The following is a 57,671-nucleotide window of genomic DNA, read 5'->3' on the forward strand; positions in this document are numbered from 1 at the left end:
TTCCCAAACTTGGATATGGATGTGGACCCTAAACTGGGGTGGGCCCTTAGAAACATGCAGCACTTTCCAGTAGATGTTAACCGGGCGGATAAGGCTATGCTAGCAAGAATTCCGGGAATAGGAATGCAATCCGTTCACAAGATTATAAACGCCCGAAAGTTTCGAAAACTCAATTGGGAGCACCTTAAAAATATTGGAATTGCCTTGAACAGGGCAAAATATTTTATGATATGTGATTCCAGCAAATGGGAAAAAAGAGATTTGGAACCTAGTAGAATCAAAGGCCTAATTCTTCAAAATTCTTCCGGCAAATTTCGAAAAGAATACTCTAACCAATTACAACTCTTTTCATGATAGTTTAAAAGAACCCTAATGCACTTAGAAAATGATCAATTCAAAAATTTTAGTTTATGATGGTAGCTTCAACGGCTTTTTAACTGCGGTTTTTACCGCCTTTGACGAAAAAGTATCCGTTAGCGATATTCAAAGGGAGGATGAATACCAAAGTGGATTGTTTTCAGAATCGGAAACGGTCATTACGGACAATGTAAAAGCTAAACGGGTATGGTATGGCATTGACAAAAAAAGTCATACGGCCATCAAGCAAATCTATTTTGCCTTTTTAAGTGAAAGCAAGGGTATAGAGATGCTTTTGTACCGTTACATTAGAAAATTGTTCTCAAAATTGGATACTTCCCCTTCCGATTATTCTGATGGAATAGTCCTAAAAATTTCCCAACTGGCAAAATCCGTAGGTCGTGAAAAACATCGTATGGAAGCTTTTGTGCGTTTTCAGCTCACCAAGGATGGAATTTATTTTGCGAATATAGAACCTGATTTTAATGTACTTCCCTTGATTTCAAAACATTTTAGAAGTAGATATGCGGACCAATATTGGTTGATTTATGATGTGAAACGTAAATACGGACTCTATTACGATTTAAAAAAGGTGGAGGTTGTAACTATGGATCTAAAAGAATTACTCACCAATAGGATCCATAAAAGTGATTCGCTCACCCCTGCCGAATATGACTTTCAAGACCTTTGGAACAACTACTTTAAAAGCACCAATATTAAAAGTAGGATCAACCTAAAACTTCATCAACAGCATGTACCCAAAAGATATTGGAAATACCTCAGTGAAAAGAGGGAAGTTGTATAGGGGTAGAAAGAGTTGATTGTCCTAAAATCTAAGGCTTTAGAGCGCTAGAAATAGATAAGGTCAGCTTCTTGATTACTGCTTAAAACCGTACCTTTGCAGCTTTGCTATCGAAAATGATAAATTACGAAGAAAATATAGAGGTAAAGGGCGCCCGCGTTCACAACCTCAAGAATATAGATGTTACCATTCCCCGAGAAAAACTGGTAGTAATAACTGGACTTTCCGGTAGTGGAAAATCCTCCTTGGCTTTTGATACTATTTATGCGGAGGGCCAACGTCGTTACATAGAAACTTTCTCGGCTTATGCAAGGCAATTTCTTGGCGGACTGGAACGGCCCGATGTTGATAAAATCGATGGCCTTTCCCCTGTAATCGCCATTGAGCAGAAGACCACTTCCAAATCGCCTCGATCCACTGTAGGAACCATAACCGAAATTTATGACTTCTTGCGCTTGCTTTTTGCGCGTGCTGCGGATGCCTATAGTTATAATACCGGGGAAAAAATGGTGAGCTATAGCGATGAGCAGATTAAAGAGCTCATTAAGGAAAATTATAATGGAAAAAAGATAAATGTGCTGGCTCCCGCCATTAAATCCAGAAAAGGCCACTATCGGGAGCTTTTTGAACAGATAGGCAAGCAAGGTTTTGTAAAGGTTAGAGTAGACGGCGAAATTAAGGATATTGTAAAGGGCATGAAAGTAGACCGTTACAAGACCCATGATATTGAAATTGTAATCGATCGCCTAAAAGTGAGCGATACCGAGGAAATGGATAAGCGTCTTAGCGAAACCATCAATACGGCCATGTACAGTGGGGATAATGTGCTCATGATTTTGGAAGAAGGCCAAACGGAAGCGCGGTATTTTAGCAGGGACCTCATGTGTCCTACTACCGGTATCTCCTACCCTGTTCCTGAACCAAATACATTTTCGTTCAATTCCCCAAAAGGAATGTGCCCTAATTGTAATGGTTTGGGCCATGTTCATGAGGTGAACGAAAATAAAATTTTTCCCAATAAAAAGCTTAGTATTAAATCTGGGGGCATAGCTCCTCTGGGTGATTATAAAAAATCATGGGCCTTTAAGCAGGTAGAAACCATTGCGCAGCGATATGAATTTGAATTGACCGACCCCATTGAAAAAATACCTGCGGAAGCAATGCAAGTTTTGTTGCACGGGGGCAATGAAAGTTTTGAAGTCAATTCCAAAACCCTAGGTGTAAAACGAACCTACAAAATTGATTATGAAGGCATCGCTAATTTTATAAAAAATCAATATGAAGAGGCAGGCACTACTTCCCTAAAGCGCTGGGCCAAAGATTTTATGGACAAGATTACGTGTCCCGTTTGTGAAGGTTCTCGATTGCGCAAAGAATCACTTAATTTCAAGATTGGTGAGAAAAATATTGCTGAGTTGGCCCACATGGATATAACGGACCTCTCTGATTTTTTTCAAAATTTGGAAAGTAGTCTTTCTGGAAACCAAAAGAAAATAGCCGAAGAAATCATTAAGGAAATCAAGGCTAGAATTAACTTTTTATTGGATGTAGGCCTTGATTACCTTTCCCTAAACCGTAGTTCTAAATCTTTATCGGGTGGTGAAGCACAGCGAATTCGGTTGGCAACACAGATTGGTTCCCAATTGGTGGGAGTGCTCTATATTTTGGACGAGCCCAGTATAGGTTTGCATCAAAGGGACAATACCCGCTTGATACAATCATTGGAATCCCTGCGAGATATTGGCAACTCTGTAATCGTCGTGGAGCATGATCGTGATATGATAGAACGAGCAGACCATGTAATCGATATTGGTCCTAAGGCAGGAAAACACGGCGGACAGATCATTTCAGAAGGTACTCCAGCAGAATTAAAAAATTACGATACGCTCACAGCAGGCTATATGACGGGAGCCAAGGAAATTGCTGTTCCGGAAAAACGTCGTGAAGGAAACGGAAAAAAAATTGTCCTATCTGGCTGTACCGGCAATAATCTAAAAAACGTCACCGTAGAATTTCCATTAGGTAAAATGATCGGAGTAACCGGTGTTTCAGGTAGTGGTAAATCTACGCTGATCAATGAGACCCTTTACCCTATCATGAATGCCCACTATTTTAATGGTGTCAAAAAACCCATGCCCTATAAAAAAATTAAAGGGTTGGAGCATATAGATAAAGTGATTGACATTAACCAATCTCCTATTGGAAGAACACCGCGATCCAATCCTGCCACTTACACCGGTGTTTTTAGTGAGATTCGTTCACTTTTCGCCAAAACTCCAGAAGCGGCCATTAGAGGTTACAAACCGGGCAGGTTCAGTTTTAATGTGAAAGGCGGTAGGTGTGAAACATGTCAAGGTGGCGGACTTCGGGTAATAGAAATGAACTTTTTGCCGGACGTATATGTTGATTGCGAAACCTGTAATGGTAAACAGTTCAATAGAGAAACCCTAGAAATACGCTACAAAGGCAAATCCATCGCAGATGTATTGGAAATGACCATTAATGAAGCGGTAGATTTCTTTGAAAACATTCCTAAAATCCACAGAAAACTAAAAACCATTAAAGATGTGGGCCTTGGTTACATCTCCTTGGGACAACAATCCACCACCCTATCAGGTGGGGAAGCACAACGAATAAAATTAGCCACTGAACTATCAAAAAGGGACACGGGCAACACCTTTTATATCTTAGACGAACCTACAACGGGGCTTCATTTTGAAGATATTCGTGTTCTTATGGAAGTTTTGAACAAATTGGTAGACAAAGGAAACACCATTTTGGTCATTGAGCACAATATGGATGTTATCAAAATGGCAGATTATATCATCGATATTGGTTATGAAGGTGGACGTGGGGGTGGCATGGTAGTTGCTAAAGGAACACCGGAAGAGGTGGCCAAGGACAACAAGAGTTACACGGCAAAGTTTCTTAAAAAGGAATTGCCCCATTCCTAGAGTACGCCTCACCAGGACTTGCTAGAAGTATAAAATAAAGCTTAAATTCGGCATCGCTGAATATTGAAACTGCACATATATGCGTAAGGAACAACATCATAAAGGGTGGAATGAAATAAAAACAAACGATTCTTGGGCCATTTTCAAGATAATGGGAGAGTTTGTGAACGGATTTGAAAAAATGGGTACTATAGGCCCCTGCGTCTCTATATTTGGGTCGGCAAGAACCAAGCCCGGAGCCAAGTATTATGAATTATCGGTATCTATCGCCGAAAAAATTGCGGAAGCTGGTTACGGAATAATTACGGGAGGCGGACCTGGAATTATGGAGGCAGGAAACAAAGGTGCACATCAAGCCGGTGGAACTTCAGTGGGGCTAAACATAGATTTACCTTTTGAACAACATGACAATCCGTTCATTGACCCGGACAAAAGTCTTGACTTTGATTATTTCTTTGTTCGTAAAGTAATGTTCGTGAAGTACTCACAAGGTTTTGTAGTAATGCCCGGTGGTTTTGGTACCTTGGACGAACTTTTTGAGGCCATCACTTTGATTCAAACCAATAAAATTGAAAAATTCCCTATTATTCTCGTGGGTACGGAATTTTGGTCCGGATTAATGGATTGGGTAAAGAATACCATGCTGGAGGTAAAGAATATTAGTCCGCATGATCTGGACCTGATTAAAATGGTAGACACGGCAGATGAAGTGGTAGAAATTATTGACGCATTCTACAAAGGGCACACCCTAAGTCCTAACTTCTAATTCTATTTTTTGGTACATAAATTCCCCATAACGGCTGCGCTATTCCTAGCCCTATTTTTTACGGCTACTGGCGTAACCATGGCTCAGCATATCAATACTTTAACGGCCAGTTTAGATGGGGAAACCAAGCAAATAAACGTACAGCAGGAATTCATTTATAAAAATGACTCCGATGTTATTTTAAACATTCTGTATTTTAACGATTGGGCCCATGCCTATTCCGATAAAAATACAGGGCTAGCCAAAAGATTTGATGAAGAGTTTAAAAAGAGTCTTCATTTGGCAAAAGATGAAGAAAGGGGTTTTACCACTATTTTAAGTGCCGTTGATGACAATTATCGAGGATTGCGTTGGAAACGAACCACTGAAAAGGACATCATAAGAATAGAACTAAATTCGCCTTTACGACCTGGCGAGACGGCAAAACTTTTTCTTACCTATACGGTTCAATTGCCGGAAAATAAATTTACGTCCTACGGCTACGATAAACGAAATAATTATTACTTAAAGGACTGGTACCTTACCCCATCCTATTTTGATGGGTCTTGGCACCTCTATAGCAACAAAAACCTTGAGGATATCCATACGGATGTAACGCATACCAATGTAAATTTCACATTCCCAAGAGATTTACATTTAGTTTCAAATTTTGAAGTTTTGGGAAGTAGTCAATTCTCAAATGGACAAATTGCACAGTTAAGGGCTTTGCAGCAAAAGAACTGTGAAATCATACTCACTCAAGAAAGACGCTTCCTTACCCACGTAACCCCTCAAATGACAGTAGTAACGGATATTGAGGCTCCTAAATACAATGTGGTGGGTAAAGGTTTGTCCATCAATAGGGTGACTGAGTTTATCAGTCAAAACCTAGGTAAATACCCCCATGCCCATTTGTTGGTAAGTGAGTTGGATTATAAAAAGAATCCATTATATGGCATTAATCAATTACCATCATTTATAAGACCCTATGAAGAACAATTTCAATATGAAATGAAGTTCCTAAAAACGGCTTTGATCAATATTTTGGAAGAAACTCTTTTTCTAGATGCCAGAAAGGATCAATGGTTAACGGATGCAATTGCCAATTATTTAATGATCGAATACGTTAATCAATATTACCCCGATCAAAAATTACTTGGTAAACTTTCAAGGATATGGGGCGTAAGAAGTTTTAATTTGGCAAAGATGCATTTTAATGAGCAGTATCCGTTTCTTTACATGCTCACCTCGAGAAAAAATCTGGACCAACCCCTACTTACCTCAAATGATAGCCTTATTAGGTTCAACCAAAAAATAGCCAATAAATATAAAGCAGGCCTAGGCCTCTCTTATTTGGCAAGTTATGTAGGAAAAGAAAAAATTGACGAGGGAATAAAGACCTTTTATAAGCACTATCAACTGAGCAAGGTAAAAACCTTGGATTTTGAATCCATCATGAAGCGTATGACGGATAAAAATATTGATTGGTTTTTTCAAGACTATGTTTCAACAGATCGTAAAATCGATTTCAAAATTAAAAATGTTGAAAAGACCAAAGATTCCCTTCATATAACCATAAAGAATAAAAAAGGCACCAATGTTCCCATTTCACTCTTTGGCTTAAAAAACGATAGTGTGGTATCCAAATATTGGTTTTCCAATATTGATGATCAAAAGGTAGTTAGTATCCCTAGAAATGATGAAAAAAGGTTGGTACTAAACTACGATCAGAAAATTCCAGAATTTAATCAGAGAGACAACTGGAAATCCTTGGGTGGTTTCTTCTCTAGTAATAAAAAACTGAAATTTACCTTTTTTAAAGATTCGGAAAACCCTTATTACAACCAGGTTTTTTATGTACCGGTACTAAATTTTAATATTTATGATGGATGGACGCCTGGTTTAAGATTGTACAATAAAACGTTCTTGGAAAGGCCATTTGTTTATGATGTTGCTCCCAGTTATTCTTTTCGCGAACAATCTTTTGTTGGTTCCGGAAGCATTAGTTACCGCAAATATCTTAGCAAAAGTGGACTTTACGTAGCTAATTATGCTTTGGGGGCATCTACCTACCATTTTCAGGAAAATTCCAGATATACTAAAATAACCCCTTCTTTTTCCTTAGGCTGGCGGCCCGATCACCTGATTTCCAACAAAAGGGAATTTCTTTCCTTTAGGTTCATCAATGTTTTAAGAAATAAGGATGAAAATTTAATCGATTTTGAAACCCCTCCGGATTATAGTGTTTTTAATGTAAGATATACTAATCACAACCCAGGGATCATTAACTATTTATCTTGGTTTGCAGATGGTCAGCACGCAAAGGATTTCTCCAAGCTATCCTTTGAAATGGAATACCGGCAACTTTTTGAAAGTAACAGGCAATTAAACCTTCGTTTTTTTGCTGGAAAATTTTTGAGGAACAATACAACAGACTACAGAGACCCTAACTTTTTCAGCTTTGCTTTGGACAGACCTACGGATTACCTTTTTGACTATGGCTATTTAGGGCGTTCAGAAGATTCTGGACTATATAGTCAGCAAATTATAATCGCAGAAGGTGGTTTTAAATCCTTTATGCCAGAGCGGTTTCGCTTTGCCAATGATTGGATGGCAACCATTAACAGCAGTGTTAATCTTTGGAGGTGGATTGAGGTTTATGGGGATTTGGGCTACGTTAAAAACAAAGGTATCCCCGCCAAATTTGTTTACGACTCCGGCGTGCGGCTCAATCTGCTCACCGATTATTTTGAACTTTATTTTCCTCTTTATTCCAATAACGGCTGGGAAATTTCCCAACCTAACTACGGTGAAAAGATTAGATTTATCATCACAGTGAGCCCCAAAACCTTAACCGGTTTATTTACAAGAAAGTGGTTCTAATTTATTAAAAAATCCTCAGTTAAACGGTGTTTTTTTATTTATAATTCTATAATCGATAGATATTCTGAAATTTATTTTGAAAATCGGTAAATTTTTTAAGAATTTTTGTGATTGTAAAAATGTATAGTATTTGCTATTTTTGTGAAAACCGAAAAGACTTCAATGGATATTTCACCAAAAACCAGTAATGATATTTCTTTCGATGATTTTAAGACTCAAATTCTCAGCGATTACAAAATTGCGGTATTAAGTAGAACTTGCAGTTTATTAGGAAGGAAAGAAGTACTTACAGGGAAGGCTAAATTCGGCATTTTTGGTGACGGAAAAGAGCTTCCTCAGTTGGCTATGGCCAAAGCATTTAAAAATGGGGACTGGCGTAGTGGTTATTATAGAGATCAAACTTTTATGATGGCACTTGGATTGCTCACTCCCAAAGACCTTTTTCATTCCCTTTACGCCACAACGGATATTGAAATGGAACCCATGAGCGCCGGTAGGCAAATGGGTGGCCACTATGTGACTTATAGTCTCAATGAAGATGGAAGTTGGAAAAATCTCACCCAACAAAAGAACAGTAGTGCCGATATCTCTTGTACAGCTGGGCAAATGCCCCGTCTGTTAGGCCTCGCCCAAGCTTCTAAAATGTACAGAAAACTTAAGAATGTGGATGCTTCCAAATTTTCGGATAATGGAAATGAGGTTGCTTGGGGAACGATTGGTAACGCAAGTACCAGTGAAGGAATGTTCTTGGAAACCATAAATGCCGCAGGTGTATTACAGGTTCCCATGGTCATTAGTATTTGGGACGATGATTATGGTATCTCGGTTCCGGCTGAATATCATGCTACAAAGGAGGACATTTCAGAAATGCTTTCCGGTTTTGAAAGAACTTCCGAAAAACCTGGGTTTGAAATGCTCAAGGTAAAAGGCTGGGATTACACCGCGTTGATGCACGCCTATGAAAATGCATCGGATATTGCTCGGGAAGAACATGTACCCGTCGTGATTCACGTTACGGAACTCACCCAACCGCAAGGACATTCATCATCCGGTTCGCATGAACGGTACAAAAGCAAGGAACGTCTAAATTGGGAGCGGGAAAATGATTGCAATAAGCGTTTTAGGGAATGGATTCTTGAAACTGGAATTACTTCTGAGGAAGAGCTTAGCGCATTGGAAAAAAATATTACCAAACAGGTAAGGTTGGCCAAAAAAGAAGCTTGGGCAGAATATCTTTCTACCCACGGGCCACATAGAAAAAAGTTGATAGCCCTTTTAGAAGCTGCCGCACATAAGAGTCCTAACAAAAATTTTATTAGTAAAATCAAAAATGACCTTATTGCCAATGAGGAGCCTTTAAAGAAGGAAATGGCACAAGCTGCCAGAAGGGCAATCCGGTATTTGATTGGTGAAACCCATCCACAAAAGGAAGAACTTGTAAATTGGACCAATAACTTTTTACAAGATACGCAGCCAAAATATAGTGCTGACCTTTACAATGAGGGACCAAATAGAGCTACCAACATTCCGGAAATCAAGCCTATTTATGAGGATGGTACAGAGGAAGTGGACGGGCGTATCATTTTAAGGGATAACTTTGAAAAGTTGTTTGAGAACAATCCAAATGCCCTTGTATTTGGAGAGGACACCGGGAATATTGGTGACGTGAACCAAGGTCTTGAAGGCCTACAGAATAAATTTGGCAAGGATAGAATTGCAGATACCGGAATAAGGGAAACTACCATTATTGGCCAGGGTACAGGCATGGCATTAAGAGGGCTAAGACCCATTGCCGAGATACAATATCTGGATTACATCTTTTATGCATTGGCAACCTTAACAGATGACGTTGCCTGTCTACGCTACCGTACCTTTGGAAAACAGAAAGTACCTCTTATTGTTCGTACTAGAGGTCATAGGCTGGAGGGGATTTGGCATTCGGGCTCTCCCATGGGTGCTTTGATTCATTCCCTCAGGGGCATGTACATTCTTTCCCCAAGAAATATGACCCAAGCCGCCGGTTTCTATAATACTCTGATGAAAACCGATGAACCTGCTCTGGTTATTGAAAGCTTGAACGGTTACCGACTTAAAGAAAAAAAACCACAGAACCTTGGCGATTTTTGTACCCCAATTGGAAAAGTGGAAACAGTTAAATCAGGAACGGATATTACTCTAGTGTCTTACGGATCTACCCTCAGAATTGTGGAACAAGCGGCCAAAGAGTTATTGGAAGTTGGTATCGATGCCGAAGTTATAGACGCTCAAACCTTGCTCCCTTTCGATATTTATCATGATACAGTAAAAAGCGTTGAAAAAACTAGTCGTCTAGTAGTAATTGATGAAGATGTCCCAGGTGGATGCTCTGCCTATATTCTTACCGAAATTTTAGAAAAACAGGGAGCCTATCAATTCTTGGATAGTGCACCGCATACTATTAGTGCAAAAGCCCATAGACCTGCCTATGGCAGTGATGGAGATTATTTTTCAAAACCGAACACAGAAGATGTTTTTGAAAAGGTTTATGCAATAATGCACGAAAGTGACCCGGATAGCTTTCCAAAACTTCGCTAGATTTTATTTTATCAATATTTTGATTTTCAATAAAATAAGTCTTTTCAGCTCAAAACATGGTTAAAAAGCGCTGATTATTTTATCGTACTTCTTGCATTAAATATACCGATTGCTTTAATTTAGGGGTCAATGTGTAGGTAACACTCCTATTATCATACAAAATTTCAATACATTTATACCATTCTAAACAACTACAAAGATGAACAACTCCCTCTTAAAGGACATAGGTTTGGCCGTCCTTAGAATAGGTGCCTCAGCTTTTATGCTTACACACGGGTACGGTAAACTTCAAATGCTCATTAATGGTGCGGAATTTGGCAATCCTTTAGGCATTGGATCCACCCCTTCCCTATTTTTGGCAATGATTGGAGAATTCATTTGTCCTATTTTAATCATCTTTGGTTTTAAAACACGTTGGGCGGCAATACCTGTCATCATTACTATGGCCGTAGCCGCTTTTATTGTTCATGGCGCAGACCCTTTTCAAAGAAAGGAAATGGCACTTCTTTACCTTGTAGCCTTTGTAGCCATTGCCTTGGCAGGTCCAGGAAAGTTTAGCGTAGATAGAAGATAGCTTAGAAAATCTTTACCAAAAGTTCTTTCAGTAGATCTGCTTGGGTAATAGAGTTGGCCCCAACCCCCTTACCCTTCACATCTATCTCCCTTAAATGTGCTACTATTGCACTTACTTTTTTCATGGGATAGTTTTTTGCGGCAGTTTGATATTCGTTCACGAAAAAAGGACTGATCTTTAACGTACTGGCAACACTTTTGGGTGAATGATCCCGTAGTCCATGATATTGCAAAAGTTGGGCGAAAAAGGTATGCAATAAGGAAACAGTTAAAACTAAGGGATTGTCTTTCGGGTTTTGGGAAAAGTAATTGATTATTCTCGTGGCCTTTACAACATTACGCTCTCCAATAGCCTTTTTTAGCTCAAAATTGTTGTAATCCTTACTGATTCCTATATGAGTTTCAATATCTGCTGGGGTAATTTCAGATTTTGGGGGAAGTACAAATTGCAACTTTTCCAGTTCATTGTTGATTCGGCTTAAGTCCGTACCTAAGAATTCCGTCAATAATATGGCCGCCTTATGAGAAATACCGTACCCTTTGCTTTGTAGATTTTTCCTGATCCACTCAGAAACTTGATTTTCATATAGTTTTTTACTTTCAAAAAGTACTCCATTTGCCTTAACGGCCTTATATAGTTTTTTACGTTTGTCCAGTTTCTTGTACTTATAGCAAATGACCAATACGGTTGTAGGTTGCGGATTGTTTACATAATCCGTTAATTGTTCAATGGTTCGGGAAAGGTGTTGGGCTTCCTTTACAATGACCACTTGCCTTTCGGCCATCATTGGATACCGTTTGGCATTACCTACAATGTCATCAACAGTAACGTCCTTCCCGTACAACACCATTTGATTAAATCCCTTCTCCTCTTCCGCAAGGACATTTTTTTCTATGTAGGAAGAAATGGCATCTATATAATAGGGTTCTTCCCCAAATAAAAAATAAACAGGTTTAAGCGTTCCATTCTTAATATTTTTTACAATCTCCCTTACTTCATCCATAAGTACTTACCCTACTTAAAATTTCGCTTTACTTTAGAATTAGAAATTATATTTTTACCCTAGAAAACGTAGATTCTTTTCATGCACCCACTAAACTTTCCAGAATATAACTTTCGGTTCAAAAATAGCGAAAATAACTACCTTATTTTTGATGACATTCGCAAAAAGTTCGTGGTTCTACAACCTGAAGAATGGGTAAGACAACACGTTGTCAAATTCTTGATACATGAGAAAAAGTACCCCAAAACCCTTATAAACGTTGAAAAGCAATTAACCGTCAATGGCTTGACCAAGAGGTATGATATTGTCATTTTTCATCCTAATGGTAACATAAACGTACTTATTGAATGTAAAGCCCCAAAAATAGTTATTGACCAAACCACCTTTGACCAAATTGCCCGATACAATTTACAGTTGCAAGCAGACTATTTGATGGTAACCAACGGATTGGACCATTTTTACTGCAAAATGGATTTCGAGGCAGAAAAGTATAGCTTTTTAAGGGATATTCCTGATTTTAGCCGTTAATTTGCCTTCGTTTTGCGTATAGCTGTTGTCATACTTAATTGGAACGGAGAGGTTCTTTTAGAAAGATACCTTAAATCTGTAGTAGACTATTCTGCCGACGCCCAAATTTATGTAGTGGACAACGCTTCTACTGATGGATCCGTAGCATATATCAAAAAAAACTATCCTCAGGTTACAGTGATCGTAAACCCAGATAATGGTGGTTTTACCACTGGCTACAACCAGGGCTTAAAGCATATTGACGCAGATATTTATTGTCTTCTCAATTCGGACATTGAAGTTACCCCTAATTGGCTTGAACCTATTGCTGAACTTTTTAATACCAATAAAGAAGTAGCAATTGTACAACCTAAAATACTGGACATGCTCAAAAAGGACCATTTTGAGTATGCTGGTGCTGCAGGCGGATTTATTGACCGACTTGGTTATCCTTTTTGCCGTGGCAGGATATTTCAAGCATTGGAAAAAGATACCGGCCAATATGATGATACCGTTGAAATTTTTTGGGCCACTGGGGCATGCATGTTTATAAAAAAAGAGGTTTTTTGGGAATTGAAAGGCTTTGATGAGACCTATTTTGCACATCAAGAAGAGATAGACCTTTGTTGGAGGGCCAAGAACAAGGGCTACAAAATTTTTTATACCGGTAAATCCAAGGTGTATCATTTAGGAGGATCTACACTTAGTAACATGAACCCTAAAAAGACCTTTTTAAATTTTAGGAACTCCCTATTTTCCATTACAAAAAACTTACCTCGCAGAAGGGCGCTTATCCTAATTTTCACACGATTAATACTGGATGCCGTAGCGGCATTTAGGTTTATTACGCAATTTAAATTTAGGCACGTCCTTGCTATTTTGCAGGCCCACCTTAGCTTTTATGTCCACTTTAGAAAAATGTATAGGAAAAGGGAAAAAGTAAAATTTACAAAGAATTACTACCAAACAAAATCCATTGTTTGGTCCCATTTCGTAAATGATATAAAGGATTTTAACAATTTAGTAAAAGATTAACGTAAATAGCAAATGCTAAATTTGGCGTTTATATAATTTTGTCGCTTATTGTCAATGCAAAATCAAATAACAAAAATTAATACTTAGTAACCCACATCACACATTATGAAAAAAATGATTTTAGGTTGTTTAGGTGCAACCCTGCTTTTAGGCTCATGCGTATCTTCTAAAAAATACAATGATCTGGAGGCAAAACACAAAGAAGCTCAAGATTTATTAAATTCCGCAACTGTAAAGTTGAACGACTGTTTGGAAGAGAAAGCAACTGCTGATTCCAGAAATAAAACGTTGGCTGATCAAAATGCTTTCTTGAAAGCAAACAACCAAGAGTTGATCAACAACATGGGTAACCTAACTACCCTAACTACCAAAGGTGCCGAGAACTTGGAAAAATCTTTGGAAAGCTTAAAAGAGAAGGATCTTACTATTCGTAAGTTACAAGATGCCATTACAAGAAGAGATTCTGTAAACTTGGCATTGGTACAAAGCTTGAAAGGAGTTTTGGGTAATTTGGATGATGAAGACATTGAAATTAGCGTTGAAAAAGGTGTTGTTTTCGTTTCTATTTCAGACAAATTATTATTTAGCAGCGGAAGCTACAACGTAACTAGAAAAGCTAGAGAGGTATTAGGTAAAGTTGCGCAAGTAGTTAACAACAAGCCAGATTTCGAGTTTATGGTAGAAGGTCACACAGATGACGTACCTTACGGAAGACACGGAAACCTTTTGGATAACTGGGATTTGAGTGTTAAGCGTGCTACTTCTGTTGTAAGAATACTTCAGAACGACTTCAACGTTGATCCTAAGCGTATGACAGCTGCAGGTAGATCGGAGTACATTCCAGTTTCTCCAACCGAGAAATCTAAAAACAGAAGAACAAGAATCGTTGTTCTACCTAAAATCGATCAGTTCTATAGCATGATCGAAGAGGGAATGAAAGACCCAGCTATCAATAACTAGAATAGCTTTTAACAAAATAAGGAAAGCCGCAACTTGATAGTTGCGGCTTTTTTATTGTCCAAACTCTAAAATTTAAAAAATGTCAAGGCTACCCTTTCCTTCCCTAACCACTAAAGGCTCACTTTCAGATAAATCAATTACCGTGGAGGCAACATTGTCCCCATAACCTCCATCAATAACCATATCCACCAAGTTTTGCCATTTTTCAAAAATGAGTTCTGGATCGGTGGTATACTCCAAAACTTCGTCCTCATCCCTAATGGAGGTGGAAACAATAGGGTTTCCAAGCCCTTCAACCAATGCCTTGGCTATGTTGTTGTTAGGAACCCTGATACCCACGGTCTTTTTCTTTTTAAAGTCTTTCGGTAGATTGTTGTTTCCGGGTAAGATAAAGGTATAAGGGCCCGGGAGGGCCCTTTTTAATATTTTAAATGTTCCAGTATCTATTTGTCTTACATAATCTGAAAGATTACTTAAATCGGCACATATAAAGGACCAATTGGCCTTTGCCAATTTAATTCCTTTAATTCTTGCTATTTTCTCTAAGGCCCTAGAATTGGTAATATCGCAACCAAGACCATAAACCGTATCCGTTGGGTATATGATAAGTCCACCCTTTCGCAATACCTCTACAACTTTGGACACTTCCCTAGGATGTGGATTTTCTTCGTATATTCTGATGAGTTCCGCCATCGGAGTGCTAATTGAATTTTATACCAAAATAAAGCTTTTTACAATTATATAAATCGCTAAAAGATTTACTATTAGCCCAATTCAATAAGAACATCTTTGATTTTGCCCTATTTTAGAGAATGTAGCCCGAACATATTACCTTCGGTATCCCTACCAAGACTAATAAAACCATATTCACCAATGCTCATTTTAGTTTTAAAAACTTTTCCTCCGGCAGCCTCAATCCGTGCTTCTTCCACCGAGCAATCTTCACACGAGAAATAGACCAATGTACTATTTCCTCCTGCCTTAAATCCATCCATATATACCAAAGCACCTGATGCACCGTATTGTTGCATATCGGAAGGAAAAGAACGCATCATAATTTTCTCCTCAGAGTCTTCAGTTGGGTCCGTTAGGATTTCTAGTTGAACCTGAAGGATGTTTTCATAAAATTTTTGTGCTCGGTCCATATCATCAACATAGATTTCAAACCAGCCTACGGGATTTTTAATTTCCATTTTTTTAGGTTTTAAATTATGGAAACAAGGTAGACTGTTCTAACATTGAAATACTTGACCTAGGGCAAGAAATGTAATTACCTTACTTTTCTAATTCTACTAAGCGTACTATCTGTAATCCCTAAGTAAGAAGCTATATGTTTAAGGGGCGCAATTTTACCCACGGTGGGTTTTTCCTTTAGAAGACGTTCATACCTTTCCCTAGCGCTTTCTACCCTCATTAGGGTTGAACGATTTTTAAAGGAAAAGAGGCTACTGGACATCCAGGAACGGCCCCATTCACTAAATCCTCCCAACTCATGAAAAAGCTCTTGAAAGTCTGTAAAATCAATTATATAGGCGATACTATCGGTAAGTGCCTCAATATTTTCTTGTGTAGGTATTCGTTGAAACAAGGAAGAAACCTCAATAAGAATATCATTTTCCGTAAAAAAATCGATCGTTATATCGTTCCCTTGATAATCATGGACAAAAGAACGGAAAAGTCCCTTTTCTAAAATGTAATATTCATTGAGAATTTCGCCTTTTTGGAGTATAAAATCACCTCTTTTAAAAGTCACCTTTTCATGAACTGCAGCCAGTTTTTGGATATCTTGAATACCCAAGTCCGGATGTTGATAGATATTGCTTAAAAACCGAACCTTTTCTTCCATAGCAGTCCCTATCCAACAACCTCCAATTTGGCAAAGCGAAGCAAAAGCTTTTTTATATCTCCTTGATCAAATTGAATTTCGGCTTTCTTGTCATTGCCTACACCTTCAATCTTTAGCACCTTACCCCTACCAAATCTGGTATGGTTTACCAATGAACCTTCCTCCAGATTGGGGTCTATTTTATTGGTGTTACCCACAGGATTCGACAATTCCGGCTTTAATTTTCTCAATTTTCTCAATTGAGATTCATTAGGTTTTTTAGTAGCTGGAGGTGTACCAGCTACTGGTTTTGTTTGGCGTAATCTACTTTTATCTACCTCTCCAAAAATATCGGAATCCACTAAAGGCTTGTAACGATAACCGGTATCGATAGGCGTAAGATTTTCCACATACTTTTCATCAATCTCCTCCAAAAACCTACTCGGCTCGGCATCGATCAATTTCCCCCAACGATATCGGTTCTGTGTATAAGTGAGGTATGCCTGCTTTTCGGCACGGGTAAGCGCCACGTAAAAAAGTCTTCTTTCCTCTTCCAGTTCACTTCGGGTATTCATACTCATGGCAGAAGGAAAAAGATCTTCTTCCATCCCAACGATATAGACATAGGGAAATTCCAGTCCTTTTGCCAAGTGAATGGTCATTAGGGCTACGCGGTCATCATCTCCTGTATCGTTATCCAAATCGGTCGCAAGCGCTACATCTTCCAAGAATTCTGAAAGATCTCCGGTTGCATCGGCAATTTCCTTCTGGCCTTCCACAAAATCCTTGATACCATTTAAAAGTTCTTCTATGTTTTCCATTCGGGCAATACCCTCAGGGGTTCCATCTTTCTTAAACTCCAGAAGAAGTCCGGTTTTTTTTGACACATGCTCTGCCAACGCAAAAGCATCGGACCCCTCGTTCATGATCTGAAAGCTTTTGATCATGGTCACAAAATCTTCCAATTTGCGTCTGGTACCGGCATTAATGTTCAAATTGAGTTTCCCCAAATGTTCCATTACCTCAAAAATGGAACGGTTATAATGATTGGCCGCTACGGTCAATTTATCTACCGTAGTCTGACCTATTCCCCTAGCAGGAAAATTAATGACCCGTTTCAAGGCTTCCTCATCCTTTGGGTTCACGATCAACCTCAAGTAACTAAGAACATCCTTTATTTCCTTACGTTGATAAAAGGAAAGGCCACCATAAATTCTATAAGGAATATCGCGCTTCCTTAAGGCATCTTCAATGGCCCGTGATTGGGAATTGGTGCGATAAAGAACGGCAAAGTCTCCATTGGGCACATGTTGGTTCATACGGGTATCCCAAATGCCACTTGCTACGTACCGACCTTCTTCCGCATCTGTAGAACTTCTATGGACCTTTATTAAAGGACCGTCATCATTATCTGTCCAAACCGATTTTTCCAATTGGTTCTTATTCTTTGCGATAATGGAATTAGCGGCATTTACAATGTTCCGGGTAGAACGATAATTTTGTTCCAAACGGTACATGGCCACATTATCGTAATCTCTTTGAAAATTCAGGATATTACTAATATTGGCACCCCTAAAGGAATAAATACTCTGTGCATCATCCCCCACCACACAAATATTTTGGTAGCGATCGGCCAAGGCTTTTACTATTAAGTATTGGGAGTGATTGGTATCTTGGTACTCATCTACCAAAATATATTTAAACCGCTCTTGGTACTTCATCAGTACTTCTGGAAAACGATTTAAAAGCTCGTTGGTTCTTAAAAGTAAATCATCAAAATCCATGGCACCGGCCTTAAAGCAACGGTCTACATAATTCTGATATATTTCCCCCAATCTGGGTCTTTTAGCCATCGCATCGGCCTCCATTAATTCGGGATTCTGAAAATATGCCTTAACCGTAATAAGGCTGTTTTTATAGGACGATATCCTATTTTGAACTTGTTTGTACTTATACACATCCTTGTCCAATCCCATTTCCTTGATTATGGAAGCAATCAGTCTTTGGGAATCTTGGGTATCGTAGATGGTGAAATTGCTAGGAAAGCCCAAATGGCTACCATCAAATCGTAATAATTTGGCAAATACGGAGTGAAAAGTACCCATCCAGAGATTCTTTGCTTCGGAATTACCCACTATCTGGGCAATACGGGCTTTCATCTCACGAGCCGCCTTATTGGTAAAGGTTAGGGCCAATATATTGAAGGAATCTACCCCTTGCGCCATGAGATGGGCAATACGATAGGTTAATACACGAGTTTTACCTGATCCGGCACCGGCAATTACCATTAACGGACCATCTTTATGAAGTACCGGTGCCTTTTGGGCATCATTTAATTCATCAACAAAATTCTTCAAACCTAAACCTTCTTTTTAGCGCTGTGAATTTAGCCATTATTGGGCTTATGGTAAAATCTATGGCTTATTTCTAAGGATATTCTTATCAACACCTAAAATTGCTTTTCCAAGTAGGTCAATCCCCCCTCAGTATGTATATTTAAGTAACTTTATAATTATGAGAATACTTTTAGTTACCCTATTATTGATCTGTGTGAATATTTCATTTGCACAACATCTAAGATTTGAAAAGGACTATAAAAAGATTGAGTCCAAGGTAATTGAATGGCGAAGGGAAATCCATCAAAACCCAGAACTGTCCAACAGGGAATTTAAAACAGCTGAAAAGATAACCAAACACTTGGAGTCCTTGGGAATGGATGTACAAACAGGTATTGCACATACAGGTGTGGTAGGGATTCTAAAGGGCAAAAAAAATGGAAAAATCATCGCCTTAAGGGCAGACATGGATGCTTTGCCGGTTCCGGAGCGCAACAACTTGCCTTTTAAATCTACGGTAAAAGCCGAGTTCAAGGGGGAGATGGTTCCTGTAATGCATGCCTGTGGACATGATTCACATGTGGCTATATTAATGGGCGTAGCCGAAATTTTATCCAAGCACAAAGACCAAATTGAAGGTACTGTTAAATTTATTTTTCAACCGGCGGAAGAAGGTCCACCTCCAGGAGAAGAAGGCGGTGCTTCCCTTATGATCAAAGAAGGGGTATTAAAAAATCCGGATGTGGAAGCTATTTTTGGGCTGCATATTAATTCTCAAACTCCGGTTGGCGTTATTAGGTACAAGCCTGGCGGTACCATGGCTGCCGTTCAGCACTTTACAATAAACGTTAAAGGCAAACAAAGCCACGGTTCGCAACCATGGTCAGGCATCGACCCCATTCTTATCAGCGCAAAAATAATTGATGGTCTGCAGACCATTATTAGCCGTGAAGCAGAGCTTACCAACGAGGCAGCCGTTATTACAGTGGGTAAAATAACTAGTGGCGTGCGCTTTAACATCATTCCCGAAACAGCGGAAATGATAGGAACTGTTCGTACGCTGGACTATGATATGAAAGAACAAATTACCAGACGCATGCAAGAAATGGTGCCTGATATAGCGAAGGCATATGGCGGAAACGCCTCCATCATCATTAAGGACAATACGGATATTACCTATAATGACCTTGCCTTAACGGAACGGGTAATTCCTTCGTTAAAAAAAGTAGCCGGAGATGGAAATGTACAGCTTCAAAAGGCGGTAACCGGCGGTGAGGATTTTTCATACTACCAAAATGAGATTCCCGGATTTTTTTTCTTTTTAGGGGGGATGACTCCAGGAAATACGGAATCTTTTCCGCACCACACACCGGATTTTATGATTGATGATAGCGGACTCCTATTGGGAGTGAAAGCTTTGACCGAAATGAGTTTGGATTATTTGGAGAACTAATCATAAATGCCGATCACCGATTTTATTTAAGGTATTTTCACAGGAAAGGAATAAAATATATTTTTGTGCCCAATAAATTGTAACGAACCTTAGAAGGTTCATAATTAATCCCCATCAATGAAAAATTATTTTCTAGCGATATTTTTACTTGCTTTTTCCCTTACTAGCCTTCATGCTCAACGCAAGAGTGATCTGATTGCTGAAATTGACGAATTAAAATCACAATTGGATAGCGTAAACAGTGAATTGCTGGAGTCCAAAAAAACGGAGCGTATTGCAACGGACAAAGCCAATTCTTATGAAAGTCAGGTAACGGAACTTCAAGATGCCAATAATACACTAATGCAGAATATGAAAAGTTTTGCCGAGGTATCTAACAAGAACAGTAATATAGTTACCAGCGCCATGGCCAGTTTAGAGGCCAAGGAAAATCAGCTAAAAGCCATTAAAGATGCCATTAGCAGTAATGATTCAACGGCGATTGTCATTTTGACCAATGTAAAGCAAACCATGGGAGAAAATGCCAAAATTTCCGTGGCCAATGGAGGCGTAGTTGTTTCCAATACGTTAAACGGACTTTTTGGAAGCGATACGGGTGACCAACTTACTGCTGAAGGAGCTTCTTGGGCGGAGAAAATTGCACAAATTTTAGCAGCCAATCCAAAAGCGAATGTGACGGTTGAAGGTTTAAGTATGACGGGAGATATCCATATTCCCGCTCAGCAAGCCTTATCGGTAGCCCGAAAACTAAAGGAAGCCGGTGTAGAAGCGGAACGTGTTGCCAGTTTAGGACGTGATGGAAACTTAAAAGAAGGGATTCAGGTAATCATCCATCCAGCCTATGGTACTTTTTATGATATGGTTCGTGAGGAGATGAAGAAGTAAATTAGATTGAATTATATAATGTATAAGGCCGTATTTTTAATGCGGCCTTTCTTTTTTCTATATTTTTCATCATACTTTTTTTAAAAATCAATCGTTCTCTAAACATAGTAATCGGCCATTATCTTTTTCGGCCTAAAACCACCCAAAAATCATGTCTGGAGAAACTATTTTACAATTTTTCGGTTTTCTATTACCCGCTGTAGTCACCGGTCTGGTGGCCTTCTACTTTTTTAGGCTTCATACACGTAATGAAGAAGGGAGAAGACGTTTTCTTTTACATAAGGATACCCAAAAAAACACCTTACCTATTCGTCTACAAGCCTATGAACGAATGGCCTTGTTTTTAGAACGTATTGCTATTCCAAGCTTGGTAGTGCGTGTGGCACCCAAATCAGGCAATAAAAACGACTATGAGCAACTTTTGATCAGAACCATTGAAACGGAATTTGACCATAACCTATCGCAACAAATCTACATGACAGATGAATGTTGGAACGTTATCAAAGCGGCCAAAAGCGCTACGGTGCAAATGATCAGAAAAGCTGCTATGAGCGAAACGGATGCCGCGGACAAACTACGGGAAGATATCCTTACAGAAACTATGGATAAAGAGTCCCCTTCCGCTACTGCACTTTCCTTTGTGAAAAAGGAAATTGGGGAGCTCTGGTAAAACCATCAAAATAAAATTATAAAAGGCGGAGTATTTTAGAGTACTTCGCCTTTTTCTGGTTCTATCTGATTGAGTTCCGTATTCTTGAATTTAGCAAAGTTATAGCCTCTCTCCCACCATGCGGTCATTTTTTCCTTGTCAAAGACCAAAGAATTGGTCGTAAGAACCGTGGGGGTATAGTAAAAATTGATAATAGCCTCATTATGGCCGGCTGCGTACTTTCCTATTTTAATATTCTGAAATTCAATCCGGTCCAACATAAACTCGAACATAGTTGTTAAAAGGGAAAATGCGTTTTTAGAGGGCAACCTATTTAAATGGGTCACTTCGGTTTGCAATACGATCACATCAATTTCTTTGGCGCCCCTTCTCACCGCTTCCTCAATAGGTACCATGTTCCCCAAGCCGCCATCGGCATATTCACAACCGTTTTTTCGAACCAAGCTCATAAAGGGCGTGTAATTACAGGAAATCCACACCCATTCCACAAAATCTTCATATGAAAAATCATTGATAGACTTATATTCCACTTGGTTCAGGGATAAATTGGAAACGGTAACAATTATATTTTTAGGACCGTTTTTTAAAGCTTGAAACTCCTCCCGAGTAAGCGTATTCCTGATAAGTGTATGCAGGTTCTTACTCTCTCCAAAAGTTTTTCGGCCCCGGTAAAAGTTTTTTAAAACATTCCAGTGATTAATACCGATATTATGGACTCCGTGCTTCTTTTGTATGGTAAAAGGACAATTACTAAAAATACTGTCCTGATTGACAGACGTATAAATCTCCCTTATTTTTTCTATTTTCTGAAGCGCCAAATGGCTTATAAGTAAGCTTCCTGTAGAAGTTCCTAAAAAAAGGTCATAATCGTGCTTTTTTTCTTGCATAAGATATTGGGCGACACCGCCCGCAAAAGCGCCTTTGCTTCCTCCTCCCGAAATGACCAAAGCTCTCATTTTGTATCCAATTTGCTTTTCATATAACGTAATTCCCCGCTATTTAGTTTCTCAAAAATCCCAGATATTCTCTTCTCCAAAGTATCTTCTTTAAGAAGCTGTTCTATTAAATTTCGGGCATATTTTTTAAACTGCCAACTATGGTGTTCGGTGGCCATTATTAGATGCTCCAAAGATTTTTCGGTAAAACCTATTTCTGAAAAATATTGAAACGCTCCAAGACGTGTTTCCCAAGTATGGGCCTGAGAAGTGAAATCTTCCAATTCAACAATAAATTTTGGGGTGTTTTCAGGTTCAAAATCGGGTGTTACAATCGCTAAAGTCAACCAAAGCAAACGTACATTTTTATTGGGAAGGCCCACTATATCTTTCGTGGCCTCCAGGTACTTTTTTCGGTTTTCAGGAAATTGGGACCATAACTTATAAAGTGCCAGTTCCTTGGTAATGTAACTATCGTCCTCTATATAGCTTGCAAAAGCAGATTCCATATTTGGAGGAACTTCTTCTAAAAGTTGAATGCCTTTTTGACGGGTAAGCACATCCGTTGTTTTGGTGAGCTCCAGAAGTTCTTCGCTTGAAAGTTGCGATTTAAACTTCTCCAAAAGGGCTATTTTCAATTGATGGGGATGTTCTCCCTCGAAAATGCTATCCAGATATGCCCTTTTTATTTCTTCGGAATAAAACAACTTTAGTGAAGGACACTTAGCAATAAGTAAAGTCCGTGCTTCTTCCCCTAAGAAGGCAGTGTTGTTTAACCAAGTATTCTTAAAGTCGGATAAGACCGTTTGCCCGGCATTTTCCAATTCTTTTAGAAAATCATCAACCGTCACGTTCTTAAAGGCATATTTTTCTAAATAGTTGGCTACTCCTTTCTTGAAGAACTCTTTCCCTAATCTTTCTCTTAAAATCACCAATGCCCAAGCTCCTTTTTCATAAAATGTAAGGCTACTCGCTCTTGGGTCGGTCAATGCTTCGCCTTGGTCGTTATCCGATATTCGTTGAAGTTCTTGTGCGGTTTCCCACAATTTCCAATAAAAATAATCGTCTCCAAAAATCTCCCTTTCCGCTAAATAAGCATAAAAAGTGGCAAATCCCTCATGTAGCCAATGGTGGTTACCGTCTTTTTCGGTTACGAGATTCCCAAACCACTGGTGGGCCAACTCATGGGCATTTACATTTACATAGTTTTTATCGACAAAGGCAGTAGAATCGATCACGTAACCATCGGAAAAAATAGTCGTTCCCGTATTTTCCATTCCCGCATATAAAAAATCACGTACCGGTATTTGCTTATAGTTTTGCCATGGATAATCGACGCCTATTTCTTCTTCCAAAAAATTAAAAATTTCTCGGGTGTAACGGTAAGTAGGTTCTACCCTCGCGCTATCTTTTGGTAGGTAAAAATTTTCGATAGCCACGCCCTTGTTGGAGGTCAATTTTTGCTTTTTATATTTTCCAACGGCAAAGGCCAAGAGATAACTACTCATGGGGTTTTGCATATCAAACTTCCATAGGGACTTGTGAAGGCTATCCTTTTGAGAAAGAAGTTTGCCATTTGCAATCACCTCATAACCTTTGGGAGCCAAAATGCTCAGGTCAAAAATTACTTTTTCCTGCATTTCATCAAAACTAGGTAACCAATGCCGGGTGTACTTTCCCTGACCTTGGGTCCAGATTTGCTCGTTATCTTTAATATCATCGTCCCATCCCATAAAATAGAGTGTCTGCTTGGGCTGTGCCGAATAGGTTGTGGTCAATTGATAAGTTCGACCCTTTTTGAATTTATGCGGAACGACCAATTTTTCTTCAGTAGCCCGAAACTTTATTTTCTTATCATTCAGGAGTACCTGATGGAATTGCATTTGATGCGCATCTAAAAAGACAGAATCCACGCTTACCAATACCGTAAACTGATAGGTCACCGTACCTTTTACGGATTTTGTACTGGGAAGAGGCTCCACAAGAACTTGAGCCTCGGTAAAATCTACTTTATCTTGGTGCTGAGCATAGAGAGAGCCCACTAGAAATAAAAAAAAATGGCAAAAAATTCGGGTCATATTGGGTTTAACACAAAAGGCGAACCAAATTTAGCATTTTTAAAAGGTAATGTAGAAACGGTTGTCCACATAGTGTTGCTAATCTTTTGCTGAACTCCTATTTTAGTCGCATGAATACACCAAACCTGCAAACTCCCATTGTTTACCTAAAAGGGGTTGGACCCAACCGGGCGGAAACCCTGCAGTCAGAATTGGGTATTCACACCTATCAAGATCTACTTAATCTCTTCCCCAACCGGTATCTCGATAAAACCCAATACTACAAAATTGGCCAACTGCAACGTAGCAATGCCGATGTTCAAATAGTGGGTAAAATTGTCAACATTAAAACGGTAGAACAAAAAAGAGGCAAAAGGTTGGTTGCCACATTTGTAGATGATACCGGTGATATGGAACTGGTCTGGTTCCGCGGACAAAAATGGATTCGCGAAAACCTGAAATTGAACACTGCGTATGTCATATTTGGTCGCTGTAATTGGTTCAATGGGAAATTTTCGATGCCCCACCCAGACATGGAACTTCTTACGGAACACCAAAAAGGATTGAAGGTGGGTATGCAACCTATTTATCCTTCTACCGAAAAACTTAGCAATAAGGGCATTACGAATAGGGTAATCAGTAAAATGATGCAGCAATTGTTTTTGGAGACCAAAGCCAGGTTTTCCGAAACCCTATCAGATAACATTCTAAAAGAAATACATCTGTTACCGAAGGCAGAATCGCTTTTAAATATTCATTTCCCTAAAAACCAAGAGTTACTGGCAAAAGCTCAGTTCCGTTTAAAATTTGAAGAGCTTTTCTTTATTCAACTCCAGTTACTCACCAAAAAAGCTTTGAGGCAGCAAAAAATTAAAGGACTGCCTTTTGATCAAGTAGGGGAGTATTTTAAAGAGTTTTATGACCATCACTTGCCTTTTGAGTTAACAGGTGCCCAAAAACGAGTTATTAAGGAAATAAGGCAAGACTTGGGCAGCAATGCCCAAATGAACCGACTGCTTCAAGGCGATGTTGGATCAGGAAAGACGATTGTTGGGGTAATGACCATGTTATTGGCCATCGACAACGGTTACCAAGCTTGTTTGATGGCCCCAACCGAAATTTTGGCCAACCAACACTATACGGGCATCAAAAAACTATTGGATAAAGTAGGGCTCAATTGTGCGTTACTGACAGGCTCCACGAAAAAATCGGAACGGACCGTAATACATGCCAATTTAGAAAACGGAAGCCTACATATTTTGGTAGGCACCCATGCCCTATTGGAGGATAAGGTCCAATTTCAAAATCTAGGCCTGGCTATTATTGACGAGCAACATCGTTTTGGGGTAGCACAAAGAGCCAAACTATGGCACAAAGGCGGCACTCCTCAAAACGCGGATAATGAAACTTCAGCAGGGTCCTTGCCCCCACATATTTTGGTGATGACCGCTACCCCTATTCCACGAACATTGGCCATGAGCTTGTACGGGGATTTGGATATTTCGGTTATCGATGAGCTTCCGCCCGGTAGAAAACCGGTAAAAACAGTACATCGGTTTGATTCCAATCGCTTAAAAGTTTTTGGTTTCGTTAGGGACGAAATAAAAAAAGGGCGTCAGGTATATGTTGTTTATCCGCTCATACAGGAATCCGAAGCTTTGGATTATAAAGATTTAATGGACGGTTATGAAAGCATTGCTCGCGATTTTCCCATGCCCGAATATCAAATATCCATTGTACATGGACAGATGAAACCTGCAGATAAAGATTATGAGATGGACCGTTTTGTACGTGGAGAAACCCAAATCATGGTGGCCACTACTGTTATTGAAGTTGGGGTAAACGTGCCCAATGCCTCCGTCATGGTCATTGAAAGTGCCGAAAGATTCGGACTATCTCAATTACATCAATTGAGGGGACGCGTGGGGCGTGGCGCAGACCAGAGTTATTGTATTTTAATGACCGGACATAAACTTTCCGAAGAAAGCAAAACCCGATTGCAGACCATGACACAGACCAATGATGGATTTGAAATTGCAGAGGTTGATTTAAAACTAAGGGGGCCAGGAGATATAATGGGAACCCAACAAAGCGGTGTCCTTAATCTTAAAATTGCCGATATTGTAAAGGACAACGATATCTTAAAAACCGCCAGGCATTACGCCATTCAACTACTTAAAACCGACCCTAGATTGGAAAAACCGGAAAATTTACCGATTCGTCACGCCTATTCACAAATTGTGAAACACAAAAATATTTGGAATTATATTAGTTAGAATTCATTAAATAGAGTTAAGCTTTCAAATAAAGAACCTCGCACATTTCCACGCAACTACCACATCTTCAGATAAAAAGAAAGTAAAATATAAATACGAGAATAGCTTGATTTGAGTTTGAACATCGTAATTTTAAGAGGTTATAATTTCTAAAAAACGAGGTGTTTCATTAGATTTGTTAGCTTAGAATTGAAAGACTATGAGTGCTAAAAAAACATTGTTTGATAAAGTGTGGGATTCCCATGTGGTCCACCAAATAGAAGACGGCCCAGATGTGCTGTTCATAGACCGCCATATGGTACACGAGGTTACCAGCCCCGTTGCCTTTCTTGGTTTAAAAAATAGAAGTATCGGGGTTATGCACCCTGAAAAAACATTTGCCACCGCAGATCATAACACGCCTACCCTTAACCAACACCTTCCGGTGGCGGATCCACTTTCTGCCAACCAGCTTAAAATGTTGGAAGAAAATGCCAATGAGCATGGTATTTCATATTGGGGACTGGGACACCAAAAAAATGGTATTGTTCACGTAGTTGGTCCTGAATACGGTATTACCGTTCCTGGGGCTACCATCGTTTGTGGAGATTCACACACCTCTACCCACGGTGCTTTTGGTGCCATTGCATTTGGTATAGGAACTTCAGAAGTAGAAATGGTATTGGCCACCCAATGTATCATGCAGCCAAAACCAAAAAGAATGCGCATCAATATCACGGGAGAACTTCAGTACGGAGTTACACCTAAGGATGTTGCTTTGTTCATCATTTCACAATTGACTACTTCCGGTGCAACCGGATATTTTGTAGAATATGCGGGTGATGTGTTCAAAAACATGAGCATGGAAGGCCGTATGACGGTCTGTAACCTGAGTATAGAAATGGGTGCCCGTGGAGGGATGATTGCTCCTGACCAGACTACTTTTGATTATATCAAGGGAAGGGAGTTTACTCCAGAAGGTGCTGCCTGGGATACCGCAATGGAATATTGGGAAACCCTTTATACCGATGCCGATGCCATTTTTGATAAGGAACTGACTTTTGACGGAAGCCTCATAGAGCCAATGATTACCTACGGTACAAATCCGGGCATGGGTATGGGTATTAGCAAATCGATTCCTACGTTTGATGAAACCCAAGGAGGTGCCGCAACCTACAAAAAGTCTTTGGATTACATGAAATTCGGTGAGGGCGATGCCATGATCGGGAAACCTATCGATTATGTCTTCATAGGAAGTTGTACCAACGGTAGAATTGAAGATTTCCGTGCTTTTGCCTCGATTGTTAAAGGTAGAAAAAAAGCGGACAATGTTACGGCATGGTTGGTTCCCGGAAGTCACAAAGTGGAAGCCGCTATAAAAGAAGAAGGTCTTTTGGATATTTTTACCGAATCCGGTTTTGAGCTCAGAGAGCCCGGTTGTTCGGCCTGCTTGGCAATGAACGATGATAAGATTCCGGCCGGCAAATTGGCCGTAAGTACTTCCAACAGAAATTTTGAAGGAAGACAAGGTCCCGGTTCCAGAACGCTTTTAGCCAGTCCGTTAGTAGCCGCAGCAGCAGCAGTTACCGGAAAAGTTACGGATCCAAGAGAATTATTACAAGAAGAAGCAATAGCTGGTTAATAACCAAATGTTGGTGGTAATTTTACAGACCATCGACTCAAACAAAAAGAAAAATGGCTTACGATAAATTTAATGTTTTAACCTCCTCAGCGGTACCGCTACCCATTGAAAATGTGGATACGGACCAGATAATTCCTGCACGCTTTTTAAAGGCGACGGAAAGAAAAGGTTTTGGAGATAACTTATTTAGAGATTGGAGATACAATCAAGACAATACTCCTAAAGTGGACTTCATTCTCAACAACCCTATTTATAGCGGACAAATTTTGGTGGGTGGTAAGAACTTCGGTTCTGGTTCTTCCCGTGAACACGCGGCTTGGGCAGTTTATGACTATGGTTTCCGTTGTGTAATTTCCAGCTTTTTTGCGGATATTTTTAGAAACAACTGCTTGAACATTGGTGTTTTACCCGTGCAGGTAAGTGCCGCTTTCCTACAGAAAATCTTCGGGGAAATTGAAAAAGACCCCAATGCCCAGTTTGAAGTAAACCTTCCTGAACAAAAAGTGACCATTTTGGCCACGGGCGAAAGCGAGTCTTTTGACATCAACAAATACAAAAAAGGCAATATGACCAATGGTTTCGATGATATTGATTATCTATTGAACATCAAAGGGGATATTGAAAAATTTGCTGAACAAAGACCGTTTTAAAAACTTAGATCTTTACGGATACTAAGAAACAGGGAGACCTGAAAACCGCTAGGTGAAAATGAAAAGACACTTGGAAATAATGGACACTACCCTACGTGATGGGGAACAAACAAGTGGTGTCTCATTTACTTCTTCTGAAAAGTTAACGCTTGCCAAACTTTTACTCGAAGAGTTAAAAGTAGACCGTATTGAGGTGGCTTCGGCTAGAGTATCTGAAGGTGAATTGGAAGCTGTGCAGCAAATTACCAAATGGGCCAAGGAGCAGCAGTTTTTGGAAAAAGTTGAAGTGCTCACCTTTGTTGACAGTGGTGTTTCCTTGGATTGGATGGAAAAAGCAGGTGCAATAACCCAAAATCTGCTCACCAAAGGTTCTATGAACCACTTAAAATATCAGCTTAAAAAAACACCTAAAGAGCACTTTAAGGATATAGCGGATATTTTTACGCAAGCAACGGAACGTGGCATCATAACCAATATCTATTTGGAGGATTGGAGCAACGGTATGCGCAACTCCAAGGAATATGTAATGGAATTTCTTGAATTCCTTACCACTCAGCCCGTGAAAAGAGTTTTGTTGCCGGATACTTTGGGCATATTGACCCACACGGAAACCAATGAATTCCTATCGGAGATTATTGAAAGGTTCCCGCAATTGCATATTGATTTTCACGGTCATAACGACTACGATTTAGGCGTTGCCAATATTATGGAAGCCGTAAAGGCAGGTTGCCATGGTTTGCACCTAACCGTAAACGGAATGGGAGAACGAGCTGGAAATGCGCCCATGGCGAGCGCCATTGCCGTTATAAACGACTTTCTTCCTGAAGTTAGCATACAAGTAAACGAGAAAGCCTTATATAGGGTAAGTAAGTTGGTTTCTGCTTTTACCGGAGTGGGGATTCCCGCGAACAAACCTATTGTTGGTGAAAATGTTTTTACACAAACTGCTGGAATTCATGCAGATGGAGACAGCAAAAAAAATCTTTACTTTAGTGATTTAATGCCAGAGCGTTTTGGTAGAAAACGCAAATATGCGCTGGGTAAAATGTCCGGAAAGGCAAATATTCAAAAGAATTTGCAAGAACTGGGCCTCACTTTGAACGATGAGGAACTTAAAAAAGTAACGGCCAGAATCATTGAATTAGGTGATAAAAAAGAAAAGGTTACCAAGGAAGATTTGCCCTATATCATTTCCGATGTACTTGATACCGATTACCAGCAAAAGGTCTTTGTAAAATCGTACGTGCTTACCCATTCCAAAGGTTTACGGCCTTCCACTACCCTATCAGTAGAAATCAGCGGGAAGACTTTTGAGGAAAACGCATCTGGAGACGGACAGTATGACGCCTTTATGAATGCCTTGCGAAAAATTTACAGCGCCCAAAAAATGGAACTGCCCAAATTGGTAGATTACTCGGTAAGAATTCCTCCCGGAAGCAACTCCGATGCCCTTTGTGAAACTATCATTACGTGGAATGCCAAAGGAAAGGAGTTTACATCTCGCGGTCTGGATTCCGATCAAACGGTATCCGCCATTAAGGCCACTGAAAAAATGTTGAATATTATTTAAAAAATTAATTAAACCCTTCGCTCCACTAGCATGAAGCAAATGGCGCGCAGCATAAAGCTAAAAATAAATGAAGCTAAATATTGCTCTTTTGGCCGGAGACGGAATAGGCCCAGAAGTTATTGATCAAGCCGTTAAGGTAAGTGATGCCATCGCAAAAAAATACAACCATGAAATTAGCTGGAGACCTGCCTTGACCGGAGCTGCGGCCATCGATGAAGTAGGTGAGCCCTACCCTGATAATACCCACGAAATCTGTGCTACTTCCGATGCTGTTCTTTTTGGGGCTATTGGGCACCCTCGTTTCGATAACGACCCATCGGCTAAAGTTCGGCCTGAGCAAGGTTTATTGAAAATGCGCCAAAAGTTAGGTCTTTTCGCTAACGTAAGACCCACATTTACTTTTCCATCCTTGATCGACAAGTCTCCTTTGAAAAGGGAAAGAATAGAAGGAACCGATTTAATCATTCTTCGCGAATTAACAGGCGGTGTCTATTTTGGAAAACGCGGCAGGGAAGATGATGGTAACACCGCTTATGATACCATGACCTATACCCGTGCCGAAATTCAGCGTTTGGCCAAAAAAGGGTTTGAAATGGCCATGGCTAGAGGCAAAAAACTTTGTTGCGTAGATAAAGCGAACGTGTTGGAATCTTCCCGTTTGTGGAGAGAAACAGTACAAGCCATGGAAAAAGACTACCCTGAAGTAGAAGTTTCTTATGAGTTTGTAGACGCCGTTGCCATGCGTTTGGTACAATGGCCCAAAGCGTATGATGTAATTATTACCGAAAATCTTTTTGGTGATATTTTGACGGATGAAGCTTCCGTTATTTCTGGATCTATGGGACTCATGCCTTCGGCCTCAGTAGGAAGTGAAGTTTCCCTATACGAGCCCATTCACGGGTCTTATCCGCAAGCGGCCGGTAAAGACATTGCAAATCCTTTAGCGACTGTACTTTCGGCAGCAATGATGTTTGAAGACTTAGGCCTTCAACAAGAAGCAGATGATATTAGAAGAGTGGTGAACAAATCCCTTTCTGAAGGGGTGGTAACCGAAGACTTGTCCGAAGGTGGAAAATCTTATAAAACAAGTGAGGTTGGCAATTGGCTGGCAGAAAATATTTAATGCATTGGATAATCATTAATAAAAAAGACCGGCAAAAGCCGGTCTTTTTAGTTTGTGTTAATAATCTCTATTTTCTAATTCCCAAAGGCCATTTTTTTAAGGCTATAGCCTGCTTTGTGCCTCCTGTAGAGGATGATTCCAACAGCTATCACTACCCCTAATCCAGCTAAAACAGAACCTACGACCCCTGCATAAACTACGCTTAAGCCAAAGGTCATTGGTAATCCTGCCAAATAGGCCCCAGAGGCATTCCCCATGTTAAAGGCACTCTGGTTCATTGAGGAGCCCAACATTTCGTTTCCTTTTGAGGTATTAATAATGGCCATCTGAATAGGCGTGGAAACTGTAAAAGCAGCCATTCCTACTAAGAACGTCATCACCAAAACAATGTAGGGATTAAATGAAAGAACTGCATTGATCAACAGAAGTACTACCATTAAAGATAGGCTTAGAGCAACCGCCCTTAGCGGCGAAAAAATTTCGGCCATCTTTGCCCCAATGAAATTTCCGAAAACCATTCCCAGTCCGGCTAAAATCATTGCATAGCCAACCATATTCTCTCCCCATCCGGCAACATCCGTTACCAAAGGAGCAATGTAACTGTACCAGGCAAAGAAACCGCCCGTACCAATGGTCGTAAGAGCAATTAAAGCCCATAACTCGCCATTTTTTAGCCCTTTGTTGTCTTTTGAATAAGGTTTTGGTGTTTGAGGTTCAAATTTTGGCATCCAAAGCAAAATACTGCTCACCGCCATCAATCCAACGACACCTACCATATAAAAAGAAATACTCCAATCATAATGATGGCCTATATAGGTCCCAGCAGGCACGCCTATAACATTAGCAATTGTAAGTCCGCTAAACATAACAGCTATGGCCCTTGCCGCCTTTCCTTCACGAGCCAATTTTCCGGCTACAACCGCACCAATACCAAAGAAAGCCCCATGGGGTAATCCGGATAAAAATCGCATCACCAGCAATGTAGTGTAGTTAGTCGCAAATCCTGAAAAGGTATTGAAAAGGGTAAACCATCCCATCAATAATAAAAGTATAGTTCGAGAATTTAATTTTGTGCTAAAACGAGTCAAAAGCGGAGCGCCAACTACCACACCCAATGCGTACGCCGCTATAAAATGACCAGCCTCCGGAATGGTAATATTCAATCCTTTGGCAACATCCGGGAGAATCCCCATGATTACAAACTCAGTAAGTCCAATTCCAAAGCCGCCCACTGCTAATGCAAATAAGGCTTTACTGTTATTTATTTTTGTATCCATATTATTCCAAATTGTAGGTTCAACTTTAATTCCATCTCATCCATCAATTGAATCAACGGCATCTTTGTCTAATTTGTTGGTACAAAATTACAGTGCTTGATTTGAATACGGGTTTACGCATTTGTCCAATATATATGCTATATTATCCCACTATTCTTCAAAAATTAAAACACAACGTTAATATTTAACACAAACCTAACATCAACCTCCTCTTTGAACACATTTCATATCTATCTGATTATTACGGACCAAAGCATAAAAAAAGCCTTTGTTCATCAACAAAGGCTTTTCCGTTTTCTAGCAATGTACTTAAAGAATATAATCCGTACTTACAAAATTTGATAGCTTGGCTTCCAACAACTGCTGAATAGTCTCATTGTTCAACTCGTTGTCCTTAAACGCCACAAAGGTTCTTATTGAAAAAGAACGCAAGGCATCGTGAACACTTAAGGTTGCTTGTGCAGAATCTTTTCTTCCCGTAAACGGATACACGTCCGGCCCTCGCTGACAAGAACTGTTCAGGTTTACTCTACAAACCAAATTTACCAAGGTATCAATTAGTGGTGATAGCGTATACACATCCTTCCCGAACAAACTTACTTGCTGCCCGTAGTTGCTTTCTGCCATATCGTTCAATGGCTCTTCAATATCGGAAAAGGACACCACAGGAATAATAGGACCAAATTGTTCTTCTTGGTATACCCTCATTTCTTTGTTTACGGGATACAGCACTGCTGGCCATATGTAGTTATCAAAATGCTGTCCGCCTTTTTTATTCTTGACCTTAGCGCCTTTTTCCAAAGCGTCATCGATCAGTTCTTGTATATAGGCCGGCTTACCTGGTTCTGGAAGCGGAGTCAATTTCACTCCATCATCCCATGGATTACCGAACTTTAAGGAATCCACCCGTTTGGTAAAACGCTTCATAAACTCTTCTCGCACCTGCTCGTGTACATAGATGACCTTTAACGCCGTACAACGCTGCCCGTTAAAGGATAAGGTTCCCGCAATACATTCGTCAATCGTTAAATCTAAATCGGCATCAGGTAGTATAATCGCGGGATTTTTAGCTTCAAGGCCCAAAACCAGTCGCAAGCGGTTACTTTTTGGGTGTTGCTCTTGCAATGCATTGGCGGATTTACTGTTACCGATCAAGGCCAACACATCCACCTTACCTGTTTGCATAATAGGTGCCGCTACGGCCCTACCCCTACCGAATAAGATATTGACTACACCTTTTGGAAAACAGCTTTGAAAGGCTTCCAGAAGTGGGGTAATTAAAAGAACCCCGTGTTTTGCAGGTTTAAAAATGGTGGTATTCCCCATTATAATAGCAGGGATAAGCAAGGCAAAAGTTTCATTTAACGGATAGTTATAAGGTCCCAAACATAGAACAACCCCTAGCGGACCTCTTTTGATATGGGCATATACGCCATCGTGCTTTTGAAACTTGGCAGAATTTCGGTCCAGTTCTTTGTACTCCTCAATAGTATCATAAATATATTCTACCGTACGGTCGAACTCTTTTTGCGAATCTGGAAGCGATTTTCCAATCTCCCACATCAACAATTTGACAACTTCATTTCGCTTGGTTTCCATTTTGCGCACAAAATTCTCCATGCACTCTATTCTATCCTTTACGTGCATTGTAGGCCAAACTCCCTGTCCTTTTCCGTAAGCGGCCAAAGCCCCATCCAAGGCGGCCATAGCTTCCGGTTCGCCCATATCCGGGATACTTCCCAATAATGTGGGTTTATACGCTTCAGTGGATGAAATGCTGGAAAAAACCTCTGTGGTATTTCCGTTCCAAGTTTTTAATTCTCCGTTAACTAAATATTTTTTCTGCTCAATGAGTTCCGAAATCTGAAACTCTTCAGGTATACTTTTCATTTTCGTTCAATAAATTGAATTGTCAAATTCGTTATCTAACGAAAATACGGAATAAAAATCTCAGAAATATTACGAAATGGTTGTGGTTTTCATTAAATCACAATCCGGCATCATAATTTTATATAAGATACTGAAAAAGGTCGGGCTTATCATTCAAATAATCTCCGAAGAAATTGTTATCCTTCATCCTTTCAATCAACGGCTTAAGGTCTTCGGGACTCTTCAATTCTATACCCACAATGGCCGGAGCATTTTCCCTACTGGACTTTTTGGAATATTCAAAATGGGTAATATCATCCGTAGGGCCTAAAATTTCTGCCACAAATTGCTTTAATGCTCCCGGTCTTTGTGGAAAACGAACGATGAAATAATGCTTTAAACGGGCATATAACAGAGCACGCTCCTTGATTTCCGCAGTCCGGGTAATATCGTTGTTGCTGCCGCTAAGTATGCAGACCACATTTTTACCCTTAATCTCTTGGGCGTAAGCATCTAAAACCGTTATTGTTAAAGCTCCTGCTGGTTCCACTACAATGGCATCACGATTGTATAAGTCCAAAATTGTTTGGCATACTTTGCCCTCGGCCACCAATGACATGTTATAAAGGTTTTCTTTACATATTTCAAAGGTGAGGTCACCCACCTTTTGTACTGCGGCCCCATCAATGAATTTATCAATCTTCTCCAGCTCGGTATTCTTATTATTGTCGATGGATGTTTTCATTGAAGGTGCACCTTCTGGCTCTACACCAATAATCTTCGTTCTAGGAGACAGTGTTTTAAAAACTCCCAAGAGTCCTGATGCCAAACCACCTCCGCCAATGGCCACAAAAATATAATCAATAGGTTTTTGAAATTGTTGTAGTAATTCTAATCCCACGGTCCCCTGCCCTTCAATGACTTTAGGGTCATCAAAAGGGTGAATAAAGGTCTTATTATGCTGGTTGCAGAACTGCATGGCACTTTTAAAGGAATCGTCAAAGGTATCTCCCTCCAAGACCACATCTACCCACTCCCCACCGAACATTTGGGTTTGTTCAATTTTCTGTTTGGGAGTTACGGAAGGCATATAAACTGTACCCTTGATGCCTAAACGGTTACAGGCAAAGGCCACCCCTTGCGCATGGTTGCCGGCGCTGGCACAAACAATTCCGTTTTCCCTTTCCTCTACCGTTAATGAGCTAATCTTGTTAAAGGCGCCCCTAATTTTATACGAGCGTACCTGATGCAAGTCTTCCCTTTTCAATAAAATATTGGCTTCGTAACTATCGGATAGCCGATTACTTTTGGTCAATGGAGTTACCGAAGCTACCTGACTAATGGTTTCGGAAGCACTTCTTATGGCTGCTATGGAAGGAAAATAACTCATACAAAAAACCCTGTTCATTACGAACTACCAAAGGTAGAATAAATAAGGAACAGGGTCTGAGAATATATTATACAATAGGCTTCATGTCCGTCATAGAAGCACGTAATCTAGCTCCTACAACTTCAACAGGATGCTCGCGTAAAGCTTTGTTCACTGCAATCAACTTGGCATTATCAACACCATTACCTTCGCCTTCACCAAACTTTTTACCAACTACGTCAACATCAATTTTCTTCATAAAATCGGCCAAAAGGGGCTTACATGCGTGATCGAACAAATAACAACCGTACTCTGCCGTATCTGAAATTACTCGGTTCATTTCGAACAACTTCTTTCTGGCAATGGTATTGGCAATTAACGGAGTTTCATGAAGTGACTCATAATAAGCGGACTCACCGATAATCCCTGATTCGGTCATACTCTCGTAGGCCAATTCAACCCCTGCACGAACCATAGCTACCATAAGAACACCATTGTCATAAAATTCCTGTTCCGAAATTTCTACGTCCCCCGCTGGAGTTTTTTCAAAAGCGGTCTCGCCGGTTTCGGCCCTCCAGGTTAAAAGGTTTTTATCATCATTGGCCCAATCTTCCATCATTGTTTTGGAAAAATGACCGGTCATGATGTCGTCCATATGTTTTTGGAACAAAGGACGCATGATATCTTTTAACTCTTCCGAAAGTTCAAAAGCCTTAATTTTTGCAGGATTGGATAGACGGTCCATCATATTGGTGATACCACCGTACTTCATTCCCTCGGTGATGGTTTCCCAACCGTATTGAATCAATTTGGAGGCGTAACCGGCATCTACCCCTTTTTCGATCATTTTATCAAAACAAAGGATGCTTCCTGTTTGAAGAAGACCACAAAGAATGGTCTGTTCTCCCATAAGGTCAGACTTTACTTCGGCAACAAAAGAAGATTCCAAAACGCCCGCTCTATGTCCGCCAGTGGCCACGGCATACGCTTTAGCCTGCTCCAAACCTTTACCCTGAGGATCGTTATCAGGGTGAACTGCAATCAAAGTTGGAACACCAAAACCTCTCTTATATTCTTCCCGAACCTCGGAACCAGGACATTTAGGAGCCACCATGATAACCGTAAGGTCTTCACGAATCTGCATGCCTTCTTCCACTATATTAAAACCGTGCGAATAAGAAAGGGTAGCACCTTCTTTCATTAAAGGCATTACTGCATTGATAACGCTCGTATGTTGCTTGTCTGGTGTAAGATTGATTACCAAATCTGCGCTAGGCACCAATTCTTCATAAGTACCCACATTGAAACCGTTTTCAGATGCGTTGATAAATGATTGACGCTTTTCTTTAATAGCACCTTCACGAAGGGTATACGAAATATCCAATCCGGAATCTCTCATGTTCAATCCTTGGTTCAAACCTTGGGCACCACATCCTACGATGACTATTTTTTTACCTTTCAATGCCGATACACCATCGGAAAATTCAGAAGACTCCATGAATCTACATTTACCCAATTGGGTAAGTTGATCTCTAAGCGATAGTGTATTAAAATAATTTGCCATAGTTACTTTTTCTTTTCATCCTGCCCCGCAGGAAAATGTTCAATTATTGGTTTTAATCTTTCGACGAGCGAAAATATAGATATTAATAGATTACTTACTCTTTTTATTAAGCCTCTTCATAAAATTCTTCAAGAAGTGCGGAAATCTGCATTTCTGACTTGGTTACAGAAATACGCCCCGAACGAACAAACTGCATAATGCCAAAAGGCTTTAACTGTTCATGCATTTCATCAATTTCATTTCTTCTTCCTGATTTTGCAATCACAAAAAATTCACGTGCAACCGTAACTATCTGTGAGTTGTTCTCTTTGATGATATTTTGAATCTGACGTTCATCAAACAAAAGATTGGAGGCAATTTTAAATAGGGCCGATTCTTGGTAAATGGTCTCATCATCCGTGTGATAGAACGCTTTGATTACCTCAATTTGCTTTTCTACCTGACCTACAATATTACGTACCCATTTTTCTGTGGTGTGTACTACAATTGTAAATTTTGAAACACCATCAATCTCTGATTTAGAGACATTTAAACTCTCTATATTGATATGACGCTTTAAGAATATACCTGATATTCTATTTAAAAGTCCCACGTTGTTTTCGGAATAAACCGAAATGGTAAACCATTGTTTCTTCATCCTTATCTAAAATTCACATACTTCCATTTATGGCGGAAGAGTCCGTTATCAATTCTTTTGGGCCACTACCCTAATTCTTTTATAATCTGCAAACCATTTTCCCTTTCTAAAAAGAGCCGGTTTCACTTTTTGTTCTATTTCTGCAATTATTGTTTTTATCTTTTTCGCTTCCACACCTTCAAAAAATAGTAGGGCGAACATATGAATCCAGTCTTGTAAACCCGTTTCTACATCAACCAATTCCGTAGGTCTTTCATACCATTGCGCATAGGTCACTTGAAAGCCCGCTTTTTCCAATACCCTAGAATATTCACTCACCGAAGGAAAATACCATAATTGTCTTTGGGCCTGTTCTATAAAACCATTCATCAATAGACTTTCCTTTAGGGCAGAAATAATCGTTTCAATATTTCCTTGACCACCAAACTCGGCAATCAATCTACCTCCTCGTTTTAAATTATGGAACATACAACCTACGGCATTTTCATAATCCGTTACCCAATGAAGGGCAGCATTACTGAAAATGGCATCGAATTTTTCCTCGGTTTTAAAAGTGGCCGCATCACCCACCTGAAAATTTAAATTGGGATATGAGCTTTCTGCCTTTTCAATCATTTCCGGGGAATTGTCCACTCCCAGTACATCACACCCAAATCCAGCAATTTCGTTTGTTAATTGACCTGCTCCACAACCTAAATCCAATATACGCTCATTGGCCTGTGGTCTCAACAACTCTATAAGCCCTTTCCCGTAATCGTATACGAAAGCATGCTTATCATTATAAAGACCAGCGTTCCATGTATGATTTAACTGTTGCGTCATATCCTTCTCATTTTTTGGAGGCAATAATCAATCCGGTTGACCAATTCATTTTCGTCAAAACCAAATCTTCACGTTTTTCAAGCTCCGCAACCAAGGCTTTAGCCTTTTCATTATGACCTTCGGGCCAATTGGGCTGCTCATCCATATCATCGATAATATAGAAGCCGCCTACTTTTAACAAAGCCAAAGTCTCATCCAGAAGGTCATACTTTCCTGGCCACGCATCGGCAAAAATTAAATCAAATTCTTTCCCCCTATAACTTCTAATCCATTCCGCACCATCCGTACACTGCAAAACAACCCGTTTATCATCCTTAAAAAAGGGCTTTACGATATTTACTAAATCTTGGTCATTATCTACGCTAATGAGACTTGAGTTGGCATCCATACCATCCAACATCCAAGAAAGACTTAAACCCATACCCGTACCTAATTCCAAAAACCGTCCTCCAGGCTTTGACGCCACCAAGGTTTTTAGCAAGGTGCCTATCAGAATATCGGAAGGCATTGAAAATCCAATTGCTTCGGACTTCTGCAATAGCTGTTGATAGGTTTCCGGTTCGTTATGGATAATGGAATCGACCATTGTGGTATGGAGGAAAATCTATTTGCTTTTATTTTAAACGGATATCTGAAACCGAGGCTCCGGTAGGAATCATCGGGAATACGTTATCCTCTTTTTCAACTTTAACCTCCAAGAAATAGGGTTTGTCAGAAGCAATCATTTCTTGAACAGCTGCTTCTAAATCCTCCCGTTTGCTAACTCTTTTGGCTTCAATGTGATAGCCTTCCGCAATTTTTACAAAATCTGGATTTGTCATCACCGTAGAGGCATATCTTCTATCAAAAAACAATTCTTGCCATTGCCTAACCATCCCCAAGTGATCATTGTTCAGAACAACAATTTTTACGGGTAAATTCAATTGGTAAATAACACCCAACTCTTGAATGGTCATTTGGTAACCTCCATCTCCAATAACAGCCACCACTTCCCTATCCATAGCACCCATTTTGGCACCAATAGCTGCTGGAAGTGCGAAGCCCATAGTTCCCAAACCTCCGGAGGTAATGTTACTTTTTGATTTTTTAAACTTGGCATAGCGACAACCGATCATCTGGTGCTGACCCACATCAGTTACCAAGACGGCTTCATTGTTGGCCGCATTATTTATTTCCTTGATGACCTCGCCCATGGTCAAACCCTCCTTGGTGGGATAAATATCTTTTTCAATTACCTCACCATACTCGATAGCATAGCGCTTTTTGAACTCGTTATGCCACTCTTCGTGACTATTTTCTTTAATAAGAGGCAACATTAGGCCCAATGTTTCTTTGGAATTCCCCAATACGGCAACATCGGCGTATACATTCTTATTTACCTCAGCCTTATCGATTTCAAAATGGATAACTTTAGCCTGTTTCGCATAGGTTTCCAAGTTTCCGGTAACACGGTCATCAAAACGCATACCTATAGCAATCAACAAATCGCATTCATTGGTAAGAATGTTTGGACCATAATTTCCGTGCATTCCCACCATACCAACATTTAACGGATGATCGGTGTCGATGGCCGAAGCCCCCATAATGGTCCATGCCGCAGGTATTCCCGCTTTTTCGACCAATGCTTTCAACTCTTCCTCCGCTTGACCAAGGATTACACCCTGACCCCAAACAATCATAGGCTTTTTAGCCTGATTGATTAAATCCGCCGCAGCTTCAATTGCCTTGATATCCGGCTTAGGTACTGGGGTATAACTACGTACTGCAGTACATTTCTCATAACTGAACTCAAACTCGTCAAATTGGGCATTCTTGGTAATATCTACCAATACCGGACCTGGGCGACCTGATTTAGCAATATAAAACGCCTTGGCCATTATTTCCGGAATTTCTTCCGCTCTGGTAATCTGGTAATTCCATTTGGTTACTGGGGTAGAAATACCAATAATATCGGTCTCCTGAAAAGCATCCGAACCCAAAAGCGAACGGGTTACTTGACCTGTAATACATACCATTGGGGTAGAATCGATCATGGCATCTGCCAATCCCGTAACCAAGTTGGTAGCTCCTGGACCAGAAGTAGCCATGGCCACACCTACCCTACCGGAAACTCTTGCATAACCTTGAGCTGCATGAGTTGCTCCTTGTTCATGACGTGTTAGCACGTGGTGCAATTTGTCTTGAAATTTATAAAGTTCATCATATACGGGCATAATTGCACCGCCTGGATAACCATAAAGAGTGTCCACACCCTCTGCCAACAAACAATGTATAATAGCTTCCGCTCCTGTAATTTTCAACTTGGCCTTGTTTTTGGTTTCCTCTGTTTTCATTTTAACTGCTTCCATCTGTGCGTTTAAGTTCCAGTCATTCGCAAGTAATTTTGCGATTAGGACTATTTTAAACAATAAGAAATCTAAATTTCCGCTCTAATTACTAAAATTCATCGGTAACACAACCTTGGGAGGCCGATGCAACCGTTTTTGCATATTTGTATAGTACCCCACGCTCAAATTTAAGCTTGGGCTCTTGCCATTTGGCTCTTCTTTTTTCTAATTCCTCATCGGTAATATCAATATCAATGGTATTGTTTACAGCGTCAATAGTAATGATATCCCCGTTCTCTACCAAGGCTATATTACCTCCCACCTGCGCTTCCGGTGCTACGTGCCCCACAACAAAACCATGGGAACCACCTGAAAACCTTCCGTCCGTAATCAAGGCTACATCTTTTCCAAGACCTGCGCCCATAATGGAAGAAGTTGGTTTTAGCATTTCTGGCATACCGGGACCTCCCTTTGGCCCTTCATAGCGAATGATAACAACATCGCCCTTTTTTACCTTTCCACTCTTGATACCCACGTTCACCTCAGCTTCGCTGTCAAAAACGTTTGCCGGGCCCTGAAAGGACAATCCTTCTTTTCCGGTAATCTTTGCAACGGCTCCTTCCGTAGCCAAGTTTCCAAACAATATTCTTATATGTCCCGATTCTTTGATAGGTTTCTCTACTGTTCTGATGATATCCTGACCTTCATCCAATTCTGGGGCATCGGCTAAATTTTCGGCCAACGTCTTTCCGGTAACTGTTAGACAATCACCATGAAGCATGCCCAACTTCAACATGTACTTTAAAACGCCGGGCACACCACCCACCCCGTGAAGATCCTCCATAGAATACCTTCCACTTGGTTTTAAATCTGCCAATAGAGGTGTAGAATCACTTATTCTTCTAAAATCTTCCAAGGTAAATTCAACCTTTGCCGCCTTGGCAATTGCCAAAAAGTGCAATACCGCGTTGGTAGAACCTCCTAATATGGTCACTAAGCGAATGGCATTTTCCAAAGATTTTTTGGTCACAATGTCCGAAGGCTTAATATCCTTTTCCAATAAATTCCTTAAAGCTTCTCCCGCCTTTACACATTCTTTCTCTTTTAAATTGCCACCGCTTACCGCTGGATTGGAAGAATTGAATGGGAGGGACATTCCCAACGCCTCTATAGCCGAAGCCATGGTGTTGGCCGTGTACATACCACCACAAGCACCTGCCCCGGGACAAGCCTTATGAATCACTTCTTTGTATTCATCCTCATTAATAGTTCCGGCCACTTTTTGACCAAAAGCTTCAAATGCAGAGATAATATCCAATTTTTTTCCATTATGGCAGCCTGAGGCAATGGTACCACCATACACCAAAATAGAAGGTCTGTTCAATCTCAATTGAGCCATGAGTGCTCCCGGCATGTTCTTATCACAACCCACAACCGTTACAAGCCCATCATATCCCATAGCTTCCATTACGGTTTCCATGGAGTCTGCGATCAAATCCCTGGAGGGAAGTGAAAAACGCATTCCCGGCGTACCGTTAGAAATACCGTCACTTACCCCAATTGTATTAAAAATAAGACCGACCAAATCGGCATTTTCAGTACCTTTTTTAACATGGGTTGCCAAATCGTTCAAATGCATATTACAAGGGTTTCCCTCATAACCTGTACTGGCAATACCGATTAAAGGTTTTTTCAAATCTTCATCCGTTAAGCCTATGGCATGAAGCATGGCTTGTGCGGCTGGTAAAGAAGGGTCTTGGGTTACGCTATGACTGTATTTTTTCAAATCCATTTATGAAAATAATGTTGCTAGGTTTAAATTGGTTTTTGTACTACTATTTCAAAAGTATTTAATTCTATATTCCTATGTTTTTCCTAAGAAATCGCTCTCTAAAGTCAATAGAGGTATAATTTTTATAATTAAATGATTATCAGTTTTTTAAGTTAATATTTTTATCATATTCAATAGTTAGATAATTGTTCTTCAATGCGATTTTTTGTCCTGTTTTTATCGAATTGGCCAAATAAAAAAGCCTGTATCAATTTTAATTTTGATACAGGCTTTTTGAAATCCACAGCAATCTGTATCACTCCCTTATGGGAACGACCAAAATGACCACGACTTCAATTGTATTATGTTTCATACGAACAATATTACATAAATTAGATGAATCAAGTTGCATCATTTAATTATTAACTAACAAAAATCCATTTTACTCTTTCAAGAGTTTGAACTTTACCTTATCCCCAAACTTTTTTTGCGAAAGAATATTTATGGCGTCATCAGACAATTGTAAAATTCTAGGGTACCCTCCTGTGGTTTGACCGTCTTTCATCAGGACAATTAACTTTCCAGAGGGCGTAAATTGAACCGTACCAGGCAGCGTAGCTGAAGTTAACATTGAAATTTCATGCCCAGGTATCATCTCTTCTAATTGGTATGCCATTCTATTGTTCTCATTGGAAATGGTAAAACCCTTTGCGAACAGGTATTCTAATTGTTTATCCGAAAGCATTTCATATTCTGGACCGGGCGTGACGCCCAAAACTGTTTGGTCAAAAGTGGAATTCACCTTCATTTCCATAATCTTTGGCTGGAATCCGTTGTCCTCCGAATAGGGAATGATGTCACCGTCCGATACATGATTCTGTTTTGTTATACCCGTAAAATAGGATCGGCTTCCCAAAACCACTGGAGTTTCAAATCCGTTTCTAACACCCAAATAGGCCCTAAAACCATTTTGTAATTTTCCATAGGTAAGTATATCGCCTTTGGCCACTTTCACCAAAGAATAATTGGAAATAGGCTGTTCATTTAGTTTAGCAGAAATTTCAGCTCCTCCCAAACAAATGAAAGTAGGTGCCTCAAATTTCATTTTTGGTCCTGTCATCGTTATTTCAATTACAGCCGCATTTTTAGGGTTACCCAATAGGTTGTTGACCTTAGCAGCTGAAAATTGATCCATGTAACCGGCAACCGGCACTCCTTTATTTAAATAACCGTACCGACCTTTATCCTGAACAGTGGTAAAAAGTCCCTCTTTTAACACTTTAAGCATCCCAAACCTCCTTTTCCAGCTTATAGATGCCTACTTCCTCCTCTATTTTGTACAAATCATGCTCCGCCTTCTCAATTTCAAAAAATTGCACCTTGTCCCCTACTTTAATAAAACAGGGTTCTTCTTTTTTTACATTGAACATATTAATGGGGCAATTACCTATGATGTTCCATCCTCCTGGAGATGTTTGAGGATATATACCTGTCTGCTTACCGGCCAAACCCACTGAACCCTTTTCCACTTTGGCCCTAGGCTGGGACCTTCTAGGTATTTCAAGTTGGGAAGGAAGACCTCCCAAATACATAAAACCCGGTAAAAATCCGATGCCGTACAAGGTATATTGCTGAGAAGTATGATGTTGTATGATATCCTTTGGAGACAAATTTAATTTTTCGCTCACCAAATCCAAATCTACCCCAAATGCCTTGTGATAGCAAACAGGAAGTTTCCATAGTATTCTTTTAAGTGATTGTACCTCCCAAATGTCTTCATACCATTCGGCCAGCATACCCTTAAATTTTGCAAAATCTATGGGTTCATCCCTGTAAACAAGTGTGACGGAATTATAGGCAGGAATCATTTCCCAATTCCCATCTTTAAGCTTTACCTCTTTTAGATAATTTGTAAAGTGAAGAATATTTTCTAGTATGGCTTCCTCTACTCGGTTAGGCCATTCAATTAAAATGGCATGTGGCCCATAGGACCTTATAGAAATAGAATACAGATTCACTTAATTGGGGGTATTATGGTTCGGTATCATTTGCCTAATATACGATACAATTTTCAATGCGTTTATGGTATCACCATGCACACAGAACGTATTCGCTATCAGCTTTTGTTTATTTCCTTCTACTGTAACCACTGTTTTATTTTTAGCTATTTGCAAAACATGACTCAAAACATTTTCTGGCTCCAGTATCAATGAATTTTTGTTTTTCCTACTAACTAAAGACAAATCATCATTGTAATTCCTATCTGCAAAAGCTTCATATTTTATCTTAAAACCTTGCTCTAAAGCCATATTGGCTACTACCGACTTGTAAGGAACATACAGAAAAGCAGAGTTCTTATATTCTGTAATGGCGGTGAGATAAACGGCAGCAATCGCGGTATCCTTCGCCATATCATTATATAGAGCCCCATGGGCCTTAATGTGGTGCAATTTAACACCCTTTGCCCCTAGTACCGTTTCCAAATTCTTTAGCTGATGTAATATGGAAATTTGTAAGTTTTTGGAGGATAATTTCATGCTTACCCTTCCAAAATTATCTTTATCGGGATACGAAGGGTGAGCTCCAATTTTCAAGTTGTTCTCCAAGGCCAGCTCCACAGAATTTGTCATAGTTGACAAATTGCCTGCATGACCTCCGCAGGCAATACTACAGGAATTTATAAATGGAAATATCCTTTTTTCGTCAGCGATTCCTTCTCCTGCGTCACAGTTAATATCAACCTGAATGACATCCATAAATTTTACCTAATAAACAATTTGACCATGAAAACTACGAAATTAATAGAAGACGGAAGTAAATGTCTCGAAATTTTGAATTACCAACAAAATACAGGATTACAAGATGATTTTCACAACAGTTTTAACATTTTTTGATGCCGTTTATCTAAAAAAATGCAGTTCGTCTAAAAACAGGGTGCGGTACATCGATGCTGCATACTATTAGAAAAAATCTACGGTTATTATTATCCCAAATCAAACTAAGTGGGTTTATTCCCCCAAAATAATTTAACCTATTTATGACTTGTTTAGAATGTAATAAACAACTTGAACCCGCTGAACGTGCATCTTCAATTGAAGAATTAGGCGTACAACTCTGCTCTGCGCACAAAAGGAGAATGGTGAGACTAATGGAAAGTCATGGCACTCCTAAAGAAGCGGTTCAACTCTATTATGGTTTAAAAGAAGCCGGTGTTACGGCCATGTTAGAATGGTGGGATGGCACCAAATCTATTGATATAGCCATTTCCCGAGTAAAGCTCAATATTGAAATTGACACCGAGTACCATATGCTTACCCATGAACAAGCTATTAATGATCTAGAGGAAGCAATGCACTCCTTTAGAAATGGCTTTACTACCATTAGAATACCACATGTACTTATCAAATATTACTTAAAAGAAACCGTTAACAATATCCTTGGGATTATGGAAGGGCTACGTGTGCACATCAAAGCTATCAACTAAAAATCCTCTGTCATGCCTAAAAAAGATAAAATACTTAAAATTCCCCTTAGAATTTCATTAACGATCATTTTGTTGGGTATGCTCCTTAAGGTTCTACTATGGCCTTATGCCAAGGAGATTGTATTGTTTGGTTTTGCCAATACGGGCATTTTATATGTGTTCCGACATTTTAACAAGCTCCAAAGAAAGTTTATAGACACCGTAAAACTAATACTCGTTATAAGTTGGACAATCAACGGAATTGTAAGGGTGCTTGATTTTCAAAATACCTTATTCCTTCAAATTATTGTGGGCATTGCATTTATGACCTGGTTTGTAATGGAAGGAACGGCCTATTTTTTAGATGAGGACAAAAAAGCAAAAAACCAGAAACTTCAAGTTATTTGGAATTTTGCCATTGTCATTGGGGCATTGGCCATTATTGCCGGAAGCTTATTGAATGTATTGAATTGGCCTTATGCGATTCCTCTGTTGGTATTGGGAATAGCATTGATTGCCGGATACATACTAAAAGACCTATTTATGAAGGAAAAAATCCAAAACAAGGACGGCAGTAACGAAGAGTTTCAATTGTAGTAAACTCTAATACACCATCACACAGGTATCTCCCGCACTGGTTTTATAGTATAAGCGAATATTGATTAGGTATTTTTTTCCTTTTATCATTTTTTGGGTGATTACAGAATTTCTGTCTTCCCCACTATCATCATCTCCCGCTATATAAAGACTTTCATTGTCCATAACCTCCGAAAGCACCATTACTGTATCCATAACACCAAAAGTACGGATGGTAAAATTTCGTGTTTCATCCGGAGAAAACTCTAAATTGATCTGCCCTCCGGCAGCTAGTGAAATAATCTCAGAATGAAAAGCTTTTAATTCTAAGAAAGTCCTACGGTCCAACTTAGGATAAAACTGTTTGACCCAGGCTATATCCCTATCCGATAGGCCGTCTTCCGGTGATAGTCCTACCTGAAATTCCTCTGGAGACAAAATCATATTTGGGCCGAACGGATAATGCATGATGGAGTTGGGGTCCCAACTTGAACCTTGTACCTCATCCGGAGCAATTTTTCTAATGATGTTATGAAAAGTTTTGTCTCGTGACCAAAAATTAGGAGGTCCAGCCAATGAATTATAAACCGCCTCTTCATCCCATACTATTCCTGCCTTTGGGTTTTGGTGCTCGTGCGGAAACCCCATGGCATGACCTATTTCATGAAGAATGGTATCTTCGTCCGAAACAATATCCCATCCAAAATTCATGGTTCTTTGTTCTTTTGGAATATCCCAACAATCCCTACCTACATAAGACCATGAACCTTCACCTTTTGCAAATCCTATACGAATGATGGAATCTAAAATATCCTCGGTCTCTTCAAACTCAAGACCTATTTGGTGTGATTTCCATTTTGCAAAAGCATTTCTAACTGCTTGTTTTTCTTCATCCGTGCCTCTCCAAAATACCTTGGTCTGATTGCCTGTATTGTCAGTCAGCGTGGTAAAAAAATTATCTCCTTCAAAAAAGGCGTACTTCAAGACAGTGCCATTCACCCATTTCTTTGCCATGATTAAAATAGCTTCCATTCTCATAGGCCCCACGGGCACTGCAAATTCTCTTTCGGGCATCTTTGGAAGATTGCAATACCTATTGTTTAATTGTTCATTCATTTGATCTATATCTTTACAATTCTGGTATATGAAATTACTATTAGATGCAATTAGTAAAATAAAAATTGTACGGTAAGTAGGAATTTATGTATAAACTACGGTAAGCAGTGCTATTTAACACTTCATCAAGCTTAAAAAATTCTAGCTCACAAACATAAGTAAGTGGTTAACCTTCAGAATCATATGATTAAATAAGGTCTAAGATTGCAAATCACTGAAACAGCATATCAATTATACACCTTCAACGAAATAAAAGACCTTTGCACGATTTTTTACAAAGCCCCTCCTCTCAAAAACGTTATACTAAAAAGAAGCCGTTATGAAGGAAAATACAACCCCTAATGATTACATAGTTTATATTCTTTGTGCCGCCTGTTTTGTTTGGTCCATTTACATCATTTTTTTTAAGACAGTCCCCTAAGCATCATCTACAAAGGCTTCTCAATTAATGGATTAAAAGTGATAAGCCTCTTATTACTTTGTTGGTTTATTAAATTTCTTGTTGTAATTTCTTCCCTTCATTCAACAGAACTTTAAACTATACAAATGAAAAATAGACGCTCTTTTTTAAAAGCAACAGGACTTGTTGCTGCCTCTACGGCATTTGCACCCAGCACACTATGGTCCGCCACCCATCCACAAAACAAGAAATTAGGTGTTGCCCTTGTAGGTCTGGGTTACTATAGTACAGATTTACTTGCACCTGCACTTCAAATGACCCAACATTGTGAATTAAGGGGAATAGTCACGGGAAGTCCTGAAAAAATTCCTGTTTGGCAAGACAAATATGGCATAAAGGACAAAAATATATACAACTATGACAATTTTGATCAAATTGCAAATAACAAGGACATAGATGTTGTCTACGTAGTTCTACCTCCCTCCATGCACGCGGAATATACCATAAGGGCCGCCAAAGCGGGTAAACATGTATGGTGTGAAAAACCCATGGCCCCAACGGTTGCTGAATGTGAATCTATGATAAAGGCCTGTAAAGACAACAATGTTAAACTGGCTATTGGATATAGATGTCAGCATGACCCCAATATCCAAGCCTATATGAAAGCTGCCAAGGAAAAAACTTTTGGGAAAGTTAAGATGATTACCTCTGCAGCGGGCTATTTTGATGGAAGGACCGATCATTGGAAACAAAACAAAGCGTTAGGTGGAGGAGTTATGGGAGATATGGGCGTTTATGCCTTACAAGGGGCTCGATTGGCTACCGGTGAAGAGCCTATATCAGTATTGGCACAAACATTCACTACCCGACCAGAAATCTATCACGAAGTGGAAGAAACGGCTATGTTTCAGTTAGAGTTCCCAAGTGGAGCAAGAGCTTCTTGCCATACAAGCTTTGGGATCAACATGAATTACCTAAATATTAATTATGAAAAAGGGTGGATTAGAATGAAGCCTCACTCTTCTTACAATGGCAACAATGGAGAGATGTCCAACGGAACGATTATTGATTTCCCCATAGATAACCAACAAGCAAAGCAAATGGATGATGATGCGCTTTCCCTTATCAACGGTACCGATCTATTGGTACCGGGTGAAGAAGGTTTAAGGGATATTCGGGTTGTAGAAGCAGTTTATAAGTCTGCCAAAAATAATGAATTGATAAAACTATAGTCGTAAATATCTGTATTTCAGTTTTTTATATCTAATTTTTCACAAAACCCCAATTTATTTAGGATTATTCCCTCAAAATATTGGGGTTTTTCTATGTGTTTCAATGAAAGTTAGTAGGTAAATTCGTTACTGAAAATGAGACACATTAGACATGAAATTTAAAGACAAACTTACCTACATCTACGTGGCGTTTAATATTGTGTTTATTATTGCGATGACTGTTTTTCTAATTTACAGTTATCCTTTTTAAAGTAGTTATGACAGTCGTATTTCGGTAAATACAATTGCACCTGGTGTAGGGTGATACCGTAATTAGGAAATACCACTGTTTTACACTTAGTCTTTTTATCATGCCGCAGCCTTAAGGGCTGCGGTTTTTTTGTTATCGAAATTTTATAGTGCATTTCATCGAAAAAAAATGTATTTTATCTAGATATTTAATCTTACACCTTATATTTGGCGCACATCTAAAACCCGAACTAAGATGAAAGTTATCCTACAGGCACTGCGAAGATTAGAAGAAGAACGCCAGTTGTTCATTAGAATCATGAAAGATATTGAACGTTAATTTTAGCGTTTAAAAAATTGTAACCCACTTTTCTAAAAAAGTGGGTTTTTATTTGACCTTACCCCAACCAGCCTTCCCTATCCAAGCTCCTATACTGAATTGCTTCTGCTATATGACTGCCAATAACAACCTCGGAATTATCCAAGTCCGCTATTGTTCTAGCCACCTTCAATATTCTGTCATACGCCCTTGCGGAAAGATTTAGTCGCTCCATAGCATTTTTCAGCAGCTCCTTGGATGGCTCATCCAATTTGCAGTATTCCCTAATTTGCTTGGTGTTCATTTGGGCATTGTAATGAACATTTTCAAGCTCTTGAAATCTAAGTGTCTGTAATTCCCGTGCCACTGTCACCCTTTTTCTAATATCCACACTGCTCTCCCCTTTTCTATCATCCGATAATTTTTCAAAGGGCACAGGGGTTACTTCTATATGTATATCGATACGATCTAGTAAAGGCCCGGAAATTTTGCTTAAATACCGTTGCATTTCAGCCGGTGAAGAAGTAACCGGAGCATCAGGATCATTAAAATACCCTCCCGGACTGGGATTCATACTTGCCACCAGCATAAAACTACTGGGGTAGGTAACCGTAAACCTAGCCCTTGATATTGTTACTTCCCTATCTTCCATAGGTTGGCGCATCACCTCCAAAACCCTACGTTCAAATTCCGGAAGTTCATCCAAGAACAAAACTCCATTATGCGATAATGAAATTTCTCCCGGTTGTGGATAACTACCGCCACCTACTAATGCAGCAGAACTGATGGTGTGATGGGGACTTCTAAAAGGTCTTTGACTCATCAATCCCAAATTTTTCAGCTTACCTACCACACTATGGATTTTTGTAGTCTCCAATGCCTCATGCAAGGTCATAGGTGGTAAGATTGAAGGCAACCGTTTGGCCAGCATGGTCTTTCCCGCCCCCGGAGGTCCTATTAAAATGATGTTATGCCCACCTGCAGCGGCAATTTCCATGCACCGTTTTATACTTTCCTGACCCTTCACATCCGCAAAATCAAACTCCGGGAAGTCCAGATTTTTATAAAATTCCTCCCTAGTATCCACAATAGTCTGTTCCAAAGGCTCTCCTTTGTCAAAAAATTTGATGACTTCAGAAATATTCTCCACCCCGTATACCTTCACATCTGAAACAATAGCGGCCTCCTTAGCGTTCTCCTTTGGCAAAATAAAACCCTCAAAGCCCTCTTCCCTAGCTTTTATAGCGATTGGCAAAGCCCCTTTTATGGGATGAAGACTTCCGTCTAAGGAAAGCTCCCCCATGATAATATATTTTTCTATATGCTCACATTTGATCTGTCCGGAAGCTGCCAAAATTCCCATAGCCAATGTAAGGTCATAGGAAGACCCCTCTTTTCGCAAATCTGCGGGAGCTAGATTAAGCGTTATTTTCTTTCCCGGTATTCTATATCCATTATTTAGCAAAGCGGCAGCAATACGGTAGTTACTTTCCTTGATTGCATTATCGGGCAGCCCCACCAAATGGTAGCCAACGCCCGTATCTACATTTACTTCACAGGTAATAGTTGTGGCTTCCACTCCAAATACAGCGCTCCCATAAACTTTTATAAGCATATTAATTTATTTAAACGGTTGGATTCCGAAATTTTACTCAGGTTTTAGAATTAAGACGGACTTGGATGTTGTTTCAATTTCCTCTTTGTTCATCATCATTTTTCTAAATTCTCCGTTGATATACATTTCAGCCTGATCCTTATAGTGTTCGCTTAACGGATTTCCGGATTGTCCAGTTGGCAGTATACTTTTACTATTTTCAATATCGGAAAAATCAATAACCCGTCTTGTGGATGGTCCGGAGCTGACCTTATAATTTTCCTCATCAGTATACGGGAAGAATAGGTTATTAATAACCTCCCTAGAACCTTTTACAGAAAATGGCCCCACGTTGAAATAACTTCGTAAAGTCTCTACCTGACCAATTGGGTGACCGTGCTCAAGCAGATGAAATTTACTCCAAGTCCATTCATCCTTATTTTCACCATGCGTTTCTACTAAATCTTGGTACGACTGTTTAAAAGCGGCATTAATTAATTGGCTGGCAGTTTCTTTTTCTTCTGTCTCAATATTATTCCACCAAACCGATTTAGGATTTGAAAAAAGCGGCGCTATACTTCTTTTAATTAAATGAGTGGACATCAATCCATCAAATGACTCTTGACCCAATTCGTCTAAAAAAATTGCCTTCAGTAGATTATATGTCCACCGATGGTATAATATAGCATTGGTATTTTTTAAATCATAGGTTCCATCCCACTCCTTAAGCTGATTAATCGCCTTTTGTTGTTTTTCTGACAAACTAGAAATCTCTAAATTACCTAGCAAAGTCTCTAAAATCCCTTTATCAACCGGAGAGGTTACATCATTGATCATGGTCTGAACATTTTCTGCACTCCAGTCATTCTTGGCATCCAACAACTCTGTTATCCTTCGTGCCCTGTCTTCTGGCAGATAATACCCGGGATATAACATGCCGGCAATACTGTCCGGTTGATTGTTGGCCGAATAGACGTAACCGGCCGGTGGATTTTCCGATTGCGGATTTTGGTTAAAATCCAAATATTGCTTCTCATCATCCAAATAGTTATTGCCCGCATAAACCATTTTGGTATTTACAGAATCCGGTATGTGATACAATTGAGCACTGGCCCACCAAGCCACATTATCTTGTGCATCTCCATACATAATATTCAATCCGGGTGCGTGAATATTCTTAAGCCCTTCCCTAAAATCATTTATGTTGTTTGAATGGGACAAACTATACAGAGCGTCCATAATCTTGTTCTCCCCTTGGGTATATACCCACCACATAGAAATTGGCTCGTTTCCTTTGATTTGATCGGCAATACCATTTAAAACGGGGCCACGTTTAGTTACGTTATATGAAAAATTGATGGTAGCCGAGTCCTTAACCTTTATTCTTTTTTTTACTGTTTTAAATGACTGCCAAGTGCCCTTGTATCGGTACTTGGTACTGTCCGTTCGATGGATTTCCTCTTTATAAAAATCGACATCATCATTTTCAAACATGGTCATACCATAGGCCAAATTTCTATCGTGACCCAAAAGAGGAAAGGGTAGCCCGGCGATATGGTATCCATATTTTTCATACTCCCGAGAAACTACATGAGCTTCATACCAAACTGAGGGTTGGGAAAATCCAATATGCGGATCATTCGCAAAAATAACTTTACCTTTTTTAGTTTTTTTAGGCCCCAGAACCCAGCTATTACTTCCTTCAAAAAGTGGAATATTTAGCTGTTCCAAGGATTCAAAAACATTGGCTGTCAAGTTATCCGTAGCAATATCGTAAGATTGATGTGGGTTATTTTGTAACCAAACCGTGGAAGTATCGCTATGGACAGCTAAATCCTTTAAATATTCAGGCCCTAAGCGATTATTGATTTCTGACAATAAAGGATCCGTCTTGTGAGCCATGGCAAAACTAAAGGCCATATACCCCATGATATTATATACATCCTTAATTTCAAAAGGGCGTTTCTCAATTCCAGTAAGGTAAAACTCAATAGGTGTAGGTCCTTTATCCAAAAACTGGTTGATGCCATCCAAATAGGCCTGGGTTAGTTGCACCCCAATATCTTGAGAGTTTAATTGGGAAACTACTTCTTTGGAGGCGTCATCAATTCCCAATGCGAGAAAAAATTTATCCGTTCCTATCAAATCTTTGCCAAATAGTTCTGATAGTCCACCACTACCAATTCTACGCAACAATTCCATTTGCCAAAGTCGGTCTTGAGCATGTACATAGCCTAGGGCCTTAAAAGCATCTTTTTCATTAGCTCCATATATATGCGGAATACCGTAGAGGTCATAATGTACCGTAACCTCCTTTGATAGTCCAGAAAGGTTTTGGGTACCACTATATTTAGGCTTTAGGCTATAGCCGAAAATCAAAAAAGCAAACAACAAGAAAACTATTAGGCCTAAGAAAATCCAAATAAATTTTTTCAAGGGAAAGAGTTTAAACTTACTTGGTTGAAGTTACTCTTTAAGTAGAAATAATAAAAATACCTTACAACTTTTGTTTTCTACCCATTCAAAAAAAGAATGCGGGACAAACTAATTTGTTCAGCGTATACAGTTCAACTATTTGTCTTGATAAAGCCAGTAATCAAGGTATTTTGGTAAGCCCTTGTTTCAACCATTTTTCATAGGTTTCGGCATCAGTATATTGCACAGCCTCATTTAAAACTTCCAGATCTGGGGAAAGCAAAACATAATAGGGTTGCGATGCCGCATTAAAATTGATGGTCTGGAACGTTCCCCACTTCTGCCCTATGGTCTCTATACTTTTTACCCTTCCCGAATCAAATTTAAAGTTGAATTGCTGATTTTCCGGAAGTTCTTTCCGATCATCTACATAAAGTGAAATTAAAATGTAATCTTCATTGATGATTGAAAAAATATCAGGTTCGCTCCAAACGTTTTCTTCCATCTTGCGGCAGTTGACACAGGCCCAACCCGTAAAATCCAATAAAATAGGTTTGTTTTCTTTCCTAGCGACTTCCCATCCAGCATTAAAGTCTTTATAGCAGTCCAATCCAAGGGGGCAGTCGCTTTCCGTTTCAAATACACTATAAAAAGAAGGTGGCGGAAAACCGCTCAACATCTTTAAATTTGAAATGCCAAGCAAGCCAAGAATAAGATACACTGAAATTCCAGCACTTACCATAGCAAGCGTTATTCTTGGTACAGAAAGTTTTTGTTTTGGTCCGTCATGTGGAAAACGAAAAAACCCTAATAGGTACAAGGTCATCAATACAAACAACACTATCCAAATTCCTAAGAATATTTCCCTTTTTAAAATCTCCCAATTGCCTACCATATCGGCATTGCTTAAAAATTTTAGGGCCAAGGCCAATTCTAAAAATCCAAGAACCACCTTTACGGTATTCATCCAGCCACCTGACTTGGGCAAGGAATTGAGCCAAGCCGGAAAAAGGGCGAACAATGCAAAAGGCAGCGCCAAGGCGAGACCAAATCCCGTCATACCCGCACTTAGGTTAAAAGCCACATCTCCTTCTTCCAAAACTGTACTCCCCAGCAAACCGCCCAAAATAGGTCCGGTGCAAGAAAAGGATACAATTGCCAAGGTAACGGCCATAAAAAAAATTCCTATTCCCCCACCTATCTTTGTGGATGCAGCATCCATTTTATTAGCCCAAGAACTTGGCAAGGTCAACTCATAATACCCAAAGAAAGAAAATGCAAAAAAGATAAAAACCAGAAAGAAAATTAGGTTCAACCAAATGTTTGTTGCTATGGTGTTAAGTATTTGTGAATCAACCGAATCAAACAAATGAAAAGGTAGGCTTAACAAAAAATAGATAAGCACGATAAAAAAACCGTACAATAGAGCATTTGCAATACCTTTTGAACGTTTTTCCGAGTGTTTGGTAAAGAAAGATACGGTCAACGGAATCATAGGAAACACGCAAGGAGTCAACAGGGCGATGAGACCGCCAAGAAAACCCAATCCAAAAACCACCCATAAACCTGAACCTGATTCTGAAACCTCTCCGGCTCCCTTTAAGAGATCTTTGTTTTTTAAATCAAGACGAAGTGAAGAAGCCAACTCTTTGCTTCTATCATCTATTTCCTGTTCATCCTTAACGGCTACCCCGCCATCCAAAACGAAGGTAAAATCATGATCCACTGGAATACAAACCTCCTTACAGACCTGATAAAATAGATTGACGTCAATTTGATTAACACTATTGTCAAGTAATTTTATTTTTTGTGTAAAAATGGCCTTTTCCTTGAAAAACGTCTCATCTACCTCAAATATGTCGCTATACTCAGTGATGGTTTCACTTTCAGTAGTTGGCCCTACTAATACATAGTCCGTACCGGCCTCTTTGAAAACAAACTCACTAGGAAGAGAACCGCCCTCAGCTGTCTTTTGGGAATACACATGCCAACCTTCATAAATGGTCGCTTCTATGACAAGCTCATATTCACTTTCTGACATCTTGTTTACCTCCGTTTCAAAAACAACTGGATTCTCATCCGTTTGAGAAAAAACAGGCAATAAACTAAAAAACAATGAAATAAATAAAAGTATCTTATGCATTAATCTAAGCTAAATTTTAAAATTTCCTTGGTTGAATCCGTGACTTTAAAGCGGTCATCCCCTCTTAAACCCACTATCCAAACTATCTTATTATCGGAGCAAAGAAGCCACTGCTTTTCCTTTTTAAACCGACTCAACTTTTCGTCCTTAAAAAATTTGGATACTTTTTTCTTTCCCTTCATCCCGAACGGGTAAAAATAGTCGCCATTTTCCCATTGTCTTACTTCTAGGGGGTACTTTAACGAATTTTTATCCACATAAAGTACATTACGCCCTTTTTGTTTCATTTCCCTCACTAATTCCATCTTCATAGAGATGGGCTCAGAAATCAATCGTGCATCCTCAGCTATCAAGTAACTATTATTCACTGCATCATCTATTTTCTTTAAAATAAGATGCTCTCGATTCCTTAGCAAACGATGGGTTTTGGATTGCAATTCTTTACCGGAGTCAGATTTTGTAAGTTGAACTAAATCCCTGGTTGTAGTAAAGCCATATTCATTAAACAGGTGATACAAATACCCTTCCAAGGGATGTAAGTCCAGCAAATTCTCCACCTTCACCTTGGTACTTTCCTCCTCCACCACAAACAACTTTTTCTTTAGATAATACAATCTATCATTCAATATATCAGCAGATTGGTTTAAAAAAAACTGAGTCTTTCTAAAATTCTCCAAGAAGGAAGGACTAAGGTCTTTTAGCAAAGGGACCAAATCATGCCTAATTTGGTTCCGCAGGTACTTGGTCTCTTTAT

The 57,671-nt window shown here is 39.6% G+C and carries 45 protein-coding genes (2 of these 45 cut by a window edge); 21 read left to right on the forward strand and 24 right to left on the reverse strand.

Annotation, left to right across the window (positions count from 1 at the left end; genetic code table 11):
* The 7 genes from BIZ36_RS07880 to BIZ36_RS07910 form a co-directional block, all read left to right on the forward strand.
* Positions 1–354 carry the 3' portion of a putative DNA modification/repair radical SAM protein gene (locus tag BIZ36_RS07880; protein ID WP_187457338.1) on the forward strand. 909 nt of this gene lie to the left of the window's left edge, so only the last 354 of its 1,263 coding nucleotides appear in the window; the start codon falls outside the window, past its left edge; the stop codon is at positions 352–354.
* 31 nt (positions 355–385) lie between these two features.
* Positions 386–1,162, forward strand: a complete 777-nt coding sequence (locus BIZ36_RS07885) for a TIGR03915 family putative DNA repair protein (RefSeq protein ID WP_187457339.1) — start codon at positions 386–388, stop codon at positions 1,160–1,162.
* 113 nt (positions 1,163–1,275) lie between these two features.
* Complete coding sequence (uvrA, locus tag BIZ36_RS07890) at positions 1,276–4,113, forward strand: excinuclease ABC subunit UvrA (RefSeq protein WP_187457340.1); 2,838 nt, start codon at positions 1,276–1,278, stop codon at positions 4,111–4,113.
* Positions 4,114–4,192: 79 nt separating this feature from the next.
* Positions 4,193–4,879: an LOG family protein gene (locus BIZ36_RS07895; RefSeq protein ID WP_187457341.1), complete on the forward strand. Its 687-nt coding sequence runs from the start codon at positions 4,193–4,195 to the stop codon at positions 4,877–4,879.
* Positions 4,880–4,888: 9 nt separating this feature from the next.
* Entirely contained in the window at positions 4,889–7,741 is a 2,853-nt protein-coding gene (locus BIZ36_RS07900; RefSeq protein WP_222937308.1) for a gluzincin family metallopeptidase, read from the forward strand.
* A gap of 162 nt (positions 7,742–7,903) precedes the next feature.
* Positions 7,904–10,315 (forward strand): alpha-ketoacid dehydrogenase subunit alpha/beta, encoded by a 2,412-nt coding sequence (locus tag BIZ36_RS07905; protein WP_187457342.1) that lies wholly within the window; start codon positions 7,904–7,906, stop codon positions 10,313–10,315.
* Between the two features lie 199 nt (positions 10,316–10,514).
* Complete coding sequence (locus BIZ36_RS07910; protein WP_187457343.1) at positions 10,515–10,889, forward strand: DoxX family protein; 375 nt, start codon at positions 10,515–10,517, stop codon at positions 10,887–10,889.
* A 1-nt stretch (position 10,890) separates the two neighbouring features.
* Here BIZ36_RS07910 and holA read toward each other — a convergent pair whose 3' ends face one another.
* Positions 10,891–11,892, reverse strand: a complete 1,002-nt coding sequence (gene holA, locus BIZ36_RS07915; protein WP_187457344.1) for a DNA polymerase III subunit delta — start codon at positions 11,890–11,892, stop codon at positions 10,891–10,893.
* A gap of 81 nt (positions 11,893–11,973) precedes the next feature.
* Between holA and BIZ36_RS07920 the strand changes: the two genes are divergently transcribed.
* The 3 genes from BIZ36_RS07920 (at position 11,974) to BIZ36_RS07930 (ending at position 14,394) form a co-directional block, all read left to right on the forward strand.
* Positions 11,974–12,420, forward strand: a complete 447-nt coding sequence (locus tag BIZ36_RS07920; protein WP_187457345.1) for a type I restriction enzyme HsdR N-terminal domain-containing protein — start codon at positions 11,974–11,976, stop codon at positions 12,418–12,420.
* A 12-nt stretch (positions 12,421–12,432) separates the two neighbouring features.
* Positions 12,433–13,434: a glycosyltransferase family 2 protein gene (locus tag BIZ36_RS07925; protein WP_187457346.1), complete on the forward strand. Its 1,002-nt coding sequence runs from the start codon at positions 12,433–12,435 to the stop codon at positions 13,432–13,434.
* Between the two features lie 105 nt (positions 13,435–13,539).
* On the forward strand, positions 13,540–14,394 hold the full coding sequence (locus BIZ36_RS07930) for an OmpA/MotB family protein (protein ID WP_187457347.1): 855 nt from the start codon (positions 13,540–13,542) through the stop codon (positions 14,392–14,394).
* A 72-nt stretch (positions 14,395–14,466) separates the two neighbouring features.
* Here the strand turns inward: BIZ36_RS07930 and BIZ36_RS07935 are convergent, their stop codons facing one another.
* The 4 genes from BIZ36_RS07935 to BIZ36_RS07950 all read right to left on the reverse strand — a co-directional run bounded on the left by BIZ36_RS07935 (position 14,467) and on the right by BIZ36_RS07950 (position 18,576).
* Positions 14,467–15,087, reverse strand: coding sequence for an L-threonylcarbamoyladenylate synthase (locus BIZ36_RS07935; protein ID WP_187457348.1), 621 nt, complete (start codon positions 15,085–15,087; stop codon positions 14,467–14,469).
* Between the two features lie 107 nt (positions 15,088–15,194).
* Positions 15,195–15,587 carry a VOC family protein gene (locus BIZ36_RS07940; RefSeq protein ID WP_222937309.1) on the reverse strand — a complete coding sequence of 131 codons (393 nt, stop codon included), beginning with the start codon at positions 15,585–15,587 and terminating at the stop codon, positions 15,195–15,197.
* Positions 15,588–15,664: 77 nt separating this feature from the next.
* Positions 15,665–16,240 (reverse strand): Crp/Fnr family transcriptional regulator, encoded by a 576-nt coding sequence (locus BIZ36_RS07945; RefSeq protein ID WP_187457349.1) that lies wholly within the window; start codon positions 16,238–16,240, stop codon positions 15,665–15,667.
* Between the two features lie 8 nt (positions 16,241–16,248).
* Positions 16,249–18,576 (reverse strand): ATP-dependent helicase, encoded by a 2,328-nt coding sequence (locus tag BIZ36_RS07950; RefSeq protein ID WP_187457350.1) that lies wholly within the window; start codon positions 18,574–18,576, stop codon positions 16,249–16,251.
* Positions 18,577–18,733: 157 nt separating this feature from the next.
* Here BIZ36_RS07950 and BIZ36_RS07955 point away from each other — a divergent pair, with 157 nt between their 5' ends.
* The 3 genes from BIZ36_RS07955 to BIZ36_RS07965 all read left to right on the forward strand — a co-directional run bounded on the left by BIZ36_RS07955 (position 18,734) and on the right by BIZ36_RS07965 (position 21,563).
* Complete coding sequence (locus BIZ36_RS07955) at positions 18,734–20,008, forward strand: amidohydrolase (protein ID WP_187457351.1); 1,275 nt, start codon at positions 18,734–18,736, stop codon at positions 20,006–20,008.
* A 117-nt stretch (positions 20,009–20,125) separates the two neighbouring features.
* On the forward strand, positions 20,126–20,893 hold the full coding sequence (locus tag BIZ36_RS07960) for an OmpA family protein (RefSeq protein ID WP_187457352.1): 768 nt from the start codon (positions 20,126–20,128) through the stop codon (positions 20,891–20,893).
* A gap of 151 nt (positions 20,894–21,044) precedes the next feature.
* Complete coding sequence (locus BIZ36_RS07965) at positions 21,045–21,563, forward strand: DUF7935 family protein (protein ID WP_187457353.1); 519 nt, start codon at positions 21,045–21,047, stop codon at positions 21,561–21,563.
* Between the two features lie 35 nt (positions 21,564–21,598).
* Here the strand turns inward: BIZ36_RS07965 and BIZ36_RS07970 are convergent, their stop codons facing one another.
* Both BIZ36_RS07970 and BIZ36_RS07975 read right to left on the reverse strand, forming a co-directional pair.
* Positions 21,599–22,519, reverse strand: a complete 921-nt coding sequence (locus BIZ36_RS07970; protein ID WP_187457354.1) for a patatin-like phospholipase family protein — start codon at positions 22,517–22,519, stop codon at positions 21,599–21,601.
* Entirely contained in the window at positions 22,516–24,576 is a 2,061-nt protein-coding gene (locus BIZ36_RS07975; RefSeq protein ID WP_187457355.1) for a M1 family metallopeptidase, read from the reverse strand. The genes BIZ36_RS07970 and BIZ36_RS07975 overlap by 4 nt, the downstream gene beginning before the upstream one ends.
* Positions 24,577–24,686: 110 nt before the next feature.
* On the opposite strand from BIZ36_RS07975, the gene recG reads away from it, so the two are divergent.
* From recG to leuB, 5 genes are all read left to right on the forward strand, one after another.
* Positions 24,687–26,831 carry an ATP-dependent DNA helicase RecG gene (gene recG, locus BIZ36_RS07980; RefSeq protein WP_187457356.1) on the forward strand — a complete coding sequence of 715 codons (2,145 nt, stop codon included), beginning with the start codon at positions 24,687–24,689 and terminating at the stop codon, positions 26,829–26,831.
* A gap of 199 nt (positions 26,832–27,030) precedes the next feature.
* Complete coding sequence (leuC, locus tag BIZ36_RS07985) at positions 27,031–28,452, forward strand: 3-isopropylmalate dehydratase large subunit (RefSeq protein ID WP_187457357.1); 1,422 nt, start codon at positions 27,031–27,033, stop codon at positions 28,450–28,452.
* A gap of 53 nt (positions 28,453–28,505) precedes the next feature.
* Positions 28,506–29,102, forward strand: a complete 597-nt coding sequence (leuD, locus tag BIZ36_RS07990; protein WP_187457358.1) for a 3-isopropylmalate dehydratase small subunit — start codon at positions 28,506–28,508, stop codon at positions 29,100–29,102.
* 58 nt (positions 29,103–29,160) lie between these two features.
* Positions 29,161–30,672, forward strand: a complete 1,512-nt coding sequence (locus tag BIZ36_RS07995) for a hydroxymethylglutaryl-CoA lyase-like TIM-barrel protein (protein ID WP_187457359.1) — start codon at positions 29,161–29,163, stop codon at positions 30,670–30,672.
* Positions 30,673–30,739: 67 nt separating this feature from the next.
* The gene (leuB, locus tag BIZ36_RS08000) at positions 30,740–31,795 is read left to right on the forward strand and encodes a 3-isopropylmalate dehydrogenase (RefSeq protein ID WP_187457360.1); all 1,056 of its coding nucleotides are present in this window, start codon (positions 30,740–30,742) and stop codon (positions 31,793–31,795) included.
* Between the two features lie 74 nt (positions 31,796–31,869).
* Here the strand turns inward: leuB and BIZ36_RS08005 are convergent, their stop codons facing one another.
* The 12 genes from BIZ36_RS08005 to pxpA all read right to left on the reverse strand — a co-directional run bounded on the left by BIZ36_RS08005 (position 31,870) and on the right by pxpA (position 46,187).
* Entirely contained in the window at positions 31,870–33,072 is a 1,203-nt protein-coding gene (locus BIZ36_RS08005; RefSeq protein ID WP_187457361.1) for an MFS transporter, read from the reverse strand.
* A 309-nt stretch (positions 33,073–33,381) separates the two neighbouring features.
* Positions 33,382–34,962 (reverse strand): NADP-dependent glyceraldehyde-3-phosphate dehydrogenase, encoded by a 1,581-nt coding sequence (locus BIZ36_RS08010; protein ID WP_187457362.1) that lies wholly within the window; start codon positions 34,960–34,962, stop codon positions 33,382–33,384.
* A gap of 118 nt (positions 34,963–35,080) precedes the next feature.
* Positions 35,081–36,331, reverse strand: coding sequence for a threonine ammonia-lyase IlvA (gene ilvA, locus BIZ36_RS08015; RefSeq protein WP_187457363.1), 1,251 nt, complete (start codon positions 36,329–36,331; stop codon positions 35,081–35,083).
* Between the two features lie 67 nt (positions 36,332–36,398).
* Complete coding sequence (gene ilvC / locus BIZ36_RS08020; protein WP_187457364.1) at positions 36,399–37,874, reverse strand: ketol-acid reductoisomerase; 1,476 nt, start codon at positions 37,872–37,874, stop codon at positions 36,399–36,401.
* Between the two features lie 106 nt (positions 37,875–37,980).
* On the reverse strand, positions 37,981–38,511 hold the full coding sequence (gene ilvN, locus BIZ36_RS08025) for an acetolactate synthase small subunit (protein WP_187457365.1): 531 nt from the start codon (positions 38,509–38,511) through the stop codon (positions 37,981–37,983).
* A gap of 48 nt (positions 38,512–38,559) precedes the next feature.
* Complete coding sequence (locus tag BIZ36_RS08030; RefSeq protein WP_187457366.1) at positions 38,560–39,333, reverse strand: class I SAM-dependent methyltransferase; 774 nt, start codon at positions 39,331–39,333, stop codon at positions 38,560–38,562.
* 7 nt (positions 39,334–39,340) lie between these two features.
* The gene (locus BIZ36_RS08035) at positions 39,341–39,919 is read right to left on the reverse strand and encodes an O-methyltransferase (protein ID WP_187457367.1); all 579 of its coding nucleotides are present in this window, start codon (positions 39,917–39,919) and stop codon (positions 39,341–39,343) included.
* A 28-nt stretch (positions 39,920–39,947) separates the two neighbouring features.
* Positions 39,948–41,681 carry a biosynthetic-type acetolactate synthase large subunit gene (gene ilvB / locus BIZ36_RS08040; RefSeq protein WP_187457368.1) on the reverse strand — a complete coding sequence of 578 codons (1,734 nt, stop codon included), beginning with the start codon at positions 41,679–41,681 and terminating at the stop codon, positions 39,948–39,950.
* An 88-nt stretch (positions 41,682–41,769) separates the two neighbouring features.
* A complete protein-coding gene (gene ilvD, locus BIZ36_RS08045) occupies positions 41,770–43,452 on the reverse strand; it encodes a dihydroxy-acid dehydratase (protein ID WP_187457369.1) in 1,683 nt (560 codons plus the stop codon).
* A 421-nt stretch (positions 43,453–43,873) separates the two neighbouring features.
* The gene (locus BIZ36_RS08050; protein WP_187457370.1) at positions 43,874–44,719 is read right to left on the reverse strand and encodes a 5-oxoprolinase subunit C family protein; all 846 of its coding nucleotides are present in this window, start codon (positions 44,717–44,719) and stop codon (positions 43,874–43,876) included.
* The gene (gene pxpB, locus BIZ36_RS08055; RefSeq protein WP_187457371.1) at positions 44,712–45,449 is read right to left on the reverse strand and encodes a 5-oxoprolinase subunit PxpB; all 738 of its coding nucleotides are present in this window, start codon (positions 45,447–45,449) and stop codon (positions 44,712–44,714) included. Before pxpB ends, BIZ36_RS08050 begins: the two co-directional genes overlap by 8 nt.
* A complete protein-coding gene (gene pxpA / locus BIZ36_RS08060) occupies positions 45,450–46,187 on the reverse strand; it encodes a 5-oxoprolinase subunit PxpA (protein ID WP_187457372.1) in 738 nt (245 codons plus the stop codon).
* A 281-nt stretch (positions 46,188–46,468) separates the two neighbouring features.
* Here pxpA and BIZ36_RS08065 point away from each other — a divergent pair, with 281 nt between their 5' ends.
* Positions 46,469–46,915, forward strand: coding sequence for a hypothetical protein (locus BIZ36_RS08065; RefSeq protein ID WP_187457373.1), 447 nt, complete (start codon positions 46,469–46,471; stop codon positions 46,913–46,915).
* A 12-nt stretch (positions 46,916–46,927) separates the two neighbouring features.
* Positions 46,928–47,491 carry a hypothetical protein gene (locus BIZ36_RS08070; protein ID WP_187457374.1) on the forward strand — a complete coding sequence of 188 codons (564 nt, stop codon included), beginning with the start codon at positions 46,928–46,930 and terminating at the stop codon, positions 47,489–47,491.
* Positions 47,492–47,497: 6 nt separating this feature from the next.
* Here BIZ36_RS08070 and BIZ36_RS08075 read toward each other — a convergent pair whose 3' ends face one another.
* Positions 47,498–48,586, reverse strand: a complete 1,089-nt coding sequence (locus tag BIZ36_RS08075; protein WP_187457375.1) for a M12 family metallopeptidase — start codon at positions 48,584–48,586, stop codon at positions 47,498–47,500.
* A gap of 546 nt (positions 48,587–49,132) precedes the next feature.
* Between BIZ36_RS08075 and BIZ36_RS08080 the strand changes: the two genes are divergently transcribed.
* On the forward strand, positions 49,133–50,218 hold the full coding sequence (locus tag BIZ36_RS08080) for a Gfo/Idh/MocA family oxidoreductase (RefSeq protein ID WP_187457376.1): 1,086 nt from the start codon (positions 49,133–49,135) through the stop codon (positions 50,216–50,218).
* Between the two features lie 626 nt (positions 50,219–50,844).
* On the opposite strand, the gene BIZ36_RS08085 is transcribed toward BIZ36_RS08080, so the two are convergent.
* The 4 genes from BIZ36_RS08085 to tilS all read right to left on the reverse strand — a co-directional run.
* A complete protein-coding gene (locus BIZ36_RS08085; RefSeq protein WP_187457377.1) occupies positions 50,845–52,380 on the reverse strand; it encodes a YifB family Mg chelatase-like AAA ATPase in 1,536 nt (511 codons plus the stop codon).
* A gap of 33 nt (positions 52,381–52,413) precedes the next feature.
* Positions 52,414–54,795 (reverse strand): penicillin acylase family protein, encoded by a 2,382-nt coding sequence (locus tag BIZ36_RS08090; protein ID WP_187457378.1) that lies wholly within the window; start codon positions 54,793–54,795, stop codon positions 52,414–52,416.
* Positions 54,796–54,955: 160 nt separating this feature from the next.
* The gene (locus BIZ36_RS08095; RefSeq protein WP_187457379.1) at positions 54,956–56,917 is read right to left on the reverse strand and encodes a protein-disulfide reductase DsbD family protein; all 1,962 of its coding nucleotides are present in this window, start codon (positions 56,915–56,917) and stop codon (positions 54,956–54,958) included.
* Positions 56,917–57,671 carry the 3' portion of a tRNA lysidine(34) synthetase TilS gene (tilS, locus tag BIZ36_RS08100; protein WP_187457380.1) on the reverse strand. Its footprint extends 550 nt past the window's final position, so only the last 755 of its 1,305 coding nucleotides appear in the window; the start codon falls outside the window, past its right edge — the gene reads right to left on this strand; its stop codon occupies positions 56,917–56,919. The genes BIZ36_RS08095 and tilS overlap by 1 nt, the downstream gene beginning before the upstream one ends.

Origin of the sequence: Cytophaga sp. FL35 (assembly GCF_014349235.1) — a bacterium.
GTDB lineage: Bacteria > Bacteroidota > Bacteroidia > Flavobacteriales > Flavobacteriaceae > Euzebyella.

Coding starts and splice junctions, on each gene's coding strand:
- recG (WP_187457356.1), top strand. CDS start 24,687: ATGAATACACCAAACCTGCAAACTCCCATTGTTTACCTAAAAGGGGTT.
- ilvC (WP_187457364.1), bottom strand. CDS start 37,874: ATGGCAAATTATTTTAATACACTATCGCTTAGAGATCAACTTACCCAA.
- BIZ36_RS07885 (WP_187457339.1), top strand. CDS start 386: ATGATCAATTCAAAAATTTTAGTTTATGATGGTAGCTTCAACGGCTTT.
- BIZ36_RS07930 (WP_187457347.1), top strand. CDS start 13,540: ATGAAAAAAATGATTTTAGGTTGTTTAGGTGCAACCCTGCTTTTAGGC.
- BIZ36_RS07955 (WP_187457351.1), top strand. CDS start 18,734: ATGAGAATACTTTTAGTTACCCTATTATTGATCTGTGTGAATATTTCA.
- BIZ36_RS07960 (WP_187457352.1), top strand. CDS start 20,126: ATGAAAAATTATTTTCTAGCGATATTTTTACTTGCTTTTTCCCTTACT.
- BIZ36_RS08035 (WP_187457367.1), bottom strand. CDS start 39,919: ATGGTCGATTCCATTATCCATAACGAACCGGAAACCTATCAACAGCTA.
- leuC (WP_187457357.1), top strand. CDS start 27,031: ATGAGTGCTAAAAAAACATTGTTTGATAAAGTGTGGGATTCCCATGTG.
- pxpA (WP_187457372.1), bottom strand. CDS start 46,187: ATGGATGTCATTCAGGTTGATATTAACTGTGACGCAGGAGAAGGAATC.
- uvrA (WP_187457340.1), top strand. CDS start 1,276: ATGATAAATTACGAAGAAAATATAGAGGTAAAGGGCGCCCGCGTTCAC.
- BIZ36_RS08075 (WP_187457375.1), bottom strand. CDS start 48,586: ATGAATGAACAATTAAACAATAGGTATTGCAATCTTCCAAAGATGCCC.
- leuD (WP_187457358.1), top strand. CDS start 28,506: ATGGCTTACGATAAATTTAATGTTTTAACCTCCTCAGCGGTACCGCTA.
- BIZ36_RS07970 (WP_187457354.1), bottom strand. CDS start 22,519: ATGAGAGCTTTGGTCATTTCGGGAGGAGGAAGCAAAGGCGCTTTTGCG.
- BIZ36_RS08080 (WP_187457376.1), top strand. CDS start 49,133: ATGAAAAATAGACGCTCTTTTTTAAAAGCAACAGGACTTGTTGCTGCC.
- BIZ36_RS08010 (WP_187457362.1), bottom strand. CDS start 34,962: ATGAAAAGTATACCTGAAGAGTTTCAGATTTCGGAACTCATTGAGCAG.
- ilvD (WP_187457369.1), bottom strand. CDS start 43,452: ATGGATTTGAAAAAATACAGTCATAGCGTAACCCAAGACCCTTCTTTA.
- BIZ36_RS08070 (WP_187457374.1), top strand. CDS start 46,928: ATGCCTAAAAAAGATAAAATACTTAAAATTCCCCTTAGAATTTCATTA.
- BIZ36_RS07910 (WP_187457343.1), top strand. CDS start 10,515: ATGAACAACTCCCTCTTAAAGGACATAGGTTTGGCCGTCCTTAGAATA.
- BIZ36_RS08085 (WP_187457377.1), bottom strand. CDS start 52,380: ATGCTTATAAAAGTTTATGGGAGCGCTGTATTTGGAGTGGAAGCCACA.
- BIZ36_RS07940 (WP_222937309.1), bottom strand. CDS start 15,587: ATGGAAATTAAAAATCCCGTAGGCTGGTTTGAAATCTATGTTGATGAT.
- BIZ36_RS08050 (WP_187457370.1), bottom strand. CDS start 44,719: ATGCTTAAAGTGTTAAAAGAGGGACTTTTTACCACTGTTCAGGATAAA.
- ilvB (WP_187457368.1), bottom strand. CDS start 41,681: ATGGAAGCAGTTAAAATGAAAACAGAGGAAACCAAAAACAAGGCCAAG.
- BIZ36_RS07975 (WP_187457355.1), bottom strand. CDS start 24,576: ATGACCCGAATTTTTTGCCATTTTTTTTTATTTCTAGTGGGCTCTCTC.
- holA (WP_187457344.1), bottom strand. CDS start 11,892: ATGGATGAAGTAAGGGAGATTGTAAAAAATATTAAGAATGGAACGCTT.
- leuB (WP_187457360.1), top strand. CDS start 30,740: ATGAAGCTAAATATTGCTCTTTTGGCCGGAGACGGAATAGGCCCAGAA.
- BIZ36_RS07895 (WP_187457341.1), top strand. CDS start 4,193: ATGCGTAAGGAACAACATCATAAAGGGTGGAATGAAATAAAAACAAAC.
- BIZ36_RS08095 (WP_187457379.1), bottom strand. CDS start 56,917: ATGCATAAGATACTTTTATTTATTTCATTGTTTTTTAGTTTATTGCCT.
- BIZ36_RS07920 (WP_187457345.1), top strand. CDS start 11,974: ATGCACCCACTAAACTTTCCAGAATATAACTTTCGGTTCAAAAATAGC.
- ilvA (WP_187457363.1), bottom strand. CDS start 36,331: ATGAGTTATTTTCCTTCCATAGCAGCCATAAGAAGTGCTTCCGAAACC.
- BIZ36_RS07945 (WP_187457349.1), bottom strand. CDS start 16,240: ATGGAAGAAAAGGTTCGGTTTTTAAGCAATATCTATCAACATCCGGAC.
- BIZ36_RS07905 (WP_187457342.1), top strand. CDS start 7,904: ATGGATATTTCACCAAAAACCAGTAATGATATTTCTTTCGATGATTTT.
- BIZ36_RS08005 (WP_187457361.1), bottom strand. CDS start 33,072: ATGGATACAAAAATAAATAACAGTAAAGCCTTATTTGCATTAGCAGTG.
- BIZ36_RS07935 (WP_187457348.1), bottom strand. CDS start 15,087: ATGGCGGAACTCATCAGAATATACGAAGAAAATCCACATCCTAGGGAA.
- BIZ36_RS08065 (WP_187457373.1), top strand. CDS start 46,469: ATGACTTGTTTAGAATGTAATAAACAACTTGAACCCGCTGAACGTGCA.
- BIZ36_RS07965 (WP_187457353.1), top strand. CDS start 21,045: ATGTCTGGAGAAACTATTTTACAATTTTTCGGTTTTCTATTACCCGCT.
- BIZ36_RS07995 (WP_187457359.1), top strand. CDS start 29,161: ATGAAAAGACACTTGGAAATAATGGACACTACCCTACGTGATGGGGAA.
- ilvN (WP_187457365.1), bottom strand. CDS start 38,511: ATGAAGAAACAATGGTTTACCATTTCGGTTTATTCCGAAAACAACGTG.
- BIZ36_RS08030 (WP_187457366.1), bottom strand. CDS start 39,333: ATGACGCAACAGTTAAATCATACATGGAACGCTGGTCTTTATAATGAT.